General features: G+C 63.2%; 50 protein-coding genes and 2 riboswitches (2 of these 52 cut by a window edge). Of the genes, 18 read left to right on the top strand and 32 right to left on the bottom strand.

The annotated features are described in order from the left end of the window. On the bottom strand, positions 1-719 hold the 5' portion of the coding sequence (locus J3B00_RS18700; protein WP_209870036.1) for a PepSY domain-containing protein. It extends 481 nt beyond the left edge of the window; the window shows 719 of its 1,200 coding nt (coding positions 1-719); it begins with the start codon at positions 717-719; its stop codon lies off the left edge, out of view. 175 nt (positions 720-894) lie between these two features. After that, positions 895-2,223: a SidA/IucD/PvdA family monooxygenase gene (locus J3B00_RS18695; RefSeq protein ID WP_209870033.1), complete on the bottom strand. Its 1,329-nt coding sequence runs from the start codon at positions 2,221-2,223 to the stop codon at positions 895-897. A gap of 323 nt (positions 2,224-2,546) precedes the next feature. On the opposite strand from J3B00_RS18695, the gene J3B00_RS18690 reads away from it, so the two are divergent. Then, entirely contained in the window at positions 2,547-2,855 is a 309-nt protein-coding gene (locus J3B00_RS18690; protein WP_245362860.1) for a hypothetical protein, read from the top strand. A 57-nt stretch (positions 2,856-2,912) separates the two neighbouring features. Here the strand turns inward: J3B00_RS18690 and pbpG are convergent, their stop codons facing one another. After that, complete coding sequence (gene pbpG / locus J3B00_RS18685; protein WP_209870027.1) at positions 2,913-3,833, bottom strand: D-alanyl-D-alanine endopeptidase; 921 nt, start codon at positions 3,831-3,833, stop codon at positions 2,913-2,915. Positions 3,834-5,504: 1,671 nt separating this feature from the next. After that, positions 5,505-5,687, bottom strand: a complete 183-nt coding sequence (locus tag J3B00_RS18680) for a hypothetical protein (protein ID WP_209870024.1) — start codon at positions 5,685-5,687, stop codon at positions 5,505-5,507. A 188-nt stretch (positions 5,688-5,875) separates the two neighbouring features. Here J3B00_RS18680 and J3B00_RS18675 point away from each other — a divergent pair, with 188 nt between their 5' ends. Continuing rightward, positions 5,876-6,694, top strand: coding sequence for a shikimate 5-dehydrogenase (locus tag J3B00_RS18675; protein ID WP_209870021.1), 819 nt, complete (start codon positions 5,876-5,878; stop codon positions 6,692-6,694). Positions 6,695-6,751: 57 nt separating this feature from the next. Here J3B00_RS18675 and J3B00_RS18670 read toward each other — a convergent pair whose 3' ends face one another. The 3 genes from J3B00_RS18670 to J3B00_RS18660 all read right to left on the bottom strand — a co-directional run bounded on the left by J3B00_RS18670 (position 6,752) and on the right by J3B00_RS18660 (position 8,223). After that, on the bottom strand, positions 6,752-7,000 hold the full coding sequence (locus tag J3B00_RS18670) for a hypothetical protein (RefSeq protein WP_209870018.1): 249 nt from the start codon (positions 6,998-7,000) through the stop codon (positions 6,752-6,754). 101 nt (positions 7,001-7,101) lie between these two features. After that, a complete protein-coding gene (gene gloA / locus J3B00_RS18665) occupies positions 7,102-7,623 on the bottom strand; it encodes a lactoylglutathione lyase (protein WP_209870015.1) in 522 nt (173 codons plus the stop codon). Between the two features lie 225 nt (positions 7,624-7,848). After that, a complete protein-coding gene (locus J3B00_RS18660; protein ID WP_209874986.1) occupies positions 7,849-8,223 on the bottom strand; it encodes a histone-like nucleoid-structuring protein, MvaT/MvaU family in 375 nt (124 codons plus the stop codon). A 353-nt stretch (positions 8,224-8,576) separates the two neighbouring features. Between J3B00_RS18660 and cobF the strand changes: the two genes are divergently transcribed. Beyond that, positions 8,577-9,326, top strand: a complete 750-nt coding sequence (gene cobF, locus J3B00_RS18655) for a precorrin-6A synthase (deacetylating) (protein ID WP_209870011.1) — start codon at positions 8,577-8,579, stop codon at positions 9,324-9,326. Between the two features lie 61 nt (positions 9,327-9,387). Here cobF and J3B00_RS18650 read toward each other — a convergent pair whose 3' ends face one another. Continuing rightward, positions 9,388-10,212, bottom strand: a complete 825-nt coding sequence (locus tag J3B00_RS18650) for an aldo/keto reductase (RefSeq protein WP_209870008.1) — start codon at positions 10,210-10,212, stop codon at positions 9,388-9,390. A gap of 246 nt (positions 10,213-10,458) precedes the next feature. On the opposite strand from J3B00_RS18650, the gene J3B00_RS18645 reads away from it, so the two are divergent. Then, positions 10,459-11,337 (top strand): DMT family transporter, encoded by an 879-nt coding sequence (locus J3B00_RS18645; RefSeq protein ID WP_209870005.1) that lies wholly within the window; start codon positions 10,459-10,461, stop codon positions 11,335-11,337. A 12-nt stretch (positions 11,338-11,349) separates the two neighbouring features. On the opposite strand, the gene J3B00_RS18640 is transcribed toward J3B00_RS18645, so the two are convergent. Beyond that, positions 11,350-12,258: a LysR family transcriptional regulator gene (locus J3B00_RS18640; protein ID WP_209870002.1), complete on the bottom strand. Its 909-nt coding sequence runs from the start codon at positions 12,256-12,258 to the stop codon at positions 11,350-11,352. 353 nt (positions 12,259-12,611) lie between these two features. Between J3B00_RS18640 and katG the strand changes: the two genes are divergently transcribed. The 3 genes from katG (at position 12,612) to J3B00_RS18625 (ending at position 17,860) form a co-directional block, all read left to right on the top strand. Then, a complete protein-coding gene (katG, locus tag J3B00_RS18635) occupies positions 12,612-14,870 on the top strand; it encodes a catalase/peroxidase HPI (protein WP_209869999.1) in 2,259 nt (752 codons plus the stop codon). A 294-nt stretch (positions 14,871-15,164) separates the two neighbouring features. Next, positions 15,165-16,376, top strand: a complete 1,212-nt coding sequence (locus J3B00_RS18630) for a M24 family metallopeptidase (RefSeq protein WP_209869996.1) — start codon at positions 15,165-15,167, stop codon at positions 16,374-16,376. A 242-nt stretch (positions 16,377-16,618) separates the two neighbouring features. Next, complete coding sequence (locus tag J3B00_RS18625; protein ID WP_245362858.1) at positions 16,619-17,860, top strand: MFS transporter; 1,242 nt, start codon at positions 16,619-16,621, stop codon at positions 17,858-17,860. An 18-nt stretch (positions 17,861-17,878) separates the two neighbouring features. Here J3B00_RS18625 and J3B00_RS18620 read toward each other — a convergent pair whose 3' ends face one another. After that, the gene (locus J3B00_RS18620) at positions 17,879-18,856 is read right to left on the bottom strand and encodes a GlxA family transcriptional regulator (protein ID WP_209869992.1); all 978 of its coding nucleotides are present in this window, start codon (positions 18,854-18,856) and stop codon (positions 17,879-17,881) included. 187 nt (positions 18,857-19,043) lie between these two features. Here J3B00_RS18620 and pssA point away from each other — a divergent pair, with 187 nt between their 5' ends. After that, positions 19,044-20,357, top strand: coding sequence for a CDP-diacylglycerol--serine O-phosphatidyltransferase (pssA, locus tag J3B00_RS18615; RefSeq protein WP_209869989.1), 1,314 nt, complete (start codon positions 19,044-19,046; stop codon positions 20,355-20,357). Positions 20,358-20,396: 39 nt separating this feature from the next. Here pssA and J3B00_RS18610 read toward each other — a convergent pair whose 3' ends face one another. Further along, positions 20,397-21,245, bottom strand: coding sequence for a shikimate dehydrogenase (locus tag J3B00_RS18610; RefSeq protein ID WP_209869986.1), 849 nt, complete (start codon positions 21,243-21,245; stop codon positions 20,397-20,399). Further along, positions 21,242-21,691: a type II 3-dehydroquinate dehydratase gene (aroQ, locus tag J3B00_RS18605; protein ID WP_209869983.1), complete on the bottom strand. Its 450-nt coding sequence runs from the start codon at positions 21,689-21,691 to the stop codon at positions 21,242-21,244. Before aroQ ends, J3B00_RS18610 begins: the two co-directional genes overlap by 4 nt. A 340-nt stretch (positions 21,692-22,031) precedes the next feature. On the opposite strand from aroQ, the gene J3B00_RS18600 reads away from it, so the two are divergent. Genes J3B00_RS18600 through J3B00_RS18590 form a run of 3 tightly spaced genes read left to right on the top strand, consistent with a single transcriptional unit; the run spans position 22,032 to position 27,672 of the window. Then, positions 22,032-23,273, top strand: coding sequence for a TolC family protein (locus tag J3B00_RS18600; RefSeq protein ID WP_348635963.1), 1,242 nt, complete (start codon positions 22,032-22,034; stop codon positions 23,271-23,273). 58 nt (positions 23,274-23,331) lie between these two features. Further along, the gene (locus J3B00_RS18595) at positions 23,332-24,522 is read left to right on the top strand and encodes an efflux RND transporter periplasmic adaptor subunit (protein ID WP_209869980.1); all 1,191 of its coding nucleotides are present in this window, start codon (positions 23,332-23,334) and stop codon (positions 24,520-24,522) included. 15 nt (positions 24,523-24,537) lie between these two features. Then, the gene (locus tag J3B00_RS18590; RefSeq protein ID WP_209869977.1) at positions 24,538-27,672 is read left to right on the top strand and encodes a CusA/CzcA family heavy metal efflux RND transporter; all 3,135 of its coding nucleotides are present in this window, start codon (positions 24,538-24,540) and stop codon (positions 27,670-27,672) included. A 142-nt stretch (positions 27,673-27,814) separates the two neighbouring features. On the opposite strand, the gene J3B00_RS18585 is transcribed toward J3B00_RS18590, so the two are convergent. Further along, a complete protein-coding gene (locus J3B00_RS18585; protein ID WP_209869974.1) occupies positions 27,815-29,140 on the bottom strand; it encodes an MFS transporter in 1,326 nt (441 codons plus the stop codon). Between the two features lie 213 nt (positions 29,141-29,353). Continuing rightward, a complete protein-coding gene (locus J3B00_RS18580) occupies positions 29,354-30,046 on the bottom strand; it encodes a FadR/GntR family transcriptional regulator (protein ID WP_209869971.1) in 693 nt (230 codons plus the stop codon). 266 nt (positions 30,047-30,312) lie between these two features. Between J3B00_RS18580 and J3B00_RS18575 the strand changes: the two genes are divergently transcribed. Genes J3B00_RS18575 through J3B00_RS18560 form a run of 4 tightly spaced genes read left to right on the top strand, consistent with a single transcriptional unit; the run spans position 30,313 to position 33,158 of the window. Continuing rightward, a complete protein-coding gene (locus J3B00_RS18575; protein ID WP_209869968.1) occupies positions 30,313-31,098 on the top strand; it encodes a transporter substrate-binding domain-containing protein in 786 nt (261 codons plus the stop codon). Positions 31,099-31,121: 23 nt separating this feature from the next. Continuing rightward, the gene (locus tag J3B00_RS18570; protein ID WP_209869965.1) at positions 31,122-31,787 is read left to right on the top strand and encodes an amino acid ABC transporter permease; all 666 of its coding nucleotides are present in this window, start codon (positions 31,122-31,124) and stop codon (positions 31,785-31,787) included. After that, a complete protein-coding gene (locus tag J3B00_RS18565) occupies positions 31,784-32,434 on the top strand; it encodes an amino acid ABC transporter permease (RefSeq protein ID WP_209874979.1) in 651 nt (216 codons plus the stop codon). Before J3B00_RS18570 ends, J3B00_RS18565 begins: the two co-directional genes overlap by 4 nt. Next, on the top strand, positions 32,421-33,158 hold the full coding sequence (locus J3B00_RS18560; protein ID WP_209869962.1) for an amino acid ABC transporter ATP-binding protein: 738 nt from the start codon (positions 32,421-32,423) through the stop codon (positions 33,156-33,158). The genes J3B00_RS18565 and J3B00_RS18560 overlap by 14 nt, the downstream gene beginning before the upstream one ends. Positions 33,159-33,176: 18 nt before the next feature. Here J3B00_RS18560 and J3B00_RS18555 read toward each other — a convergent pair whose 3' ends face one another. The 7 genes from J3B00_RS18555 to J3B00_RS18525 all read right to left on the bottom strand — a co-directional run bounded on the left by J3B00_RS18555 (position 33,177) and on the right by J3B00_RS18525 (position 41,761). Next, positions 33,177-33,986 (bottom strand): hypothetical protein, encoded by an 810-nt coding sequence (locus tag J3B00_RS18555; RefSeq protein ID WP_245362585.1) that lies wholly within the window; start codon positions 33,984-33,986, stop codon positions 33,177-33,179. Positions 33,987-34,137: 151 nt separating this feature from the next. Continuing rightward, positions 34,138-36,288: a TonB-dependent receptor gene (locus J3B00_RS18550; RefSeq protein WP_209869959.1), complete on the bottom strand. Its 2,151-nt coding sequence runs from the start codon at positions 36,286-36,288 to the stop codon at positions 34,138-34,140. A 67-nt stretch (positions 36,289-36,355) separates the two neighbouring features. Further along, positions 36,356-36,763 (bottom strand): DUF2946 domain-containing protein, encoded by a 408-nt coding sequence (locus J3B00_RS18545; RefSeq protein WP_209869956.1) that lies wholly within the window; start codon positions 36,761-36,763, stop codon positions 36,356-36,358. An 81-nt stretch (positions 36,764-36,844) separates the two neighbouring features. Beyond that, positions 36,845-37,618, bottom strand: coding sequence for a ParA family protein (locus J3B00_RS18540; RefSeq protein WP_209869951.1), 774 nt, complete (start codon positions 37,616-37,618; stop codon positions 36,845-36,847). Between the two features lie 887 nt (positions 37,619-38,505). Further along, positions 38,506-39,519: a UV DNA damage repair endonuclease UvsE gene (uvsE, locus tag J3B00_RS18535; protein ID WP_209869948.1), complete on the bottom strand. Its 1,014-nt coding sequence runs from the start codon at positions 39,517-39,519 to the stop codon at positions 38,506-38,508. Between the two features lie 65 nt (positions 39,520-39,584). Next, complete coding sequence (locus tag J3B00_RS18530) at positions 39,585-41,180, bottom strand: sensor domain-containing diguanylate cyclase (RefSeq protein ID WP_209869943.1); 1,596 nt, start codon at positions 41,178-41,180, stop codon at positions 39,585-39,587. A 113-nt stretch (positions 41,181-41,293) separates the two neighbouring features. Further along, positions 41,294-41,761, bottom strand: coding sequence for a hypothetical protein (locus J3B00_RS18525; protein ID WP_209869940.1), 468 nt, complete (start codon positions 41,759-41,761; stop codon positions 41,294-41,296). Between the two features lie 113 nt (positions 41,762-41,874). On the opposite strand from J3B00_RS18525, the gene J3B00_RS18520 reads away from it, so the two are divergent. Continuing rightward, positions 41,875-42,372, top strand: coding sequence for a GNAT family N-acetyltransferase (locus tag J3B00_RS18520; protein ID WP_209869937.1), 498 nt, complete (start codon positions 41,875-41,877; stop codon positions 42,370-42,372). A 225-nt stretch (positions 42,373-42,597) separates the two neighbouring features. On the opposite strand, the gene J3B00_RS18515 is transcribed toward J3B00_RS18520, so the two are convergent. Next, positions 42,598-42,870 (bottom strand): DUF3077 domain-containing protein, encoded by a 273-nt coding sequence (locus tag J3B00_RS18515; RefSeq protein WP_209869933.1) that lies wholly within the window; start codon positions 42,868-42,870, stop codon positions 42,598-42,600. Continuing rightward, the gene (locus J3B00_RS18510) at positions 42,870-43,133 is read right to left on the bottom strand and encodes a hypothetical protein (protein ID WP_209869930.1); all 264 of its coding nucleotides are present in this window, start codon (positions 43,131-43,133) and stop codon (positions 42,870-42,872) included. The genes J3B00_RS18515 and J3B00_RS18510 overlap by 1 nt, the downstream gene beginning before the upstream one ends. A gap of 447 nt (positions 43,134-43,580) precedes the next feature. Between J3B00_RS18510 and J3B00_RS18505 the strand changes: the two genes are divergently transcribed. Then, positions 43,581-43,883: a hypothetical protein gene (locus tag J3B00_RS18505; RefSeq protein WP_209869927.1), complete on the top strand. Its 303-nt coding sequence runs from the start codon at positions 43,581-43,583 to the stop codon at positions 43,881-43,883. 12 nt (positions 43,884-43,895) lie between these two features. Here the strand turns inward: J3B00_RS18505 and J3B00_RS18500 are convergent, their stop codons facing one another. The 7 genes from J3B00_RS18500 to J3B00_RS18470 all read right to left on the bottom strand — a co-directional run bounded on the left by J3B00_RS18500 (position 43,896) and on the right by J3B00_RS18470 (position 52,475). Further along, entirely contained in the window at positions 43,896-45,233 is a 1,338-nt protein-coding gene (locus J3B00_RS18500) for an OprD family porin (protein ID WP_209874975.1), read from the bottom strand. A 5-nt stretch (positions 45,234-45,238) separates the two neighbouring features. Next, entirely contained in the window at positions 45,239-45,679 is a 441-nt protein-coding gene (locus J3B00_RS18495) for a pseudoazurin (protein ID WP_209869924.1), read from the bottom strand. Positions 45,680-45,696: 17 nt separating this feature from the next. Beyond that, positions 45,697-46,485: an ABC transporter ATP-binding protein gene (locus tag J3B00_RS18490; protein ID WP_209869921.1), complete on the bottom strand. Its 789-nt coding sequence runs from the start codon at positions 46,483-46,485 to the stop codon at positions 45,697-45,699. After that, a complete protein-coding gene (locus J3B00_RS18485) occupies positions 46,482-47,498 on the bottom strand; it encodes an iron ABC transporter permease (RefSeq protein ID WP_209869918.1) in 1,017 nt (338 codons plus the stop codon). Before J3B00_RS18485 ends, J3B00_RS18490 begins: the two co-directional genes overlap by 4 nt. Further along, positions 47,495-48,508, bottom strand: a complete 1,014-nt coding sequence (locus tag J3B00_RS18480) for an ABC transporter substrate-binding protein (RefSeq protein ID WP_209869915.1) — start codon at positions 48,506-48,508, stop codon at positions 47,495-47,497. The genes J3B00_RS18485 and J3B00_RS18480 overlap by 4 nt, the downstream gene beginning before the upstream one ends. A 126-nt stretch (positions 48,509-48,634) precedes the next feature. After that, a riboswitch (cobalamin riboswitch) is annotated at positions 48,635-48,836 on the bottom strand. 27 nt (positions 48,837-48,863) lie between these two features. Then, on the bottom strand, positions 48,864-50,030 hold the full coding sequence (locus J3B00_RS18475; RefSeq protein WP_209869912.1) for a DUF1624 domain-containing protein: 1,167 nt from the start codon (positions 50,028-50,030) through the stop codon (positions 48,864-48,866). Between the two features lie 318 nt (positions 50,031-50,348). Continuing rightward, entirely contained in the window at positions 50,349-52,475 is a 2,127-nt protein-coding gene (locus tag J3B00_RS18470; protein ID WP_209869908.1) for a TonB-dependent receptor, read from the bottom strand. A 111-nt stretch (positions 52,476-52,586) separates the two neighbouring features. Then, a riboswitch (cobalamin riboswitch) is annotated at positions 52,587-52,792 on the bottom strand. 161 nt (positions 52,793-52,953) lie between these two features. Here J3B00_RS18470 and J3B00_RS18465 point away from each other — a divergent pair. Next, complete coding sequence (locus J3B00_RS18465; protein WP_209869905.1) at positions 52,954-53,700, top strand: outer membrane beta-barrel protein; 747 nt, start codon at positions 52,954-52,956, stop codon at positions 53,698-53,700. Between the two features lie 75 nt (positions 53,701-53,775). On the opposite strand, the gene J3B00_RS18460 is transcribed toward J3B00_RS18465, so the two are convergent. Together J3B00_RS18460 and lpxO are read right to left on the bottom strand one after the other, a co-directional pair. After that, positions 53,776-54,345 carry a GNAT family N-acetyltransferase gene (locus J3B00_RS18460; RefSeq protein WP_209869902.1) on the bottom strand — a complete coding sequence of 190 codons (570 nt, stop codon included), beginning with the start codon at positions 54,343-54,345 and terminating at the stop codon, positions 53,776-53,778. 180 nt (positions 54,346-54,525) lie between these two features. After that, a protein-coding gene (gene lpxO, locus J3B00_RS18455) for a lipid A hydroxylase LpxO (RefSeq protein WP_209869897.1) crosses the window boundary here: on the bottom strand, positions 54,526-55,409 show its 3' portion. The gene runs 16 nt beyond the window's last position; only the last 884 of its 900 coding nucleotides appear in the window; the start codon falls outside the window, past its right edge; the stop codon is at positions 54,526-54,528.

Genomic DNA, 55,409 nt, shown 5'->3' with positions numbered 1-55,409 from the left:
GAGATCACCGGCACCACCGGCTCGGTGGAAATGGTGATGTGGTTGTCGCCAAGGATTGCCTGGATCAGGAACCAGGTCCCGGTAATGGAAATGACCACGATGAACCAGATCGACCAGACTCCGGCCAGGCGATGCAGGTCACCCCAGAAGATGCGTGAGCCGTGGCCGGTGCGCACTGGCTTGAAGAAGCCTTTCCAGAACTTCTTGTAGACCACCAGTCCGGTTATCACCGAGGCCAGCATCGGCAGCCCGAGCAACGACACCAGGTACCAGCCCCAGCTGTAGCCGTTGGTAAACGGCACCAACCACCAGCCATGCAGGGCGCGGGTAAACGCTTCGAAGTTGAAGTCTGGCATCTTGCCCTGGATGACCCCCGTGTAAGGGTTCACGTACAGGGTCGGAGAGGTGCCATCCGGGTAGGTGACGCCGGCGGTCACGGCAAAGTGCGAACCGTCTGGCTGCGACAGGCTGCGCACCACCAGGTCCGGCTCGGCCTTGTTCATGGCGTCCAGAATCTGCTGGAAACTCAAGCGCTCGGCGCCCGTGTCTGGTTGCTGGGCGCGCACGTCCGAGTTGGCCAGCCAGACGATCTCCTGGCTGACCACGGCGAGCATGCCGGTGAAACAGACGATCAGGACAAAGAACCAGATCGGCAGGGCGAGCCAGCTGTGTACCAGAAACCACAGCTTGGACTTGGACTTCTTCGTTGTTTGGGCCATCGGTCATCTTCTGAAAATGAGGGTCGAGCGCAAGCTCAACCTGGTAAGGCTGCATTATTAAGGACGAATGAGAATGAAAATCCTGCCTTTTTATATGCAAGCAAATGTTTCAGAAAACACAAACCGGCAGGCGTCTACAGGCGCCGTACCGGTTCCGGGCCCAGCGCCAGAGGGTTCAGGCGCGGCTGAGGGCAGCCAGTGCGGGCTGGCTGGCGTGTTGCCGAGCGAGGTCGTTGTACAGCGCTTGGCCGATTTCTGCGGCACGCGCCGGCAGCACCGAGAGCAAGGTATCGCTCAGGCCGTGAGTGGTTTCGCAGAAACCTTGCAGGTAGACCGACGCCTGCAGGTCGGGGCTGGCCAGTACCCGATAGTTGCGGTCGGCGCTGAAGTCATCCAGGTAGCCCTGCAAGGGTGCCAGCAGATCACGGTGGGAACGGCGCTCATAGCCGGTGGCGAGAATCACCGCATCGTAGCGATGGGTCTGCTGCTGGCCGGTGGCGAGATCGCGCAGGGTCAGCTCGAGGCCATCGCGGGTCGCCACCACCGCTTCTACATCGCGTCGGCACAGCACATTGTGGCGGAACTGATGGGCAACCTTCTGCCGATAGAGGATGCCGTAGATGCGATCGATCAGGTCCAGGTCGACCACCGAGTAGTTGGTGTTGTGGTATTCACCGATCAGCTTGCTGCGTTGCTCGGCCGGTTCGTTGAACACCAGGTCGGTGAAGTCCGGTGCAAAAATTTCGTTGACGAACGGGCTGTCGTCGGCCGGTTTCAGGGCGGTGGCGCGCAGGATCATGTCGACCTTGACCGACGGGAAGCTGTCGTTGAGGTCGATGAAGGCTTCGGCGGCGCTTTGCCCCGAACCGATCACCGCGATGCGCATCGGCTTGCCCTCGGTGCAGGGCAGTTTGGCCAGGCCGCTGAGGTATCTGGAGTGGTGGAATACCCGCGGGTCGTTCTTGAAGGCGGTGAACTTCTCAGGAATTTTCGGTGTGCCGCCGCTGCCGATCACGACCGAGCGGGTGCGTCGGCTGTGTTCCCGGCCTTGGGCGTCACGGGAGATCAGGCGCAGGTGCTCGACGCGGCCGCTGTGCACTTCGGGTTCGATCCGCAGCACCTCTTCGCCATACACGGCCTGGGTGGCGAAATGCTCGGCGGCCCAGCGCAGGTAGTCGTTGTATTCCAGACGGCAGGGGTAGAACGTACCCAGGTTGATGAAGTCGGCCAGGCGCTGCTTCTGGTGCAGGTAGTTGACGAAGCTGTAGGGGCTGGTGGGGTTGCGCAGGGACACCAGGTCCTTGAGGAAGGAGATCTGCAGCTCACTCTGGGTCGCCAGGGTATCGCCGTGCCAGCGGTAATCCTGTTGCTTGTCGATGAACAACGCATCGAGCGCATGGCCTTTGCTTTGGGCAAGCTCTTCCAAGGCAATGGCCAAGGCCAGGTTGGAGGGGCCGAAGCCCACGCCGATCAGATCTTTGATTGTTTCCGGGTTCTGGCTCATGGCTGCGCTTCCCTTAAGTTCGAATGTGGACGCCCGCCGGGGCTCCGGCTCCTGCGCCTTTACACAGTTGGGAACGAGTCAGCTTTGAGGGAATTTAGCGCGCTAGCCGCAACGGCGCGCGCCGGAGCGCTAAAGCGTTGCGCCAGTCGGCCGATAACCCGGTCAACGCAAGGACCACCTCACAGCAGGTAGACAACATGGTTGGGATTTCAGGCATTACCATCAACAGCGCAGTGCCGCTCGATACAGCAAGCGCGGCGCAAGTTACCCAGGAGCAGGCGGCCGAGAAGTCCGAACAGACCGGCTCGACTCATCAGGTCGATATGTCGAAAGCGACAGGTGGCGGCCAGGCGGCTTCGGCTAGCAGCGAGAGCAGTGAGACTGCGGCCATCACGCAATTGCGCGAGATGATCAAGCAGTTGCAGAAGCAATTGGCGGAGGAGCAAAAGCAACTGGCGCAGATGATGGCGGATAAATCCGACGATCAGGCCAAGTTGTCGGCGATTACCGCCAAACAGGCGAGTATTGCCACGCTCAACGGTGAGATTCTCTCGGCGACTTCGCAATTGCTCGAGGCATTGACCCAGTCGGGCGGCAGCAGCGCCGGTGGCATGGTCAATACCCAGGCCTGATTGTTGGATGCTGGCCATCGCCGGCAGGGCGGCGATGGCCAGTGCTGGTCTCTGCTGTCAGTCAGTGACCACACGCGTGCGACGCTCGGCCTTGTACTGCATGGCTACCGCCGGTGCCGGTTTGGCCGCGCCGGTTTCCAGCCACTGGCGCATGCGGCTGGCGTCGGCGAAGTGGGTGTATTTGCCGAACGCGTCGAGGATCACCATGGCCACCGGGCGGTTATCCATCTTGGTCAGCAAGACCAGGCAATGCCCGGCTTCGTTGGTAAAGCCGGTCTTGGTCAGCTTGATGTCCCAGTTGCTTTTGTTGACCAGGTGGTCGGTGTTGCGAAAGCCCAGGGTGTAGTTGGGCTTGCGGAAGGCCACGGTTTTCTCGCGGGTGGTCGACAGATCGCTGAGCAACGGGTATTTGCGCGAAGCCATCAGTAGTTTGGCCAGGTCGCGCGCGGTGGATACGTTCAAGGTCGACAGGCCGGTTGGCTCGACGTAGCGGGTGTGCGCCATGCCCAGGCTGCGCGCCTTGGCGTTCATCGCCTTGATGAACGCGCCATAACCGCCGGGGTAATGGTTGGCCAGGCTATTGGCGGCGCGGTTTTCCGACGACATCAGGGTGATCAGCAGCGTTTCCTTGCGATCCAGCTGGCTGCCCAGGCGCACCCGCGAATACACGCCTTTCATCTCTGGATTGTTGGCGATGGTCATGGTGAGCATTTCGTTCATGGGTAGCTTGGCGTCCAGCACCACCATCGCCGTCATCAGTTTGGTGACCGACGCGATGGGCACCACGCGATCGGCGTGGCTTGAGTACAGCTCCTGGTTGGTGTTCAGGTCGATCAGCAGGGCGCTGCCGGAGGCCAGGTGTAGCTTGGACGGGTCGCGTTGAGCCTGGGCCGGGGGTTGTGCAGCAGCGGTCGACGGGAGGGTCGCGGTTCCTGTGAGCAACAGCAGCAGGCTGAGGATGGACAGGGAAGTTTTCACGTTGAGGCTCACTAAAAGTTGGTATGTCGTTGGCTGTGCAAGGGTTTTCCCCAAAAAACCGCTGCATTGTGGAGTATGGCCGAAAGTGTGTCGAATGCCTTATGACTAAAGGGCGCAAGGTGAACGGAATTTAATCCTGTACATGCCAATAAACTTCTCCACTGATTATTGTGGGGATGGTCTTTGGGTTGGTTGGCGTTTGGATTGTGGGCTTATCCATTTGATGTGGTGGCTGTAATGGCCCCTTCCGCCCTTACGGCGGGAGGACCTCCACTCGGCCTCCTGAAGTCGCGAAGTTACGGGTGGCGTCTGGGCTGGCGTTGATTTTTATAGTGGTATGGGTGGTGGATATTCGGGCCTCTTCGCGGGGCAAGTCGGATCGCCGCACCGCCGCCCCTACAGGGATTGCGCCGAATTCACAATCGGTGCAATCCCTGTAGGAGCGGGCTTGCCCCGCGAAGAGGCCGGTACTGCCAATACAAATCGCAGGGCGCAGCCCTGCCAGCCACCCCACAAATCCGCTCGTAAACAAACAAAGCGAGAGCGCAGCGATTCGCCTGCCGTTGCCCTGGCTGTTGATCTTGATCTGGCTCTTGATCTACCAGCGACTTCAGGAGGTCGAGCGCAGGTCTTGCGCAGGGAGGTGGAGGGCATGGATGGCCGGAAAGCGCTGAGGCCTAGGATGGGCCCTGGGCTGGCATTGTTTTCGATAGTGACATGGGTGATGGATATTCGGGCCTCTTCGCGGGACAAGCCCGCTCCTACAGGTATCGCGCAAATTTTGAATTCGGCGCCAATCCTGTAGGAGCGGGCTTGCCCCGCGAAGAGGCCGGTACTGCCAATGCAAATCGCAGGGCGCAGCCCTGCCAGCCACCCCACAAATCCGCTGGTAAATAAACAAAGCGAGAGCTCAGCGATTCGCCTGCCGTTGCCCTGGCTGTTGATCTTGATCTGGCTCTTGATCTACCAGCGACTTCAGGAGGTCGAGCGCAGGTCTTGCGCAGGGAGGTGGAGGGCATGGATGGCCGGAAAGCGCTGAGGCCTAGGATGGGCCCTGGGCTGGCATTGTTTTCGATAGTGACATGGGTGGTGGATATTCGGGCCTCTTCGCGGGACAAGCCCGCTCCTACAGGTATCGCGCAAATTTTGAATTCGGCGCCTATCCTGTAGGAGCGGGCTTGCCCCGCGAAGAGGCCGGTACTGCCAATACAAATCGCAGGGCGCAGCCCTGCCAGCCACCCCACAAATCCGCTCGTAAACAAACAAAGCGAGAGCGCAGCGATTCGCCTGCCGTTGCCCTGGCTGTTGATCTCGATCTTGCTCTTGATCTACCAGCGACTTCAGGAGGCCGAGCGCAGGTCTTGCGCAGGGAGGTGGAGGCCATGGATGGCCGAAAAGCGCTGAGGCCCAGGATGGGCCGTACAGCGCGGTCCTCCCGGAGCAAGACCGGAGCGAGGGAACCCCGCAGCGCAGCGGAGGGGCCGGATGCAGGAGCAAGCGGTTTTTGGTTACTTTTTTCCAAGAAAAAAAGTGACCCGCCGTAAGGGCGGAAGGGGCCCGAAAGGTCACCACATCTAATGGATAAGCCCCCCAACCAATCCATGACCCAAAAAAAACCCGCCAAAAAGGCGGGCAACAAGGGCGCAAGGAGCAACACACAACAGAATTCGGTCAGGCCATCAAGCTAGCCCCCTGCATACGCTCAGCCAGCGCATGGGCAGAAGCCTTGGACGGCATCGGTCCACTCACCGCTTCGCCATTACGCATCAAGTACCAGCATGCCAGCAAACCCTGCTCACGTAAGGAAAGGGGAACGGCGCTACCGACAACGGACATGATATGGATAGTGGCCATGTGGACCTCCTGTAAGACATGGCGCTACCTTACCCAGCCCCCGCCGCGCTTTGAAATCAACTTCCTCGATAGTGCTCATCAGCTTTATCAACGGTACCGCTTGCCGGCGTGGTCGGGCTGGGCACACCCGCGCCCACTACCGTCTGTTACGCTGCACAAACGATTCAGTTCAAACGCAGGAGCAAGCAATGGCGACTACCCCCAGCAGAGACACCGTGCTGTGCATTTCCTTGGCCGGACGCCCCGGCACGTTCGGCGTGCGCTTCCATAATCACCTCTACCAGCAGTTGGGCCTGGACTATTACTACAAAGCCATGACCACCCAGGACCTGCCGGCCGCAGTGGCTGGCATTCGCGCGCTGGGTATTCGTGGCTGCGGGGTATCAATGCCGTTCAAAGAGGCATGCATGGCCCTGGTAGACGAGATCGACCCGTCTGCGGCGGCTATCGAATCAGTCAACACCTTGGTCAATACCCAAGGCCACTTGAAGGCTTACAACACCGACTATATGGCGGTGCGCCAGTTGCTCGAGAAGCATCAGGTCGACCCCGGCACAGCCTTTGCCCTGCGCGGCAGCGGCGGCATGGCCAAGGCGGTAGCCAGCGCGTTGCGTGATGCAGGCTTCGAGCAAGGCATCATTGTTGCCCGTAACGAGCAGGCAGGGCGCCAGTTGGCAGATGTCTGCGGCTATCGCTGGCAGGCCGAGCTGGGCGATCTGGCGCCGCCGATGCTGATAAATGTCACGCCGATCGGCATGGCCGGCGGGCCTGAAGCAGACCAACTGGCATTTGCCGAAACGGCAATCGCCGCGGCGGAGTGGGTCTTCGATGTGGTTGCGCTGCCTGCGTGGACGCCACTGATTGAACGGGCGCAGGCGCTGGGCAAGCCAGTCATTACCGGGCTTGAGGTAATTGCCTTGCAGGCACTGGAGCAATTTGTGCTGTACACCGGAGTGCGGCCCAGTGCCGAGCAAGTGGACGCCGCAATTGCATACGCCCGCGCCTGAAGATGCCTGTTGGAGCGGGCAAGCCCGCTCTCGGATAGCTACAGGCCCGAATCGGCTTCAGCCCGCCTGCTTGCGAGCGTCCAGCTTCTGGTCCACCAGCCACTTGCCGTGGGCCAGAGAAGCATGCTGGGCGTTTTCCAGATCAGCCAGCAGGGCCATTTTCACCGGCAATGACAAGCGTCGACTGGTTTGCCCTTGAGGGTCAGTGATCAGGCAGCCAGCCGCATAAGGCAGGGGCGACCCAGGGTGGGCCATGACGCTGGCAGTGATGGTGTGGTCGCGGTATTCACAGTGAAGGGTTTGCATCGTCCGTACCTCGCTGTGGTGGGAAAGCGCTTACTTTCATATACCACAGCGAAGGGCGGCGAGTTCCCGGGCCGACGAGCGTGCCCGGGTGAACGGTGGTGTCAGAGCGCGGTGGGCTGGATGATCTCGACCCAGTAGCCGTCCGGGTCCTTGATGAACGCCAGGTGATTCATGCGGCCGTCGGCAAGACGCTTCTGGAACGGCACTTGCAGCGCTTCAAAACGTTCGCAGGCGCTCACTACGTCAGGTACCGAGATGCAGATATGGCCGAAACCACGCGGGTCGCTGTTGCCGTTGTGATAAGCGAACTCGGCGTCGTTTTCGCTGCCGTGGTTGTGGGTCAGCTCAAGTACGCCAGGGATCGACTTCATCCACTGGTGGCGCGCTGCGTCATCGGCAGGAATCTGCGCCGGGTCGACCAGGGCGAGGAAGTACAGGCTGAATGCCGCTTCAGCAAAGTCACGCTTGTCGACCAGGTGGAAACCCAGTACGCGGGTGTAGAAGTCCAGCGACTTCTCGATGTCCTTGACCCGCAGCATGGTGTGGTTGAAGACGAATTGGGCAGTGGCGGCATCCGGCTTCGCGGTCACGCCAGGCAGGGTGTTCAGATCATTCAGGCTCATCGGGCCTCCATAGGCGAGGCTGGGCTTGAAAGCGCCAGCGGTAAAGACAGGCCGGCCATGATACGGCAGTGCGGCGGGGAGACAAAATGAAAGCGCCCTGCACGAGGGCAGGGCGCTTGAATTTAGAGGCCCGCGTGTGCGGGCGCAGATGGGGTCGCTAATCCTTTAGCTGGTTCGATAATGCTGCAGGCGCTGTGAAAAAAGTGTGAAGCCCACGTTCATGTTTCATGAGCGCAACCAGCTTTCAACCGTCGTCGCGCCATGCTCTTGTTTCCAGGCCTTGAGGCCGCGGTGATTACCGCCTTTGGTCTCGATCAGCTCGCCGGTGTGCGGGTTCTCGTAAACCTTCACCACCCGCGGCCGACGTTGTTGTTTCGGCGCGGCAGTGGCGGCTCGTGTACCCACTTTGGTCGCAACTTTTGGGTCGAGGATGGCAATGATGTCACGCAGGCCTTTGTCATAGCTCTTCATCAGGCCAAGTAGTTTCTGCTCGAATTCGATTTCGCGTTTTAGGCCGGTATCCTTCTTCAGCGCTTCCAGTTGTGCGATCTGTTCCTGAAGCGCTTTTTCGGCAGCACGAAACTCTGCAAGTCTGGACACTGTATTCACTCCTGTCATTCGGCTGTGGCGAGGCGTGACGCACATTCAATCCGCAATAAACGCCGGCCACGCAGGTGGGTAACCGCTGTTGCTGATGTCGAGTGTAGTAGTCACTGGCGAGTGGGTAAACCGCAAACTTTTAAATACAGTAGTGGAACTTTATTATTTTTTTGAACTGCAGTTCGGCCGCGCTCAATTGAAAGTTGACGGTTGCGTAGAGCAGCCTCCAACAGTCCATGGCAGAACACTTGGGCGATGTGTAACGGGGCTGTTCTTGCTGTGTGTCCGGTTACTTTTGCCAACGGACCGCGACGGGGGTGACAATGACCGCCAACTCGCGGACGGGGCAGGTGATGAAACAACTTCTCTTGATCGGCATCGGCCCTGGTGACCCACGCCAGATTACCTTCGAGGCGGTGGATGCACTCAAGCGGGCGACGGTGTTCTTCGTCCTCGACAAGGGTGCGGACAGCGACGAACTGCTGCGCCTGCGCAAAGCGATCCTCGAACGCTACCTGGCGCCGGGTGGCTACCGTCTGGTGCAGGTCGAGGACCCGCAACGAGACGGGCAAGCGGCCGACTATGTGGGCGCCGTGCATGACTGGCATTTACAGCGTGCGGCGCTTTATGCGCAGTTGATCGACAGCGAACTGGGGCCGGCTGATGTGGGCGCATTCCTGCTCTGGGGCGAGCCAGGGCTGTATGACAGCACGTTGCGCATTCTCGATCGGGTGCGGGAACGGGGTGTGGCCTTGCACCTGGAGGTGGTCCCCGGGATCAGCAGCGTGCAGGCCTTGGCCGCTCGGCACCGGGTCCCTCTCAATCGGATTGGCGAGCCGCTGACGATCCTGCCGGGGCGGCGCCTGGCCGAGCAGGGGCGGATCGAAAACGTGGTGGTGATGCTGGATGGGCAGTGCGCGTTTGCCGATCTGGACGACCGTGATCTTTACATCTATTGGGGGGCGTACCTGGGCACGGCTGACGAGTTGCTGATTGCCGGGCCGCTGCTTGAGGTCAAGGCCAGAATCCTCGAAGTGCGCGAGCAGGCTCGGCGACGCAAGGGCTGGATCATGGATACCTATCTGTTGCGCCGGTCACAGTGAGGGGATGGCTGTGCGGGCCTCTTTGCGGGGCATGCCCCGCGAAGAGGCCGATACTTACCTGTCAGCTATTCCAGTCAGGCGCAAAGTCAGGGCTGACCACCCGCTGGTCTTTCGGCAGTCCGGCAATCAACGCACGGTCCTGGTCATCCAGCGGGACATCCAGGGCGGCCAGGTTGCTCAACTGGTTCTCGCGGCTGCTGGCCTTGGGAATCACCGCCACGCCCTGCTGATCGAGCAACCACTTGAGCGCCACCTGGCTGGGGAGCACCCCATGCTTGGCGGCGATATCGCGAATCACCTGCTGCTCCGCCGCGCGGCCTCGGGCCAGCGGGGTATACGCGGTGAGCGCCAGGTCATGCTGGCGGGCATAGTCGAGCAAGGGCTGCTGACCCAGCAGCACGTGGTATTCCACCTGGATCGCCGACAGCGGCGCGCCCAGTTCCTCGACCACCTGACGCAGCAGGCCCAGCGGGAAGTTGGCGACGCCGATGCTGCGCGCCTTGCCCTCGTCGCGCAGGGCCACCAGGGTGTCGATGCTGCGGGCCAGGTCCCAGTCCTGGCCGGGCCAGTGGATATGGAACAGGTCAACATGATCAGTGCCCAGTACCCGCAGGCTGTCTTCCAGCGACTGGCGCATGGCCGCCGGGGACAGTCGGTCCCACCAGACCTTGGTGGTCAGGTGGATCTGCTCGCGCGGCACTTGCGCCTCACGCAGGGCCTGGCCTACGGCATCTTCGTTGTTGTAGGCAGTTGCCGTATCGATGTGGCGGTATCCCAGCTCCAGAGCCTGGCGTACGGCGCTGGTGCACTGCTCGCCGGTCATCGGCCAAGTGCCCAGACCAATGGCGGGCATGTCCAGACCGTGGCGGGTGGTGAGCCTATGCATGAAAACTCCTTGTTCAGTTACAGGGGACTGCCAGCATGTTCTTCGATTGGCACAGAGCGGGCCATGCGGCTGCGGTAAAAAGTGGTCGATCAGCGAACGCAAATCAGCCGGCGCAGGCACGCATTGGCATCGCAGCTATCGCAACCTCGCGGATCTCTTCTAGAATCCGCCCAATACATCCGTGCGGCCGGTAGGGCAACGCAGGTCCCTGGGCGCGATTTTGCCAGCGCCATCTTTGAGAACGCCATGAGTTCGAGTACACCGCTGTCCGGAGTCAACCAGCCACTGCGAGGGATCGCCCTGGTGGTGGTGGCCACGTTCCTGTTTGCCAGTCACGATGCCCTGTCGAAGTTTCTCGGTGGTTTGTACCCGATCATCATGGTGGTCTGGGTGCGCTACCTGGTGCATACCTTGCTGATGGCCGGGATTTTCCTGCCCAAGTCCGGTCTGGCGGTCCTGCGCACGCGGCGGCCGCTGCTACAGACCCTGCGCGCCTTGAGCCTGCTCAGTACCAGCCTGCTGTTTACCGCAGGCTTGCAGTACCTGCCGCTGGCGGAGGCGACCTCGGTCAACTTCCTCGCGCCAGTGCTGGTTACGGCGCTGTCGGTCCCGCTGCTCAAAGAGCGGGTGACCATCGGCCAGTGGGCGGCGGTGGTGATGGGCTTCATCGGCGTGCTGGTGGTGGTGCACCCTGGCGGCGCGATGTTCACCCCGGCGATCCTGTTCCCCTTCGGCTCGGCGCTGGGCTTCTGCTTCTATCAGTTGTTGACGCGCAAGGTGGCGGCCTACGACAGCCCGACCACCAGTAATTTCTACGCAGGCCTGTGCAACACCTTGGTCATGACCCTGCTGGTGCCGTTCTTCTGGCAACTGCCGCGCTGGGACCACGCCCTGCTGATGCTCGCATTGGGTGGCTTCGGCATGTCCGCGCACCTGCTGCTGACCCAGGCGTTTCGCCTGGCGGCGCCGGCCATGCTGGCACCGTTCAGCTACTGCCAGATCGTATTTGCCGGCTTGCTTGGTTTCGTCGTGTTCAGCCAAGTGCCAGACAGCACCAGCCTGGTGGGAATCGCCATCATCTGCCTGAGCGGCTTGGGCGCCGCGTGGATGCAGCGCGGCAAGTAACCAGCTTGCTGGCTACTGGTCGCGCGCCATGAACTGCAGGATCCGTTCGCGCAACCAGCGCTCGGCCGGATCGTTGTCATGGGCGCTGCTCCAGGCCATCGACAACTCCGCTTCACTGATGTCGAAGGGAGCCGGGTCGGCACGCAGGCTGGCGTCATCGGCCAGGGCGCAAGCCGCATAGTCCGGCACGGTGGCGATCAGCTCGGTGTTGCGCAGCAGGGCCCGCAGGCTGCCGAATTGCGGTACCGCCAACACCACTTTGCGGCAGCGGCCGATACGCGCCAGATCAAGGTCGATGTTGCCGCTCATGTCGCCCGAGAACGACACCATCACGTGCGGCCGGGCGCAGTATTCGTCGAGTGTCAGTGGGCCTGGGCGGTTGTCCGCACGCAGCACCCGCACGCCGATGTTGCGCAGCTTGCGACGCTTGGCGTTGGCCGGCAGGTCAGTGGTATAGCTGACCCCCACCGAGATCTCCCCAGAGGCGAGCAGGCCAGGCATCAGCAGGAAGTTGGCCCGGCGCACCACCACGCTGATCTGCGGCGCTTCCTCGCGCAGCGCCTGCAGCAGGTCGGGGAACAGGCCGAACTCGGCATCGTCCGACAGCCCCAGGCGGAACACGTTGCAACTGCTCGCCGGCTCGAACGCCTTGGCCCGGCTGATCGCCGCGGAAATCACATCCATCGCCGGCGCCAGTTCAGAGAAGATCTGCATCGCCCGCGGGGTGGGTTCCATGGCCCGGCCGTTGCGGATCAGCAGCGGATCGTCGAACAGGTCGCGCAGGCGGGCGAGGGCGGCGCTGACGGTGGGCTGGGTAATAAACAGTTTTTCGCCGACACGGGTCAGGTTGCGCTCGATCATCAGGGCTTCGAACACCACCAGCAGGTTCATGTCGACGCGGCGCAGGTCGTTGCGGTTCATGGGGCAGGGGCTCTTGGGCGGCAGTCGTGGCGTCATATTCAAGCACGTGGCGGGCCAACTGGCTTGTACCGATGTGCGCTGACAGAGCCAGGCTATCGCCGCTCAATAGTGGATCTATTAGAAGTCTGCCGCAGCTCGGCTAGTCTTGACTCTGGCCTTGCTCAAAGTCGGCGTGAGCGGTTGATCAGCACTTGCGTGCAAGACCGTCGATGCCGCGTGGTGTCAGTTTCGCAAGCCCGTGTCGGCACAGACCGACAGACCTGATGAGGGGTAGGCATGAGCATACGTGCTCGGCTGAGCAAACTGGCTTAGACCGCAAATCTGGATAGAACCCGACCCAAAGGTACCCACAGATGTCGAACGAATCGAAATGCCCGTTCCATCAAACCGCAGGTGGCGGCACCACCAACCGTGACTGGTGGCCTGACCAGCTCAACCTGAAGATTCTTCACCAGCATTCAGACAAGTCCGATCCGATGGACGCGGACTTCGACTACGCCAAGGCGTTCAAGAGCCTCGATTTCCAGGCCCTGAAGCAAGACCTTACCGCCCTGATGACCGATTCGCAGGACTGGTGGCCGGCCGACTTCGGCCACTACGGCCCGTTGTTCATTCGCATGGCCTGGCACAGCGCCGGCACCTATCGGATCGGCGATGGCCGCGGCGGCGCCGGCGCCGGTCAGCAGCGCTTCGCCCCGCTCAACAGCTGGCCAGACAACGTCAGCCTGGACAAGGCCCGGCGCCTGCTGTGGCCGATCAAGCAGAAGTACGGCAACAAGATCTCCTGGGCCGACCTGATCGTGCTCACCGGTAACGTCGCCCTCGAGTCAATGGGCTTCAAGACCTTCGGTTTCTCGGGCGGCCGCGCCGATGTCTGGGAGCCGGACGAAGACGTCTACTGGGGTTCGGAAAAGGTCTGGCTGGGCGGTGACACTCGCTATGGCAAGGCCCAGGCACCCGGCCAGGGTGACCTGGTGGCAGAACCCGCCAAGCATGGCGAGGAGCAAAGCCGTACCGACGGCGGGCGCAACCTGGAAAACCCGCTGGCGGCGGTGCAGATGGGCCTGATCTACGTCAACCCGGAAGGCCCCGAAGGCAACCCCGACCCGATCGCGTCGGGCAAGGACATCCGCGAGACCTTCGGCCGCATGGCCATGAATGATGAAGAAACCGTGGCCCTGATCGCCGGCGGCCATGCCTTCGGCAAGACCCACGGTGCCGGCCCGGCCGACAACGTCGGCGCCGAGCCGGAAGCCGCCGGGCTTGAGCAGCAAGGCTTTGGCTGGCACAACACGTTCGGCACCGGCAAGGGCGGCGATACCATCACCAGCGGCCTTGAAGTGACCTGGACGTCGACCCCGACCCGTTGGAGCAACGAGTACCTGGAAAACCTCTTCCGCTTCGACTGGGAGCTGACCAAGAGCCCCGCAGGCGCCCATCAGTGGCAGCCAAAGAATGGCGACGGTGCCGGGCAGATCCCCGATGCCCATGACCCGAGCAAACGCCACGCACCCTCCATGCTCACCTCTGACCTGGCGCTGCGTTTCGACCCGATCTACGAGCCAATCGCACGCCGCTTCAAGGACAACCCCGAGCAGTTGGCCGACGCTTTCGCCCGTGCCTGGTACAAGCTGATCCACCGCGATATGGGCCCGCTGGCACGTTACCTGGGGCCGGAAATGCCTCAAGAAGAACTGCTCTGGCAAGATCCGCTGCCCAAGGCTGATCAGCCTGCGCTGGGCGAGCAGGACATTGCCGACCTCAAAGCCAAGCTCCTTGCCTCGGGCCTGAGTGTTGCCGAACTGGTATCCACGGCCTGGGCGTCAGCCTCGACCTTCCGCGGTTCCGACAAACGCGGTGGCGCCAACGGCGGCCGGCTGCGCCTGGCACCGCAGAAGTTCTGGGCGGCCAACCAGCCTGAGCAACTGGACAAGGTACTGGCAGCGCTGGAGAAGGTTCGCAGTGAGTTCGCTGCGGGCGGCAAACAGGTGTCGTTGGCCGACCTGATCGTGCTCGGTGGGACTGCCGCAGTAGAAAAAGCCGCCAAGGACGCAGGGCACACGCTCAGCGTGCCGTTCCGTGGCGGGCGGGTGGATGCCTCGCAGGAGCAGACCGACGTCGAGTCGTTTGGCGTGCTGGAGCCGCTGGCCGATGGTTTCCGCAATTTCTCCAAGGGTGCTTACAGCGTCAAGGCAGAGCGGCTGTTGCTGGACAAGGCGCAACTGCTGACCCTGACCGCACCGGAGCTGACCGTGCTGATCGGCGGCCTGCGTGTGCTTGGCGCCAACCATGGCGGCAGCCAGCATGGGGTGTTCACCGACAAGCCGGGGCAACTGAGCAACGACTTCTTCCGCAATCTGCTGGATATGGGCGTGGAGTGGAAGCCGACCTCGGGCGACAACGAAACCTTCGAGGGGCGTGATCGCAAGACCGGTCAGGGCAAGTGGACGGCCACCCGGGTTGATCTGGTATTCGGCTCGCATGCCCAGTTGCGGGCATTGAGCGAGGTGTATGGCAGCAGCGATGGCAACGAAAAGTTCGTCAAGGACTTCATTGCTGCTTGGGTCAAGGTGATGGAGCTCGACCGCTTCGACCTGGATCGCCGGGTGTAGTCCGGGCGTCGCGTTTGGCTTGAGACTGCTGGGGCTGCTGTGCAGCCCTTTCGCGACACGAGGCCGCTCCTACAGGGATCGTGCAGACCCGGATCTGGGCTGCACCGCCTGACTCTGTAGGAGCGGGCTTGTCCCGCGAACACGGGCAAAGCCCGGGCCATTCAACGTGGTCGAAATTACCATTTCGCCAATTCCAGGTCGGATAGATACAAAAGATCGCAGCATCGTTCTGTTGCAATGCATCTCAGGCGGCCGGCCTGAACAGCGTGCTCACAACGATAAGGAACAGCGATCATGCAAATGCCCCAGACCTTGAAGATCCGCAATGGCGAGAAGGCCAAACCGACGTTTTCCACCCAGGAATACGCAGCCCGCCATGCCCGGCTGCGTGCCTACATGGCCGAGCAGGACATCGAGGCCGCAGTCTTCACCTCCTACCACAACGTCAACTACTACAGCGACTTTCTTTACTGCTCGTTCGGCCGCCCCTACGCCCTTGTGGTAACCCACGACAAGGTTGTCTCGATCAGCGCCAACATCGACGGCGGCCAGCCCTGGCGGCGCACGGTGGGCACCGACAACATCGTCTACACCGACTGGCAGCGCGACAACTATTTCGTCGCCATCCAACAGGCGCTACCGGGCGCATCGCGCGTCGGCGTCGAGTTCGACCACCTCAACCTGCAGAACCACGCCAAGCTCGCCGCCTGCTACCCCAAGGCCGAACTGGTCGACATCGGCGCCCCGTGCATGCGTATGCGCATGATCAAGTCGGCCGAAGAGCAAGCCTTGATCCGCCATGGTGCGCGGGTCGCCGACATCGGTGGGGCGGCGGTGGTCGAGGCTCTGCGCGAGCAGGTCCCGGAGTACGAGGTGGCGCTGCATGCGACCCAGGCGATGGTGCGCGAAATCGCCCGCAGCTTCCCCGACGGCGAGCTGATGGATACCTGGACCTGGTTCCAGTCCGGGATCAACACCGACGGTGCACACAACCCGGTGACCAGCCGCAAGGTCAATGCCGGCGAGATCCTCAGCCTCAACTGCTTCCCGATGATCGCCGGCTACTACACGGCGCTGGAACGCACGCTGTTCCTTGGGCATTGCCCGGACGATCATCTACGCCTGTGGCAGGCCAACGTCGAGGTCCACGAAGCCGGACTCAAGCTGGTCAAGCCGGGCATGCGCTGCTGCGACATCGCCCGCGAGCTGAACGAGATCTTCTTGCGCCATGACCTGTTGCAGTACCGCACCTTTGGCTACGGCCACTCATTCGGCACCCTCAGCCATTATTACGGCCGCGAGGCTGGCCTGGAGCTGCGCGAGGACATCGACACGGTGTTGGAGCCCGGCATGGTGGTGTCGATCGAGCCGATGATCATGCTGCCCGAAGGGCGTCCGGGTGCCGGCGGCTATCGCGAGCACGACATCCTCATCGTCAATGACCAGGGCGCCGAGAACATCACCCATTTCCCTTACGGCCCGGAGCACAACATCATCCGCAAGTAGCTCCTGCACCTGCAGCACCTTGGCACTTTCGCGGGGTTGCCCCGCGAAAGCGCCGTACCTCATAACAAGATCGCCCCCGAATGACCGTTCAACCCTGCCATCAATTACAAGAACAGAGGGTACCCGTCATGTCCCACGCTGCAGATTCCGCAGTGCCGCTCAATCTTTCCCAACCCACCCCCGACCTCAGCGGCGCCCACAGCGAACGCCAAGCCCTGCGCAAGGCCGCCAGGGCGAGCTTCATGGGCAACTTCGTCGAGTGGTTCGACTACGCCGCCTATGGCTACCTGGCGACCATCATCGCCGCGACCTTCTTTCCCGACGCCGACAAGACCACCGGCCTGTTGGCGACGTTCGCCGTGTTTGCCCTGTCGTTCATCGTCCGCCCGCTGGGTGGGGTGGTCTGGGGACATTTCGGCGACCGTCATGGCCGGCGCAATGCGCTGTCGTGGTCGATCCTGATCATGTCGGTGTCGACGTTCTGCATCGGCATCCTCCCGGGGCATGCGCAGATCGGCCTGTGGGCCCCGGCGCTGTTGCTGCTGATCCGCCTGGTGCAGGGCTTCTCGGCGTCGGGCGAGTACGCCGGCGCCGCGGCGTTTCTGGCCGAATACGCGCCCGCCGGGCGGCGCGGGCTGTACACCAGTATCGTGCCGGCCAGCACCGCCGCGGGGCTGCTGTTTGGCGCGGCGTTCGTCGCCACCTTGCATGAGCTGCTCAGCAGCCAGCAGCTTCATGACTGGGGCTGGCGCTTGCCGTTCCTGCTGGCGGCGCCGTTCGGCCTGGTCGGGCGCTATATCCGCATGAGCCTGCAGGACACGCCCAAGTTCCTCGAAATGGAGCAGCGTCTGGAACACAAGGGCGGCGCCATCCCGGCACCGATTCGCGAGCTGCTCACCTCGCACCGGCGCAGCCTGTTGATCGGCATCGGCGTGACCTGCCTGAACGCCGTGGCGTTCTACCTGCTGCTCAGCTACATGCCGACCTACCTGTCGACTGAAATGGGCATGAGCGAGCGTGACTCGTTCATTGCCTCGACCGTGTCGCTGGCCACCTACATCGGGCTGATCTTCCTGATGGGGCGGCTGTCCGACCACTTTGGTCGCAAGGCCATGCTGATCATCGCCTCACTGCTGTTCCTGGGGCTGACCGTGCCGCTGTTCAGCCTGCTTGACCAGCAGCCGCTGCTGGTGATCCTGGCCATCCAGATCCTGTTCGGGGCGATGCTGGCAATGAACGACGGCACCTTGCCCTGCCTGCTGGCGGAGATCTTTCCGACCCGGGTGCGCTTCAGCGGTTTTGCCTTGAGCTTCAACATCGCCAATGCGCTGTTTGGCGGCACCGCGCCGTTCATCGCCACCTGGCTGATCCAGGTCACCGGCAGCAAGCTGGCGCCGGCGGGTTACCTCCTGGCGGCGGCTGTGGTGGCCCTGGTGGCGATGCTGGCATGCCGCGAGACAGCGCATCGGCCACTGCGCGATTAGCCGTTTGAGGGGTGTGGCTCAGTGCAAGGACGCCTGCCGGCGCTCGCCCAGCGGCGAGAGGCCAAAGAAGCGGCTGTAGCTCTTGGAAAAATGCGCCGGCGAGGTGAAGCCGCAGGCCAGGGCGATCTCCCTGACCTGCGCGTCACTGCGCAACAACAGCTCGCGCGCCCGTGACAGGCGCAGCTCCAGGTAATACTGGCTGGGCGTGCGCCCCAGGTACTTGTGGAACAGCCGCTCGAGCTGGCGCACGGTCACTTCGTTGAATGCAGCCAGCTCCTCCAGACCCAATGGTTCCTCCAGATTCGCCTCCATGATCGCCACCACCTGGCTGAGCTTCGGCTGACCGCTGCCGAGCCGGGTGCGCAGCGGCACCCGCTGGCGTTCGCGCTCGCCGCGCACGCGGTCGCACAGCAGCAGTTCAGCCGCCTTTGCGGCGATCTCGGCGCCATCGGGCTGACGCGCCACCAGTTGCAGCATCATGTCCATGGCCGCCACGCCGCCGGAGCAGGTGTAGCGATCGCGGTCCAGTTCGAACAGCTGGTTGGAAATGACGATGCCGGGGAAACGCGCCTTCAGCGCCTCGATGTCTTCCCAGTGAATCGTGCAGCGGTAACCCTTGAGCAGGTCGGCCCGGGCCAGCAGGTGGCTGCCGGTGCAGATACCGCCCAGCGCCACCTGGTGCCGGGCGAGTTGGCGCAACCAGTCGATCAGGGTGCGGCTGCTGCGGTCGCTGACGATCGGGTTGGCGCCGACCACGAACAGCGCATCGAGCGCCGGCGCGTCGGCGATGCTGTGGTCAGGCAGGATGCGCATGCCGTTGCTGGCGGTCACCGGCTCGCTGCTGACGGCGATCAGCACGCTGCGGTAGAGGGTGCGGCAGGCGGCCAGGTTGGCCATGCGCAGGGTTTCCACCGCCGAGGCGAGGCCGATGGTGGTGAAGTTGGGCATCACCAGGAAGCCGAATGTCCTGGGCGGTTGAGCGGAGGTCTGGACCATGTGCGATCTTCCTGGGCACGCTGAGCTGGGTTCATCAGGGGCAGTGAGAACGTCGAGCCTGCTGCTGTTCTTGTTATGATGGGTCGTGGCCGAGCCTGATACTACACCCTGCGTGCACCGCCCGGAACGCAGGGTGCATGCCGGCAAACACACGAAACAGGAGGTGAACCGTTTGATTCGCACATCCATGGCAGTCCCCCATAAGGGCTTTGCCCTCGCGCCGCATGCCATCGAGGTGCTTCCCGATGCCGCCGCGTACCGCACCTGCCTGCTCGAGCGCATCGCCACGGCGACCCGGCGCATCGTCATCGTCGCCCTTTACTTGCAGGAGGACGAAGCAGGGCAGGAAGTGCTGGACGCGCTGTACCGGGCCAAGGCGGCGCGGCCGTCACTGCACATCGTCATCGTCGTCGACTGGTTCCGCGCACGCCGCGGTCTGCTCGGTGCTGGTCGGCAGCCGGGCAATGCTGCCTGGTACCAGGCGCAGCGTGAGCTCCACGGACTCGACGTGGTGATCCATGGCGTACCGGTCCAGACCCGCGAGCTGTTCGGCGTGCTGCACCTGAAGGGCAGCGTCATCGATGACTGCGTGATCTACACCGGTGCCAGCTTGAACAACGTTTATCTGCACCGTTTCGACCGCTATCGGCTCGACCGCTACCACCTGTTTGACTGCCCGGCACTGGCCGACGCCATGGTCGAACTGGTCCGCGACGTGCTGGCCAGCACTGCCACGCCGCGTCTGGACCTGCCTGCGCCACCCACCACACGCAGCCTGCGCAGTGATATCCGGCGTCTGCGCACCCGCCTGCGGCGGATGACCTACCCGCTGCCAGACAGCCCCGCCAGCGAAGGCTTGCGGGTTATTCCGCTGTTGGGCATCGGCCGTGGCAACCCGCTCAATCGCGCGGTCTGTTCACTGCTGGCAGCAGCGCGGACGCAGATTGTCATCAGTACCCCATACTTCAACCCGCCACGGGTGGTGATGGGCGAGATCGATCGGGCATTGGCGCGTGGCGTGGGTGTCGAGTTCATCGTCGGCCACCGCACTGCCAACGACTTCTACGTCGAGCCGGGTCAGCCGTTCAGCGCCAGCGCCGTGCTGCCTTACCTGTACGAAGACAACCTGCGGGCGTTCGTCCGTCGCCGTCAGGCGGCGATCGACAGCGGCCAGCTGGTGCTGCGGATCTGGAACGATCCGGGGCACACGTTCCACGCCAAAGGGCTGTGGATCGACCAGCGCTACAGCCTGCTCACCGGCAACAACCTCAACCCGCGCGGGTTCAACCTTGACCTTGAGAATGGCCTGTTGATCGATGACCCGCACGGGCAATGGCTGCAGCCGCGCGAGACCGAACTGCAGGGTATTCGGCGCCATGCGCCGGTGCTGCGTTCAGCCGCGGAACTGGGCGAGGCGGGCGACCATCCGCAGCAGGTGCGCAAGTTCCTCAAGCGCCTGCGCTACAGCCGCCTCGAACCTCTGATCAAGCGGGTGCTATGACCCGCACCGGGCTGGCCTGATTGAGCTCAGCCATGGTGCTCAGGCAAAGCTGGCGAAATGCGCCTGCATCCGCTCGGCATCCGCCGGTTGGCCACTGAACAGTTCAAACGCCTTGACCGCCTGGAACACCGCCATGTTACCGCCATCCAGCGTGCGGCAGCCCAGCGCCCGGGCATGGCGCAACAAGGCGGTCTCGAGCGGGAAGTAGATGATCTCTGCGACCCACAGGCGGGCATGCAGGAGCTCCACCGGCAACGGCGTACCGGGCAGTTTGGCCATGCCCACCGGCGTGGTGTTGACCAGGCCATCGGCCTCGGCCAAGGCACTGGCCAGATCGCTGCCCAGCACGGCGCGTACAGTGCCGAAATGCGCGTTGAGGTTGTCGACCAGGGCTTGTCCGCGCACGGCATCGACTTCGAACAACACCAGCCGCTCGACGCCTTCACCAAGCAGGGCATGCGCCACTGCGGCACCGGCACCGCCTGCACCCATCTGCACCACCTGACGGCGGGCGACATCGCCTAGCCCGCGGCGGAAACCTTCGGCAAAGCCCAGGCAATCAGTATTGTGACCAACCCGCTTGCCGTCCTTGAGCACCACAGTGTTTACCGCGCCAATGCCACGGGCCTCATCGGACAGTTCATCGAGCAGGGGCAGGATCGACTGCTTGAACGGATAGGTGATGTTCAGGCCGGTGAAACCGGTGCGCTGGGCGGCGTCGAGCAGGCCGGGCAGGGCGCTGTCGTCCAGGCCCAACTGATCGGCGTCGATCAGCCGGTAGAGATAGCGCAGCGACTGCGCATCGCCTTCGCGTTCGTGCATGGCCGGGGTGCGCGAGGCCTGGATGCCGCGGCCGATCAGGCCCGCGAGAATACTGTGCTGGCTCATGCCGCCTGCTCCTTGAGCAGTTGTCCGAAGTGGGCCAATGCCAAGCGGTAGCCGTGGCTGCCCAGGCCGCAGATCACACCAACGGCGATCGACGAGACGAACGAGATATGACGGAACGGTTCACGTTTGTGAACGTTGGACAAGTGCACTTCGATCACGGGCAGTTCGCACGCCACCAGTGCGTCGCGGATGGCCACCGAGGTGTGGGTCCAAGCGCCGGGGTTGATGAGGATGCCGGCGCAGCGGCCGCGCGCAGCGTGAATCCAGTCGATCAGCTCGCCTTCGTGGTTGGTCTGGCGGAATTCGAGTTCCAGGCCCAGGTCTCGGGCGGTTTCAGCGCAGCCGTTGGCAACATCGGCGAGGGTTTCACGGCCGTATTGTTCAGGTTCGCGGGTGCCGAGCATGTTCAGATTAGGGCCGTTGAGCACGAGAATTCGGGGCGTCATGGCAAAGGTCGCTTTGTTGTTGTTGAATACGCCGATCTTTGTACCATCCGGTTAATTCGTCAATTGCCTAGAGATTTTCCTGGCTAAAACGGGGCGATTATCGAACGTCGCGTGGTGGCTGGTCTGGCCTCTTCGCGGGGCAAGCCCGCTCCTACAGGATTCGGGGCTGTCCAGGTAGCGGGCACGGCCGCAAATCCTGTAGGAGCGGGCTTGCCCCGCGAAGAGGCCAGACCAGCCCCTGCAAAACCCACATTACAAAAATGTAATCCCACCGCCACCCCCCCGATACCAACGCCTTTCTAGAGTCCCTCGCCAACGCCCGCCGACGAGGACCTGTAACGTGCCGTGCCATCGTGCCATCCCCCGCAAGAGCGCCGTGCTCTGTCTATTGCTGAGCGTACTCGCCGCACCCGGCCTGCAAGCGCAGAGCCTGAGCCTGGCGCAGGCGCTCGACGCCGCTTTCGCGCAAAGCCCCGAACTTGCGGCGGTCGGCCGCGAGATCGGCATTGCCGAGGGTGAGCGGCGCCAGGCTGGGCTGATTCCCAACCCGGAGCTGTCCTGGGAAGTCGAAGACACCCGCCGGTCCACCAGCACCACCACCGTTACCCTGAGCCAGGCGCTGGAACTGGGTGGCAAGCGTGGCGCGCGGATTGCGGTGGCCGGCGCCGGGCAAAACCTGGCCCAGCTGGCGCTGGAGCGCCAGCGCAATGAACTGCGCGCGGACGTCGTCCAGGCCTACCACGCCGCCCTGCGGGCACAGACCGCGCAGGCATTGGCGGAGCAATCGCAGACCCTCACCGAACGCGGCCTGCGGGTAGTCGACGGGCGGGTCAAGGCGGGCCAGTCCTCGCCTGTCGAAGCCACCCGTGCCCGCGTTCAGCTGGCGCAGGCCCAGGCGCAGGTTCGGCGCGCCGTGTCCGCCCGGCTGGTAGCCAACCAGGCCCTGGCCCGCTTGACCGGCAGTGCACACGCCGGGTTCGACCGGCTCGATGCCGCGAGCCTCTCGCCGGGCCCGGCGCCACAGGCCGAAGCTCTTCTTGGCAAGCTTGAACAGACCGCGGACTGGCGCCTGGCGCAGGCGCAGATCAGCCGTAGCGAGGCCTCGCTCGGCTCGGAGCAGGCCCAACGCATCCCCAACCTCACCGTCAGCGTCGGTAGCCAGTACAGCCGCGAGGACCGCGAGCGAGTCAACGTGGTCGGGCTATCGATGCCACTGCCGTTGTTCGACCGCAACCAAGGCAACGTGATGGCCGCTGCCCGCCGTGCCGATCAGGCCCGTGACCTGCGCAACGGCGTCGAGCTGCGCCTGCGCAGTGACACCCGCAGTGCCCTCAGCCAGTGGGCCACGGCCATGCAGGAGGTCGAGGCGTATGACCAAGCGATCCTGCCTTCGGCCCAGCAGGCGGTTGATACCGCGACGCGCGGTTTTGAGATGGGCAAGTTCGCCTTTCTCGACGTGCTCGATGCCCAGCGCACCCTGATTGATGCGCGGGGTTTGTACCTCGAGGCATTGGCATCGGCAACCGACGCGCGGGCGCAGGTCGAGCGGATTTATGGCGAGCTGCTGCAGCCGCAGCCGTGAAGTGCTGGGGCCGCCTGGTGGCCGCCTGAAGCGTTGCAATGATTTCCTGGGAGTACCAATGAACAACTCACGCAAGATCGCAATTGTGCTCGCCACCGTCGTGGTACTGGGCGTCGGTGGCCTGGCCTGGACCGGCAACTTGAGCAGCGCCGCTTCCGGCCATGCCGAACACGATGACCACGGCGAAGAAAATCACGCTCACGGCGAACAAGCCGACGAGCACGAGGAGGAAGGCCAACTGCACCTGTCGGGCGCGCAGATCACCGCCGCCGGCATTCAGCTGGCCGATGCCGGCCCGCGCGCACTCGGCACATCGATCAGCTTTCCCGGCGAAGTGCGCTTCGACGAGGACCGCACTGCCCATGTGGTGCCGCGGGTGCCTGGCGTGGTCGAGTCGGTCCACGCCAATCTGGGCCAGGCGGTCAAGCGCGGGCAGGTCCTGGCGGTGATCGCCAGCCAGCAGATCTCCGAACTTCGCAGTGAGCAACAGGCCGCCGAGCGCCGCCTCGAACTGGCCAGGCTGACCTTCAAGCGCGAGCAGCAGCTATGGCAAGAGCGGATCAGCGCCGAGCAAGACTACCTGCAAGCGCGCCAGGCCCTGCAAGAGGCCGAGATCGCCTTGAACAATGCTCGGCAGAAAGTCGCCGCCGTTGCCCCGGCGGGCAGCGGTAATCGCTACGAACTGCGCGCGCCCTTCGATGCCGTGGTGGTGGAGAAGCACCTGAGCCTGGGCGAAGTCGTCGATGAGAGCAGCAACGCCTTTACTTTGTCCGACCTTAGCCGGGTCTGGGCGACTTTCGCCGTGGCACCGCGCGACCTGGCCAAGGTCACCCAAGGGCGCAAGGTTACCGTGACTGCGCCAGACCTCGGCGCGCAGGTCGAGGGCGAGGTCAACTACGTCGGCAGTCTGCTCGGCGAGCAGAACCGCGCAGCGACCGTCCGCGTCACCCTGGCCAATCCCAACGGCGCCTGGCGGCCGGGGTTGTTTGTCAATGTGGCGGTGAGTGTCGAACGCTTCGACGCTGCCGTGGTGGTGCCAGACACCGCCCTGCAGACCTGGGAAGAGCAGACCGTGGTGTTCGCCCGCACCGAGCAGGGCTTTCAGGTTCATCCGGTCAAGACCGGCCGCCGCGACGCCGGCCAGGTGGAAATTACCGACGGCCTGAGCGCCGGCAGCCAAGTGGCCGCCGTGGGCAGCTTCGTCCTCAAGTCCGAGCTCGGCAAGGGTTCTGCCGAGCACAGCCACTGATCAGGGGACGCCTGCATGTTTGAACGCATCATTCAATTTGCCATCGAGCAACGCCTGGTGGTGATGCTCGCGGTGCTGCTGATGGCTGCCGTCGGGGTTCACAGCTACCAGCAGCTACCGATCGACGCCGTGCCTGACATTACCAACGTCCAGGTGCAGATCAACACCGCGGCGCCCGGGTATTCACCGTTGGAAACCGAGCAGCGGGTCACCTTCGCCATCGAGACGGCCATGGCCGGCCTGCCTGGCCTCAAGCAGACCCGCTCGCTGTCGCGTTCGGGCTTGTCGCAGGTGACGGTGATCTTTGCCGATGGCACCGACCTGTTCTTCGCCCGGCAACTGGTCAACGAGCGCCTGCAGGTTGCCCGCAGCCAGTTGCCCGAGGGCATCGACGCGGCCATGGGGCCGATTTCCACCGGCCTGGGCGAGATCTTCCTGTGGACGGTCGAGGCCGAGCAGGGCGCGCTCAAGGACGACGGCACGCCGTATACGCCCACCGACCTGCGGGTGATCCAGGACTGGATCATCAAGCCGCAGTTGCGCAATGTGCCGGGCGTGGCCGAGGTCAACAGCATCGGCGGCCATGCCAAGCAGTACTTGATCGCACCGGATCTCAAGCGCCTGGCCGCCTACAAGCTGACCCTCAATGACCTGGTCGGCGCCCTCGAGCGCAACAACGCCAACGTCGGCGCGGGCTACATCGAGCGCAACGGCGAGCAGTTGCTGATCCGCGCGCCGGGCCAGGTAGCCTCGATCAATGACATCGCCAATGTGGTGATCGCCAGTGCCGAGGGCGCGCCGATCCGCATCAGCCATGTCGCAGAAGTCGGCCTGGGTCAGGAGCTGCGCTCAGGCGCCGCCACCGAAAACGGCCGTGAAGTGGTGCTCGGCACGGTGTTCATGCTGATCGGCGAGAACAGCCGGACGGTCTCTCAGGCCGTCGCCGCCAAGCTGGTCGAAATCAACCGCAGCCTGCCCAAGGGCGTGCATGCGGTGACGGTCTACGACCGCACCAACCTGGTCGAAAAAGCCATCGCCACGGTCAAGAAGAACCTTGTCGAAGGGGCGATTCTGGTGATTGCCGTGCTGTTCCTGTTCCTTGGCAATATTCGTGCGGCGCTGATCACGGCCATGGTCATTCCGCTGTCGATGTTGTTCACCTTCACTGGCATGTTCAGCAACAAGGTCAGCGCCAACCTGATGAGCCTCGGCGCCCTGGACTTCGGCATCATCGTCGATGGCGCAGTGGTGATCGTCGAGAACGCCATCCGCCGCCTGGCCCACGCCCAGCAGCGCCATGGTCGCATGCTCAGCCGCAGCGAACGCTTCCATGAGGTATTCGCTGCCGCTCGCGAGGCGCGCCGGCCGCTGATCTACGGTCAGTTGATCATCATGGTGGTGTACCTGCCGATCTTTGCCCTGACCGGGGTCGAGGGCAAGATGTTCCACCCGATGGCCTTCACTGTCGTGCTGGCACTGCTCGGTGCGATGATCCTCTCGGTCACCTTCGTCCCGGCAGCGCTGGCCTTGTTCGTCACCGGCAAGGTCAAGGAAGAAGAGGGCCTGCTGATGCGCACTGCCCGCCAGCGCTATGCGCCGGTGCTCGGCTGGGTGCTGGGCAAGCGCAACCTGGCCTTTGCCGGCGCCGCTAGCCTGGTGCTGCTGTCGGGGCTGATGGCCAGCCGTATGGGCAGTGAGTTCATCCCCAGCCTCAGTGAAGGTGATTTCGCCCTGCAAGCGTTGCGCGTGCCCGGCACCAGCCTGAGCGAGTCGGTGCAGATGCAGCAGCGCCTTGAGCAGGCGATCATTGCCCAGGTGCCCGAGGTCGAGCGGGTGTTCGCCCGTACCGGCACCGCTGAAATCGCCTCCGACCCGATGCCGCCGAACATCTCCGATGCCTACGTCATGCTCAAGCCTCGCGAGCAATGGGCTGACCCAGGCAAGCCGCGCGAAACCCTGATTGGCGAAGTGCAGCGTGCCGCCGCCGGGGTGCCGGGGAGCAACTATGAGATGTCGCAGCCGATTCAGTTGCGCTTCAACGAGCTGATCTCTGGGGTGCGCAGCGATGTTGCCGTGAAAGTCTTCGGTGATGACATGGACACGCTCAACCGCACCGCCGCGCAGATCGCCGCCACCCTGCAGCAGGTGCCAGGCGCATCCGAGGTAAAAACCGAGCAGACCAGCGGCCTGCCGGTGCTGACGATTGAGATCGACCGTGACAAGGCGGCCCGTTATGGCCTGAACGTCGGCGATGTACAGGACGCCATCGCTGTTGCCGTGGGCGGGCGCACGGCCGGCACCCTGTACGAAGGCGACCGCCGCTTCGACATGGTGGTACGTTTGCCCGAAGCGGTGCGCACGGATCTTGAAGGGTTGCACAGCCTGCTGATTCCGGTGCCGGCAAGTGCCTCTGCCAGCGCGGCGCAGATCGGTTTCATTCCGCTGGCACAGGTGGCGAGCCTGAACGTGCAGCTGGGGCCGAACCAGGTCAGCCGCGAGGACGGCAAGCGCGTGGTAGTGGTCAGCGCCAACGTGCGCGGGCGTGACCTGGGCTCGTTCGTCGAGCAGGCCCAACAAACCCTGATCGACCAGGTGCAGATCCCGCCGGGCTACTGGACCCGCTGGGGCGGGCAGTTCGAGCAACTGCAGTCGGCGGCGCAGCGGTTGCAGATCGTGGTGCCGGTTGCACTGTTGCTGGTCATGGCGCTGTTGCTGATGATGTTCAACAACCTCAAGGACGGCTTGCTGGTGTTCACCGGGATTCCGTTTGCCCTGACCGGAGGGGTGCTGGCGCTGTGGCTGCGGGATATCCCGCTGTCGATTTCCGCCGGGGTCGGTTTTATCGCCCTGTCCGGGGTGGCGGTGCTCAATGGTTTGGTGATGATTGCCTTTATCCGCACCTTGCGTGAGCAGGGGCGACCATTGCAGTCAGCGATCGAAGAGGGCGCCCTGACGCGCCTGCGACCGGTACTGATGACAGCGTTGGTGGCGTCCTTGGGCTTTATTCCAATGGCGCTGGCCACGGGCACCGGGGCCGAGGTACAGCGGCCGCTGGCGACGGTGGTGATCGGCGGGATTCTGTCATCGACGGTGCTCACTTTGCTGGTATTGCCAGCGCTGTATCAGTGGGCACATCGGCGCGAGGCATAAACCCCGGGCCTGCTGCGAGTCGGATCGCCGCTCCTACAGAACTAACGCTATCTCATAGATTTAGCAGAACCCTGTAGGAGCGGGCTTGTCCCGCGAAGAGGCCGGCACTGCAACGCAAGCCTCAATTTCCTCAAGCGTGCAACTAGACCACCGCGCCAGCTTGCCCTTGCGGCACCTCGTCATGCAGCGAAATCCGCGACGTCTCCGGCAACGCCAACCCACCGATCAACGCCACCAAGGCAATCACCACCAGGTAGAACGCCGGGGCCAGGCTGCTGCCGGTCTGCCCGATCAGCCAGGTCGCGACCAACGGCGCGGTACCGCCGAACAACGTGTAGGCCACGTTGTAGGTAATCGCCGAAGCGGTGTAACGGGTTCGGGTAGGGAAACTCTCCGACAGCAATGCTGCCGTCACGACCCCGCTGGACAACGCCCCAACCGCGAGCAAAATCACCCCCAGCAACGCCCCCGACATCGACCCGGAGCTGGCCAGCCAGTACGCCGGGAACACCGCCAGCATCACCCACAGGCAGGTAAAGCCGATGGTCCTGCGGCGCCCGATCCGGTCGGACAAGGCCCCGGCCAGCGGGCATCCAGCCGCGGCAAACAGCAACGCCACGGTGGTTACCAGCAGCGACTGGGCGCGGGTCAGGTTGCCGACCAACTGCAGGTAGGTGGCGAAATACGTGGTGAACATATAGAACGACAACGCCGTGAGCGAGATGAACGCGCCCAGGTTGCGGATCGCCCGGCCATGGTTGCGCAGCGTCGCCTTGAGCGGCGAGTGAACGTGCTCCTTGCCCTCGGCCAAGGCGGCGCGGAACGCCGGGGTTTCTTCCATGCGCCAGCGCAGGTACAAGCCGACCAGGCCCAGTGGCGCGGCGATCAGGAACGGCACCCGCCAGCCCCAACTGTTCATTGCTTCCGCGCTCAGGCTGGCTTCCAGGCCGTAGGCGATCACCGCTGCACAGGCGAATGCGGAGAAGGTCGACACCGGCACGAAACTGCCATAGAACGCACGTTTGTCGCTGGGCGCGTGCTCCATCAGGTAAGCGCAGGCACCGGCGTACTCACCGCCGGCGGAGAAGCCTTGCAGGCAGCGCGCCAGGGTCAGCAGGATCGGCGCCGCCAGGCCAATGCTGGCATAGGTTGGCAACAGCCCGATCAGGGTGGTGGAGCCCGCCATCAGCAGGATGGTCATCGACAGGATGCGCTTGCGCCCGAGCCGGTCACCCAGCGCGCCGAAGACAATCCCACCCAGCGGGCGCAGGGCGAAGGCCACGGCGAACACGGCAAAGGTCTTCAGCAGACCGGCGCTGGGGTCGGAGCTGGCGAAGAACTGGCTGGCGATCAGCGTGGCCAGGAAACCGTAGACGGCGAAGTCGAACCATTCGACGAAGTTGCCGATGGCCGAGGCGGCGATTACCCGGCGCAGTGTAGCGGGGGATACCTCATGGGGTGTGGACATGCGCAGACGCTCCGTTTTCCATTGGCAGTCTGGTTGGAAGTGCCGCGGTCGGGCCGCGTCATCGTTGTTATGGTTTCCAGTAGACCGACAGGTGATACGGCGCGCATCTTCGTGGGCGACATTGGGATATCTGTTTCAACCATCGTGGCCTCTTCGCGGGGCAAGCCCGCTCCTACAGGCTTTGTGAAAGAGGCCGGTTCAGGCAATACCCTTTCAAACGGAAAACACCACCCCCGTACGCGACGCGGCATTGCGTATATGCTCCTGCATCGCCCGCTGCGCCCCCAACTGCGAGCGGCGGGTCAAAGCCCGCAGGATCCGGGTGTGCTCCTGCCACGTTTCCATCGCCCGCTCCGGGCGAATGAACGGCAGCTTCTGGCTCTCGAGAAAGATGTCCTGGCTGGCCGTGATCACATGCAGCATCGCCCGGTTGCCACCGGCTTGCAGCAAGGCCTGGTGAAAGGCGAAATCGAGCCGCGCCGCCGCCTCGAAATTACCGACACGCAACTCCTGGCGCATGGCATCGACGTTCGCTGCAAGCCGATCCAGATCATCGGCGGTGAGGTTCAGCGCCGCCTGCCCGGCCGCAAAACCCTCCAGGGCGTAACGCAACTGAAAGGTGTCCGCCGCGGACACCTGTTCGGCATACGGCCAACTGAAGCCTACCGCGGCCTGCGCCTGCGGCGCCTGGACAAACACGCCCTTGCCCGGTTGCACACTGACCAGTCCCAGCGCACTCAACGATGACAACGCCTCGCGCAGGGAAGCCCGACTGACGCCAAGCTGGTCGGCCAGGTCGCGCTGCGAGGGCAGCGCATCACCGGGCAGGTAGCCGCCGTTCTCGATCAGTTTGCGGATCGCCTGCAGGGCGATTTCCGGGACGGCGCGGGGCAGGGTGTCGAGCATGCAGTTCAGACCGGTCAGAGGGCGATAGTCGACCCTTTTACGGGCTATCAGCCGAGCTGGCAAGCCTTGCCCCGCGCTGGCGCAGACGCACCAGCAGATGCACGAATGCGGGGCGCTGCCGGCCCGGGCCGAGCCCTGCCGGGGGCAACTGTTCAGACCAGTAAGACCTTGCCGCAGAGGGCCTGCAGGTGCGTTTCAGCCACTCTGGCATGGCCCGTGCACTGGCCATTCGCACTGATCTCTCCACACCCCCACGAGGCTTGTGCATGACTATGTTCCGCTCCCTGTTCCTGGCCACCCTGTTCTGCGGCACGACCCTGGCGCTGCCTCAGGTTCACGCGGACGCCCTCGCCGACATCACCGCCCGTGGCGTGCTGAAAGTGGCCGTGCCGCAAGACTTCCCGCCGTTCGGTTCAGTCGGCCCCGACCTCAAGCCCCGTGGTCTGGATATCGACACCGCGCAGCTGCTGGCCGACAAGCTTGGCGTCAAGCTGGCCCTGACCCCGGTCAACAGCACCAACCGCATTCCGTTTCTCACCACCGGCAAGGTCGACCTGGTGATCTCCAGCCTGGGCAAGAACCCCGAGCGCGCCGCGGTAATCGACTTCTCGCGGCCGTATGCCCCGTTCTACCTGGCCGTGTTCGGCCCCGCCGAGGCGCAGGTCGACAGCATCGAAGCCATCGCCGGCAAGACCATCAGCGTCACCCGTGGCTCGATCGAAGACATGGAACTCTCGGCCGTGGCCCCCAAGGGCGCGACCATCAAGCGCTTTGAAGACAACAACTCGACCATCGCCGCCTACCTCGCCGGCCAGGTCGAGCTGATCGCCAGCGGCAGCGTGGTGATGTCGGCAATTGCCGAAAAGAACCCGGCCAAGGTGCCGGTGATGAAGGTCAAGCTCAAGGATTCGCCGGTCTACGTTGGCCTGGCCAAGCAGGAGCAGGCGCTGCTCGACAAGGTCAACGCCACCCTGGATGCCGCCAAGGCTGATGGCAGCCTCAACCGCAATGCCGAGAAATGGCTCAAGCAGCCACTCCCGGCTGACCTTTGACCGGCCTCTGGAGTCGCTGATCAATGGCCTATCAATTTGAATTCGCCCCGGTCCTGGCGCACGCTGACCTGTTGCTCAAAGGCGCACTGTTCACCTTGCAACTGACCGTGGTCGGCACTGTGCTCGGGCTGGCCATCGGCGTGCTCGGCGCGGTGGTACGTGCCTGGCGGCTGCGGCCGTTCGATGCACTGTTCGGCGTGTACGTGGAGCTGATCCGCAACACGCCGTTCATTGTCCAGTTGTTCTTCATCTTCTTCGGCCTGCCGGCGCTGGGTGTGCGCCTCAGCGAGTGGCAGGCAGCCGTGCTGGCCATGGTGATCAACCTCGGCGCCTACTCAACCGAAATCATCCGCGCCGGCATCATGGCGATCCCCAAGGGCCAGCTGGAAGCCGCCGCAGCGTTGGCCATGACGCGCCTCGAAGCGTTCCGCCATGTGGTGCTGCAACCGGCGTTGGCCAAGGTCTGGCCAGCGCTGACCAGCCAGATCGTGATCGTCATGCTCGGCTCGGCGGTATGTTCGCAGATTGCCACCGAAGAGCTGTCGTTTGCCGCCAACTTCATCCAGTCGCGCAACTTTCGCGCCTTCGAGACTTACCTGCTGACCACTGCCTTGTACCTGCTCATGGCAATTGCCGTGCGCCAGTTGCTGATCTGGCTCGGCCAGCGCTTTCTGATGGGGCGACGCTGATGGACTTCACCTTGTGGGATATCGTGCGCAACCTGCTGATCGGGCTGCAATGGACCTTGCTGCTGTCGCTGGTGGCGTTTGTCTGCGGGGGCATCGCCGGTTTGCTGCTATTGATCGCGCGCATTGGCGAAAACCGCTACCTGCGGGGACTGGCCCGCGGCTACATCGAGCTTTTTCAGGGCACGCCACTGCTGATGCAGTTGTTCATGGTGTTTTTCGGCATCGCCCTGTTCGGCATCGACGTCTCGGCCTGGATGGCGGCGGCGATTGCCCTGACGCTGTTCACCAGTGCATTTCTCGCCGAGATCTGGCGCGGTTGTGTCGAGTCGATCCCTGACGGGCAATGGGAAGCCTCCGGCAGTTTGGCGATGACTCGCCTGGAGCAGTTGCGCCACGTGATCCTGCCGCAGGCCATGCGCATTGCCATTGCGCCGACGGTGGGCTTTTCGGTGCAGGTGGTCAAGGGCACCGCAGTCACCTCGATCATCGGCTTTACCGAACTGACCAAGACCGGCGGCATGCTCGCCAACGCCACCTTCGAACCCTTCCTGACCTACGGCCTGGTGGCTGTCGGTTACTTCATCCTCTGCTATCCGCTCTCGCTGAGCGCCCGTTACCTGGAAAGGAGGCTGCATGCCCCTGCTTAGAGTGTCCGCGTTGCACAAGTATTACGGCGACAACCATGTGCTCAAGGGCGTCGACCTGAGTATCGAAGAAGGCGAAGTGGTCGCCATCATTGGCCGCAGTGGTTCGGGCAAGAGCACCTTCCTGCGCACCCTCAATGGGCTGGAGTCGATCAGCGATGGGGTGATTGAAGTCGATGGCGAGTACATCGACGCCGCGCGTGCCGACTTGCGCAGCTTGCGCCAGAAGGTCGGCATGGTGTTCCAGCAGTTCAACCTGTTCCCGCACCTGACGGTCGGCGAGAACGTCATGTTGGCGCCGCAGGTGGTGAAAAGCACGAGCAAGGCCGAGGCGCGCGCCTTGGCTGAGCAGATGCTTGAGCGCGTTGGCCTGGGTGAGAAGTTCGATGCCTACCCTGACCGCCTCTCCGGTGGTCAGCAGCAGCGCGTGGCGATTGCCCGCGCATTGGCGATGTCGCCCAAGGTGCTGTTGTGCGACGAGATCACCTCGGCGCTCGATCCCGAGCTGGTCAACGAAGTACTGGGCGTGGTGCGCCAACTGGCCAAGGAAGGCATGACCCTGATCATGGTCACCCACGAGATGCGCTTCGCCCGCGAAGTGGGTGACAAGCTGGTGTTCATGCATCAAGGCAAGGTGCACGAGATGGGCAACCCGCGCGAAGTATTCGCCGCGCCGCAGACGGCGGAACTGGCCAATTTCATTGGAGCAGTGGCTGCGGCGTCCTGACACGCACCACTTGCCAGATCAAGGCCGGCCGACTTTCCAAGGCGCGTATTCGACCAGCGAAAAGCCTTCTATTTTGCCCTGCGGGTCCAAGGCAAACCCGGGCATGCGCTGCAGGTTCAACGCCATGCACGCGCTGCTCAGGCGCGCCTGCAGGCCGCCGTCCATACGAAAGGCATCGGCCCGCACTGCGCTAGGGCGCAGCTCGACCATGCAGCCCTGGACCTTGCCCAGCGCATCGGCCTGATAGCGGATGACCGCGACCCCGATGCTGTCTACTGGCTGTTCGCGAAGCAACTGCTGCCAGAAGAACTCGCGCTGCTCCTGACGCACCGACCAGGCACTGTTCACCGACTGCTGCGGGTTGGACGCAGGCATCAGGATCAGCGGCGCGACGATTTCCACGGTACCGTCCTTCTCCCGCGCTGCGGCAGGTGCGGCTGGGTAAATGGTTTTCCAGCACTGCGCCTCGACCGCCGTGGCCAGGCGCTTGAAGTCGGAGCGTTGAGCGCTGGCGGGTAGCAGATTGGCCAGCTTCGGCCCCGGCACCTTGGCCGCGCAGGCCACCGGCTCGTTAGCTTGGTTCAGGCTGATGTGCAGTTGCACTGCGCCGACCAGCGTGCCGCGCACGGCATTGGCGATGTTCGATTGCAGGGTTTGCTGCATGTCGGTCATGAACTGCTGCATGACCTGCGGATCAACCGGCTCAGGGGTTTCTGTGCTGGTCGAAGAAGGGCTTTGGCAACCTGCCAGGGCTAGCAGGGACAGCAACGCAAAGGAGTGTTTTTTCAACACGACGACTTCCTTGAATGAACAGGCTGGGACGTTCATGTCCCAACCTCAGGTTAACAGCCAGGCCATTTAAGGTCTTTGAGATTTAGTCTGGATTGAGTAAGCCGGGGCTGCTTTGCAGCCCTTTCGCGACACAAGGCCGCTCCCACAAGGGCGAAGCGCACCCCCAGCATTGCTCCAATTTTAACACTCAGAAGCGCAGATCCAGCGCTACCTCAAACGTGCGCGGTGCACCCATGTAGTACTGCATGCCATACGCCTGCTTGGCATACACCTCGTCGGTCAGGTTGCGCACCCGCGCAGTTACCGCCGTGTGCGCGTCCAGCCGGTAGCGGGCGAAGGCGCCAAACAAGGTATACGCCGGTGCTTTCAGGGAATTGGCGTTGTCGGCGTACACCGAGCCGACATAGCGCCCATCCACTCCCACCGCCCAGGCCGAGGTAAAGCTGTAGGTCAGCCACATATTGGCGACGTTGGCCGGCACGTTGACCGGAGCGTTGCCCTTGCGCGATACCGACACGCCGTTGACCGCCTCGTTGAAGGCATCGTACTGCGCATCGACATAGGCGTAGTTGGCCTCGGCCAACAGCTTGGAGGTGACCTGCAAACGCCCCGACACTTCGACCCCGCGCGACGTCTGCTGGCCTGCCTGTACCGTCAGGTTGGGATCGTTGGCGTCGCGCACGGCAAAGTCCTTGCGCACGATCTGATACAGCGCCACGGTCGCCGCACCGCGTCCGTCGAGAAAGTCGAATTTGCTGCCGACTTCCCATTGTTCACCCTTGGACAAATCGAACAGGCCGACGTTGGAGTAAGTGGCTGCCGCCAACGAGCCGGCCGGGAGGTCGGCAGCGGTGCTGTATTGCAGGTACAGGCTGGCACTGGGCGTCAGTTCGTAGGTCAGGCCGATACGGCCGCTGAGCGGCTCCCAGCGCCGCTCGAAATAGGCCGGGCTGGTGGGCGACACGGCGCCGTAGTTGTCGACCTGCATGTCCAGGTAGTCGTAGCGCAGTCCGCTGAGCAAGGCCAGGCGATCGGTCAGCTGCAGGCGGTTTTCGGCAAACACGGCGCGATTGGTCACCTGGTGATGACGCTGCTTGGTCAGGCCCGCGTTCACCCCGGGAATGTCGTCAAAACTGCCCGGGTTGAAATGCTCCGGGTCGACCACGTCGCTCCAGCTGCCGGAGGTCGGGTACAGGTCCTGGCGCATGCGCGAGTAATCCAGGCCGAGCGCCCATTGGCTGGCCAGGCCGAACAGGCTGTTGTCATGGCGCAGCTCGATGCGATCGCCCAGGATGTTCTGCTCGTGGCGTTGCAGGTACGGGCCGGCCCGCAGGACATTACCAGCGCTGTTGTAGCTGTAGCGTTCGACGTTGCGGTAGTCGCGTTGGGCGTCGTAGTGATAGAGGGTGTTCTGCACGCGGGTACTGTCGTTGATCTGATAATCGAGAATCGAGCGCAGCCAGCGCACGCGCTGCTCATAGCGGCCATCGGCAACGTTGTAGTTTTCGAAACGGCGGCTGTTGTCGATCTTCATGGTGCTGCGCCCCGGCAGGATCGGCGCGCCCCAGTAGGGGCTGACTTCCTTGTCTTCCTGGTACTCCACGGCGAGGGTATGGGTGAGGTTGTCGCTGAGGTCGCTGAGCAGCGACAAGGCCAGGCTGCTGGTGTCACGCTGATTGCGGTCGATATAGCCATTGCTGTGGCCACGGCTGAAATCCAGGCGCACGAAGTGGCGCGCATCGGCGGGGTTGCTGGCCAGTGCCTGGTTGATGCCGAAGGCCACTTCCGAGTCATCGAAACTGCCATAGCGCAGGCGCCCATCGAGCAGTTGTTGATCGCGACTGGCCAGCTTGCTGATGTAGTTGATCGAACCGCCCACGGCGCCTGCGCCATGTAGAAACGAAGACGGCCCGCCGAGCAGTTCGACGCGGTCGATGGTCCAGGCCTCCACCGGCCGGGTGGCGCTGCTGTAGCCCAGGTTGATGCCGTTGTAGAGCTGGGTGATCTGGTTCTGGGTAAAGCCGCGGTAGGCGACGAAGCCGCCGTAGCCGGGGTTGGCCGAAGCGTTCACGCCGGTCATGGCGTTGATCACGTCCTGAGTGTCCTTGGCGCCGCGTTGTTCGATGACACGGCGGTCGGCGATGCTCACCGAGGCCGGGGTCTGGCGCGCGGTCAGACCGAGTTTCGAGCCTGTGCTGATCGGCTCATCCAGTTGCACGCCCGTGGGCATGGCGCGTTCTGCATCGATGGCGGTGGCGCTGAGTTCTACCGGCGCGACATCCGCCCAGGCAAAGGTGCAGGTGCTTGCCAGAAGCACCAGGGAGCTGTTGCGAATCATTTTGTTGTCACTTCCACGCAAAGGTCATGGCTGACCACGCACGCACGGGCAAGCGTGCCCGGACGGGTCAGACGAAGGAGGCTGCTGTGGGGAGCGTGACGGGGGAGGCGCGAGGGTTGAGGGCGGGGCGCACATAGCGCGGCGGCGGTTGCGCCCAACTGCGTACGACGATGGGCGAGGGCGCATTGCCTTGCAGACGGTTGAACGACCAGCCTGCGCTGGTCATTGCCAGCGCCAGGGCAAACGAGGAGCACACCGGGCAGTCGAGCTGCACCATGTGCTGGTCGCCACCGGCCCCCTCGAGGTCGATCGCGGGGCCATGCTCGCTGCTGATCGAGCAGAAACCCGCATCCAGCCCGGCCAGGCGCAGGCCGCTCATCTGGCCATGGTGCAGACCGCAGACCAATAGGCTGAAGAGGACACTGGCATAGAGCGTCCAGGCAGTCAGCGAGCGCGTCTGGCGGGTGGTTTTCATGGCGCAGAATCTACCATTGGGATGGATTCTGCGGGCGCGGCAAAGGGTGTGGTCGATTGTCGCAGGGCGGGGCTGTGCGGGTCAGGCCGCCCGCTCCAGTACGTCGAGCAGATCGACGAACTCGCGGGACAATTTGTGCCCTGGCGCCAGGTGCACCAACGGCACTGAAACCTGATGCGACTCGCGCATCTTGATCGAGGTGCTCAGGTACACCGGCAGTACCGGCAGCCCTTCTGCGCGCAACTGATCGACCAGAGTCCGGTGCAGCGCCGTGCGCCCGGCAAACTGATTGACCACGATGCCTTCGACCTGCAGCGCCGCGTTGTGATCGTGGCGCAGTTCCTCGACTTCGGCCATGACGCTGAGCAGTGCCTGGCGCGAGAAGCTGTCGCAGTCGAACGGGATCAACAGGCGCTCGGCTGCGAGCAAGGCGCTGAAGGTGTAGAAGTTCAAGGCGGGCGGCGTGTCGATATAGATCCGCTCGTAGTCTTCGCCCAGCGCCACCAGCAGTTTGCGCAGCTTGTTGATCTTGAACTTGCTTTCCAGCTTGGTCTGCAGGTCGGCCAGGTCAGGGCTGGCAGTGATCAGGTGCAGGTTCTGGTAGCGCGTCTCGGTGATCGCCACCCGGTTCTTGCGTCCTTCTGGTGTGGCGGACAGGGTCTGGCGGAAGAAGTCGGCGATACCGGGGGGAATGTCGTCGTTGGCCAGGCCAGTGAGGTAATAGGTGGCGTTGGCTTGCGGGTCGAGGTCGACCAGTAGCGTTCGGTAGCCTTCGGCTGCGCTGGCGGCGGCCAGGTTACAGGCGATGCTTGACTTGCCGACGCCACCTTTCTGATTGAATACGACACGACGCATGGTGCGGTTCATCCCTGAAGTGGGCCCGTGCAGGGCGCTCGATGAAAATGGCAGTGCAGGGACAATCCTATGAAGGAAACATGACAGTATTAAGACAAGGCTTGTTACAAACCACCCTGATGTTTATCAGGGCATATGGACTGTGCTGTTTCAAAGGCCAGCACAGATCCCGTGGGAGATCGCCCAGCCCTATACGGCGCGTACCCTGTAGGAGCGGGCTTGTCCCGCGAAGAGGCCAGCCGAGCCAGCGTGGTGAATGGCACCGGCTTCGCCGGTTTCGCGGGACAAGCCCGCTCCTACAGGGGTTTGCTAAATCAATGAGTTAGCGTTAGTTCAATGAGCGCGGCCTTGTTTCGCGCCCCCTGCATTGCTGAATCTCAAACCACATATCGCTCATAGAACGGTTCGGGCGGCTGCGAGTAGTGCGTAGAGAACAAAGTCCGTAAATACGGCGCGTACCCTGTAGGAGCGGGCTTGTCCCGCGAAGAGGCCAGCCAAGCCAGCGTGGTGAATGGCACCGGCTTCGCCGGTTTCGCGGGACAAGCCCGCTCCTACAGGTGTTTGCTAAATCAATGAGTTAGCGTTAGTTCAATGAGCGCGGCCTTGGTTCGCGCCCCCTGCATTGCTGAATCTCAAACCACATATCGCTCATAGAACGGTTCGGGCGGCTGCGAGTAGTGCGTAGAGAACAAAGTCCGTAAATACGGCGCGTACCCTGTAGGAGCGGGCTTGTCCCGCGAAGAGGCCAGCCGAGCCAGCGTGGTAAATGGCACCGGCTTCGCCGGTTTCGCGGGACGAGCCCGCTCCTACAGGGGTTTGCTAAATCAATGAGTTAGCGTTAGTTCAATGAGCGCGGCCTTGTTTCGGGCCCCCTGCATTGCTGAACCTCAAACCACATACCGCTCATAGAACTCCAGCGTCGCCAGGTTCTTGTCCTTGGCCTCGAACATGATGTCGAAGCGATCCATGAAGCCCAGCGCATAGCGGTTGGTCCAGTCGTTCCACATCCGTTCGCTGTGCTGATACAGGTCGCGCTTGTTGACCTGCGCCATCAACGCCGGAATCTCCAGCTTGGCCTCAGCCGCGAAGCCCAGCGCCTGCAACCGTTCGGGCGGCTGCGAGTAGTGCATCACCGGCCGCACCCCACGCCAGCTGTCAATGATCCTCGCCAGGCGCGGATCATCCTGGGCGATGTAGTCGTTCTCATGGATCCAGCAGTGATGAATGTCGAGCACCACCGGGGCCAGATCGGCCAATGCCAGGCAGTCATCCACACCGTAGGTCTTCTCGTCGTTCTCCAGTGTGATGACATTGCGCGCCACCTCGGACAACCGCGGCCATACCGCTCTGACCCCTGCGCCACCCAGGCGCCCGGCGATGTGCACGTTGCACTTGAAGTCCTGGAAGCGCTGGCCGTAGCCCATCATGCGGATCATGTCGGCGTGGTACTCGAACTCCGCCAGGCTGTTCTCGACCACTTCGGGCCGGTCCGAGCCGAGCACGCAGTACTGGCCTGGGTGAAATGACAGGCGAATGTCCGCGCCACGGGCATATTCGCCAATGGCGGCGAAGCGCACTTGCAGATGGGCCTGGATCGCAGGGTCGCGATAGAACGGGGCGATTTGCGCGTGGCTATACAGGGGCAGCAAATCACTGCTCAGGCGCACCATGCGCAAGGTCGGCGGCAGTTCGGCGGCGTAGGCGAGCAGGCGCAACTGGGCGTCGAGGTTGTGTTCGACCAATTCGAGCAACTTGGCCCGGGCCGCTTCGGCACTGGCCGCAGACAACCAGCGCAGTGTCGTGGTGCGCGGGTTGAAGGTCTTCTCGATCGCCTCAAGGGCCTTGATAGACAGGCTCCGATGCGGGTGGCGGTACATACAGGCAAAGCCCAGGCGGGGCATGGTGATCTCCGGCGAAGATGAACTCATCGTTGGACAGCGAGCGCGTCTCGATCGCTCAGTGGTTTTCAGTGTTCAGCAGTAGCGTCCGCCTGGCTGACCTGAACCTGATTACGCCCGGCGCGCTTGGCGGCGTACATCGCCAGATCAGCCTTGCCAAGCGTCTGAGTCGGTTGTTCATCGCTCTGCGGCGTCCAGCGCGCTACACCCAGCGAGACGGTCACTGCACCGACGGGTGGCAGAGGATTATCCTGCACCGACAAACGCAACCGCTGGGCCACCGCGGTGGCGCTATCCAGAGGCGCGCCGGGCAGCAGCATTACAAATTCCTCGCCGCCCATGCGACACAGCACGTCGCCTTCCCGGCAGCAGCGGCGCATCAGCTGGGCAAGCTGGCGCAGCACCTGGTCACCGACATCATGGCCGTGGGTGTCATTGATCCGTTTGAAATGATCGATATCCAGCACGATGGCGCAGAAATCGCGTCTCTCGGCCTCCAGCAGCGACAGGCTGAATGACAGTTGGCGCCGGTTGCCCAGCCCGGTCAGCGGGTCGGTCTGGGCGTCCTGGTTGAGCCGGCCGATGCGTTCCTGCAGCAGGTTGAGGCCGAACAGCAGGGCACGCTTGAGCTCGGCTGCCTCGAAATACCAGGCCCGCACCGCATGCAGGCGTTCTGCACTGCCGGTGTGGTCGAGTGCGCGCGCACCGGCCGCCAGTTGCCACAGCGGACGGGCGATGGTCAGCGCCATCCCCCACAGCAGCAGGCAGCCGAGCAGTACCAGCGGCGCGGAAATGGCGATCATGTTCAGCGTCAGTTGTCGCAACGGCGCTACCGTCTGGGCCAACGGCTGCTGCGCCACTATCCCCCAACCGGTACTCGGCACCGTGGCAAAGCCCGCGAGCATTTCCACCCCGGTACTGTTGGTCAGCTGTCGAGTGCCCTCATCCAGGCCGGCCAGCTGATCGATCAGGCTGTTGCCGCTGACCACGGTACCGACCCGCTGCGTATCCGGGTGATAGAGCAGGCGTCGATTGCGGTCGACCACGTACAGGTAGGACCCGTCCTTGTAGTAGTGTTCGCCGAGCAGGCTGTTGAGAAAATTGTGCTCGCGCAGGTACAGGCTGCCGCCGACATAGCCCAGGTACTGGCCGTCAGCATCGAAGATCGGTTGCGACAGCGCCACCACCAGGTTGTTGGCCGATGACAAGAACGGGGTCGAGACCAGCGCCCGCCGCTCGCGCAGGGCTTCCTGTGCGCCTGGGGTATTTACCTGGCTGCCGAGCAGATGACGCAGGGGGGCTGGGGAAACCGAGCGCAGGATGCCTTGGGCATCGACCACGAAGGTTGAGTTGAAGGCAATGCTCTGAGCCAAGACCCGGTCGGTTTCCGCCAGCAGCGCAGCGGTGTCGTTCATCTGCCTGCTCTGCACGCCGGCGCTGAAGGCCAATTGCAGCAGGGCGTTGCCGAGAAACAGCTCGGTGATTGCCGCCAGCTTGGCGGCATACACCCGGTTGGCTTCCAGAGAGTGGTCGATCAGCAACTGACGCTGTACCCGGTAGCTGGCGAAGTAGCTGGTGAGCAGCATGAGCACGGCGGTAAATGCCGAGAGCACGAGGATCAGCGTACGCAGATCCAGGTGCAGTCCTTTCTTGGCGTGTGGCAATCCTGACCTCACTGGCGGTTATCCGGGAGGATAACCTGACTCGTTGTATGCGATTGCAGCTACGCACCGTGCGTAGCTGATGCAGGCGCTATCATCCCACAGCGACACTGCGATCATTGCTGGGCGTTGAGTTCGTCCTCGACCTGCTGCATGCGCTCCTCGGCAAGCGCCTGGACGTTTTTGTCACGGGCGGTTTCGCGCATCAGCGCGGTGAGCTTTTCGCTGAGCCGCTGGCCTTCTGCGGTGTCACCCAGAGCCTTGGCCTTGGCGGGGTCCTGGGTAACTTGCACGATGGTCTCGAACTCGGCGTCGGTGAAGTTTTTCTCGCTGTAGAGCTTGAACAGGTCGTTGCGCTGGTCCTCGACGGTCAGGTGCTTGCGCAGTACCTGTTTGATGGTGTCTTCGGGCACCTGCGGGTGACTCATCGCCAGCAGCGCTGCCATGCGCCCGATGTTGTGCTCATAGGCTTCCTGCAACGGCAGGTTGGCGAGGATCTGTTGTTCGCGGGTGGGCTTCTGGTCGCAGCCGGCGAGGGCGCCGAGCAGGAGCAGGGGCAGCAACAATGTTGGCAAGCGGATCATCGACGGGAAGGCCTTGAGCACAGTAGTGCGGCAATTCTACCGGGTTGTGATTTGCACCGGGAGGGGCGATGGGGTAGAACGCTGCTTCTGTTTCGTACATAGCCGTCAGCCCCATGACCCACTGGACCATCACAGCTGTACCCGCCGAGGCAATCGACGAAGTGGTGTCGTTCGTCAACACCTCTCGCCGCGAGCTGTTCCCGATGCTCGCGGACGCGCCCTTGCCCAAGGACCTGGCCTGTTTCCATGAAACCTACCTGCAAGGTGCCGGTCGTTTTCTGATTGCGCGTGACAACGGTCGGCTGATTGCCGCGATCGGTTATGTGCCTTATGACCATCGCTTTGCTCAGCTCGACTACCGCGGTGTCCATGTGGTGGAAGTGGTGCGGCTGTTCGTGCTACCGGCGTATCGGCGTTGTGGGCTGGCGGCGGCGTTGGTATCAGCGTTGCGCGACGAGGCGCAGAAGGCGGGTGTTGAGCGTCTTTACCTGCACACCCATCCGTTTTTGCCGGGGGCGATCAGGTTCTGGCAGCGGCAGGGGTTTGAGATCACGGATGTGGAAGATGATCCGGTGTGGCAGACGACGCATATGGAGCTGGCGCTGGGCTGAGCGCGGCTTGGGTTTTGTGGTGTCAGTGCTAGCCCGCGCTGGCGGCTTGGGGCTTCTGAAATTGCATCAGGCTTGAGCTCGCCGGGGCCGCTGCGCGACCCTTTCGCGACACAAGGCCGCTCCCACACACGGACCGCGCAGTTTCCAAGGCATGCGCGGTCTCTGTGGGAGCGGCCTTGTGTCGCGAAAGGGTCGCGCAGCGGCCCCGGCACTCTCAAGCCAGACTCAATGCAACTGACTCCGGGCAACCTCAATGTCATCCATGATCGCCTTGGCAAACGCACTCAGGTAATCGGCAGCACCAAGAAACTTGTGGTCATCCTCCATATCCCCCTCGCGCACCAGGTGCTTGATATACCCCAGCAGCACCGACACCTGCTCATAGGCATATTCAAACGGCACCCCCGGCATCACCCGGAAAATATGGCTGGAATTCTCGCCCACCTCGAAAAAGGTCTCGACGCCAACAGTAACGTCGGATTTAGGTTCGTCGCTCATCACTCACCTCCCTGGCGCCATTGCAGCATGTCGAACACGTGCTCGACCAACGCGCGTGTGGTTTCGGTGCAGTGGCCGGCATTGGCCAGCCTATCCAGGCCAGGCGATCCGGCATTGGCATGGCAGTGCGCATCGATCGTGGTGGAGACACTACGCAGCAGTTCGAGGGCGTGGGCCAGTGCGTCAGGCGGGTACAGGTTGGGGTGGATGGAGGCGTAGAACGGGTCTTGGGGCGTAGGCGGGTCGGGTACGATCTTTTTCATGGCTAGGCTCCCTGATTCCTTAAGAAGGAGGCTGCCCTTTTGACCTTCTCACAGATCATGGGTGACAGCCGTGCGCGGAGTGAGAAACCGAGGGAATCAAGGAAAACTCGGCCAGACCGAAGTCTGCCCGCGCACGGCCGCCATAACAGCTTGCCGATTGATTCATAATCGGGTTCTCACACCCGGTCACCATGAAAATGGCGACCCGAGGAAGTTATCCCCGAGGCATGTCCCCGACAATACGGACGCTTCGGCAAGGCGCGTAGGATAGTTCCGAAGCACAGCCAACCTGAAGCATTTGGTTGCAGGTTAGGAAATGTCCTACAAAGTTCCCGCCTAGGAATCATCCTACATATACCCTCGCCAAAGGGTCACACTGTTCATTTCATCATCCCTGGCTATTGGGTATGTTCCTGGATGTAACTATCAACCAAGGAAGCATCCACCATGCCCGAACTGGCCCAATACAAAGTCAAACTGCTGAACGAATTCGAACTGCGCGAAGACCAATGGACCTTCGGCGACTTCGAACAACGCCTCACGCAAACCCGCCCCGCCAGCAACTACCAGGATGCCAAGGGCATCATCAATTCAGCTCACCAGGCAGGCAACTGGCCGAACACCGTAAAGCGCTATCTGCTGACCAACTTCAAAGCGTTCGGCAATGTCAGTTCGGAGTTCAACGAAACGTTCGCCCAAGTGGTGGCCGGCATGACCCCACAGGAAAGGGCATCTTGGGGCCTTGCCTAATCGGGGCCAAGATCAGAACCCACCCGTCAACGGATACTCCACCGCCAGGCGAATCTGGTCGCCATCCAGCTCCGCCTGCGCGGTATTGCCGCGATGCACGTTATGCCGCAGTGAGAACGTGGTGCCCTTGGCCTTGCCGCTCTGTACCACATAGCGCGCTTCAAGGTCGCGCTCCCAGTGCTTGCCGCCCTTGCCGTAACCCAGGTAGGCATAGCCGCCATTGGGGTCGACATGGCTGCCGTCGATGTCGAAGCCGCGCACATACAGCGCCGTCAGGTTCAACCCGGGTACGCCATAACCGCCCATGTTCAAGTCATAGCGCGCCTGCCACGATTTCTCGTTGGGGGCATTGAAGTCAGACATCTGCACCGCGTTGGCAATGAAGATCGCACCGCGGGTGACGTAGTCGAACGGGGTATTGCCATCGACCTGCTGCCAACCGAGGCTGAAGCCATGCGGGCCCTGGTTGTAGCGCGAGACCAGGCTCCAGGTGGTGTTGTCGATCCGCCCGGAGAGGGCCTTGCCAGTGTCGGTGGTGCGGTACAGGTTGAGGTCGAGGCTGACGCTGCGCTGGTCATCCAGGGCGTGACTGAGGGTACTGCCCAGATAATGCTGGTTCCAGCTGTCTTCATAGCGCGAGGTGTACAGGCTGGCGCTGACGGCGCTGCTCGGGTTCCACACCGCGCCAGCGAGGTCGAAACTGTTGCCCTGGCGGCCGTTGGAGTAATTCACCACAAAGCCTTGATTGTGGCTGGAGGCATTGCGGTCGGTGCTTTCGTTGAAGTGGCCGGCAACCAGCTTGAGCGTGTCGATCTCGCTGCTGGTGAGGAAAAACCCGGTCGCGGTTTCAGGCAGCAGGCGGCTGTCGGAGGAGCTGAACACCGGGGTCTTGACCCGCTGCTCACCATACGACAGCACGGTGTTGGACAGGCGCAGCTTGAGCGCGGCGCCGGCGCGGCTGTATTCGTTTTTCGGATGGCCGTCGTTGTCGACCCCGAGTAAGCGCGCCTTGCCGGCACGGCCGCCGCCGCTGTCGAGCTGTACGCCGAGATAAGCGTGGGCATCCACGCCGACGCCGATCAGGCCCTGGGTGAAACCTGACTGCAACGTGCCCATCAAGCCGTAGGCCCATTCCTCGGCCTTGCCATTACGTTCGCTGCGCGGTTTGTAGGCGTTGCGCCCGGCGCTGTTGCTGCCACCGTGGCGGTAGTCGCGCTGGTCGAACACGCTGCGGTTGAGCAGGCTCCAGCTGCTGTCTTCGACAAAGCCGTTGGACTTGGATTGGGCCGATTCAGCCAGGGCCAGCGGAGCCACGGCCAGCAACGGCAGGATCAGCACGACGCGTTGCAAGCGGCTCATTGATTGGCCTCCAGCTTCTCCAGTTGGGCGTCGAAGCGCGCCTTGGCGCGGGCGGGAAGGGTGCCCGGCACGGCCGCGGGGGCTGCTTGCGACTCGCCAACCTGGATCAACATGACCATGCCCATGGCCAAGTGCGGGATGCACTGGATGCCATACAGCCCAGGCACGCTGAAGGTCTGTTCGAACGGCTGGTTGAGCTTGCTCTTGAACGCTTGGGCACCCTCCGGCAGCAGCGCCGGGACGCTGGCGGCGTTGTGTCCATTCTGGGTCGGCAGGAAGCGCACGCTGTCGCCAGGGGCGATGCGCAGGTGGTCGGGCTCGTAGACCATGGCGCCGTCTGCGCCGCGGTTGAGCATCTTCACTTCATGAACTTCGGCCAGCACCGAAGGGGCCAATAGGGCGCAGGACAGCAACAGGGCAAGAGGTCGCAACAGCATGTCGAGAACTTCCAGGTTCAGGGGGCGCGAAAACGCAGAATGCGCGCGCCATCGTAGGGGTCGGTAAAGTAGTGGGCATGCACGCCGAAGGTGCTCAGCAGGCGTTCCGGGGTGAGCACCTCAAGCGGTTTGCCCAGCGCCACCAGGTGGCCTTTATCGAGCACTGCCAGGCGGTCGCAGGTCAGGGCCTGGTTGAGGTCGTGCAGGGCCACCAGGGTGGTCACCGGCAGGGCCTGGACTTGCTGCAGCAGGCTCAGCTGGTGCTGGATGTCGAGGTGATTGGTCGGCTCGTCGAGCAGCAGCAGCTGCGGGCTCTGGGCCAGCGCGCGGGCGATGTGCACGCGTTGTCGTTCGCCGCCGGAGAGGCTATGCCAGAGGCGATCACGCAGGTGCAGGGCATCGAGGTTGGTCAGCGCCTGCTCGACGATGGCTCGGTCTTGCCTGGCGAACGGCGCCAGTGCCGACAGCCAGGGCGTACGGCCCAGGGCGACGGCGTCGTAGACGCTGATGGCATCGCTGGTGTCGGCCTGTTGCTCGACCAGCGCCAAGGCTTGCGCAACGCGCCTTCGCGGCATCTGCAGCAGCGCTTCGCCCTGCAACTGCACAGCGCCACTGCTGGGTTTGAGCAGGCCGGCGAGCAGCTTGAGCAGGGTCGACTTGCCCGAGCCATTGGGGCCGACCACGCCCAGGGTTTCACCGGCGATCACGGCAAGATCGATGTCGTGCAACACGGCCGTACCGCCCAGGCGCAGGCCCAGTCCCTGGCAGGCCAGCGGAGCTGCCTGCAGTGCACTCATGATGGTCATGGGCGCCCCCTGCGGCTGATCAGGATCAGCGCGAACACCGGTGCGCCGATCAACGCAGTGACCACCCCGACCGGGATCACCTGGCCCGGGATCAGCGTGCGCGAAAGAATGTCGGCACTGATCAAGAACAGCGCGCCACCCAGTGCACTGGCCGGCAGTAGGCGGCTATGGCCAGGGCCGAGCAGCAGGCGCAGGGCATGCGGGATAACCAGGCCGACGAAGCCGATCGCGCCGACGATCGACACCATCACTGCGGTGACCAACGCCGCGCAGCTGATCAACAGCAACTGCGTGCGGCGCACCGGGATCCCCAGCGAGGCTGCCGAGTCGGCGCCGAAGGTGAACGCGTCCAGCGCCCGTCGGTGCCACAGGCACACCGCCAGGCCCACCAGCGCGACCGGCAGGGCCAGCCACACCGACGGCCAGCGCACGCCGCTGAGGTTGCCCAGCAGCCAGAACAGAATGCCCCGGGCCTGTTCGGCGGTCGCCGACTTGGTGATCAAGAAGGCGGTGAGCGCGCTGAACAGTTGCGAGCCGGCAATACCGGCGAGGATCACCTGGGCATTGCCGCCACTCGGGCCGCTGGCGCGCGACAGCAGCAAGACCAGGCCGAAGGCAGCCAACGCGCCGATAAAGGCGCCGCCAGACATCGTCAGCGCAACCCCGCCCAGCCCCAGCAAGCCCACCGCTACGGCGCCGGTCGAAGCGCCGGCCGACAAACCGAGCAGGTACGGCTCGGCCAGCGGGTTGCGCAGCAACGCCTGGAGGATTACCCCACAGGTCGCCAGGCCCGCGCCGCACGCCGCCGCCACCAGGGTACGGGTCAGGCGGTAGTTCCAGACGATGCCGGCGTCGATCGGGTCGACCGCGTAGCCGGCATTCCACAGGTGGTTGGCCAGGACCTGGAAGACCACGCTGGGCGACAGTGGCGTTTCGCCGATGGCGATGCCGGCCAGCATGGCTACGCACAGGGCGACGAGGGCGAGGACGCTGTAGGGCAACAGGCGGATCATGGTTGTGCGGCTTTACCGGTGGCGAAGGCGGAAGACAAGGTTTCAAGGCCACGGAACAGGCGGATGCCGGCCTGCATGGCATCGGCGTCGAGAACGATGATGCGGCCGTGCTTGACCGCGTCCATGTTCTTCGTCACCGGGTCGCTGCGGAGGAATTCCAGTTTTTTCTGGTAATCGTCGGCCGGGAAGCGGCGGCGGTCCATGCGGGCGATGATCAGCCAGGTCGGGTTGGCCTTGGCCAGGGTTTCCCAGCCCACGGTCGGCCATTCTTCGTTGGAGGTGACCACGTTGCGCACGCCCAGGGTCTGCAGCATGAAGTCGGCGACACCTTGGCGACCAGCCACGTACGGGTCGATATCGAGGTCGGCACTGGAGAACCAGAACAGCGCCGAGGTGTTCGACAGGTCCTTGCCGGCCAACTGCTGCTTGGCGTTTGCCAGGCGGCCCTGCAACTCGGTATTGAGCGCCGCACCGCGGTCCTGCACATCGAAAATTTCCGCCAGCTGGCTGACACTCTTGTAGATGCTGTCGATCTTGAACGGCTGCAGGCGGGTGCCGTCGGCGCCGACCAGGTTGTCCTTGCCTTCGCAGTCGGAGGGCAGCAGGTAGGTGGGGATGTTCAGCTCGCTGAACTGCTCGCGGGTGCCGACCACGCCTTGCGCGCCAACCATCCACTCGAACTGTACCGCCACCAGCTGCGGCCGCTTGCCGACCACGGCCTCGAAGCTTGGGTCGTTGTCGGCCAGGCGCTCGACCTGGTCATTTTGTGCCTTGAACTCGGGCAAGACATTGTTGAACCACAGCGAGGTGCCGGCCAGTTTGTCGCCCAGGCCCAGTGCATAGAGCATTTCGGTGCCGGCCTGGCCAATAGTCACTGCGCGCTCGGGGGCCTGGGCAAAGGTCTGCGGTGCGCCGCAGTTATCGACGGTCAGCGGGTAGTGGGTAGCGGCGGCGTGGGCCAGGCCAGTCAGGCTCAAGCCCGCAAACAGGGCAGCAAAACGGAGCAGCATGGTGGGACGATCTCCTATCGAACGGTTCACGGAATGAACGCACGGACAGGCATCGCCAAGCCCGTTGCGCCAGGCAACGGGCAGCACCCTGGAAAGGGTGGAGATGGCCATCCCGGACACCCCGCCGGTTGGTAAATGTTTGCCGGCAGGTCTCCTGACTGGTGCGTCATGGCCCGGCTCCAGCCTTCCCGGATCACGTGATCCAGTGGCATTGATGGAGCAGGCTCGGCACCTACAGTTGCGGGGGCAGTTCCAGTTAGCCTGCGGCTAGGCAGGCCTGGGATTCCCTATTAATTCCGTGGTGGAAACCGGCGGGCGGCATGGTAGACCATCGCGCCGCCGGGTGAAACGCTTTTTACAGGTACTTGAGCCAGGCGATGTCGCGACGGCGGGCCTTGAGCTGGGCGAACCAGCGCACGGGCAGGTACAGCGACGTTGCCAGCAGTACGGCACCCAGCCATACCGCGCCGATGCTGTCGAAGCCGAAGTAGTCGCCGTGATTGAGGCCGAACAGGGCGACGCTGGCCAGGTACAGCAGCTTGAGCACATACAGGTGCAGCAGGTAGAAGAACATTGGCGCTGCGCCGAACACTGCCAGTGCGCTGATCCAGCGGGCCTGGCCGGCGCGCTCGAAGCCGCGCAGCAGGAGCAGGCCGACGCCCAGGGTCAGGGCCAGGAACAACAGCGATGGCGGATATTTGGTGATGTTGAAGAAGCTCATCAGCGTCTGCATCAGGCTCGGGTAGGCGCTCCACGGCGCTTCACCGTAGCCGTTGAGCATGCGCACCACGAGAAAACCGAGCAGGGCCAGGGCGCCGGCCAGCAGCAGCCGGTACTGGCGCTCGCCGGCATCGCTACCGCGCGCAAACCACGGGCCCAAGGCATAGCCGAGTGCGATCACGCCGATCCACGGCAGCACCGGGTAGGAGGTACGCAGGCGCAGGCTGTCGGAGAACTCCAGCCAGCCGCGGTCATGCAGGATGGCCCACGGCACGTGCATGAACGAGCCGGGTTCGAAGTGCACGCCGTCGAGCAGGTTATGCCCGCCGATGATCAGCACACCCAGTGCAATCAGTGCCGGACGCGGCAGCCAGACCAGCACTGACAGGGCGATCATGCTGACGCCAATGGCCCAGATCACCTGCATGTAGATCACGCTCGGTGGCAGCTGGAAGGTCCAGGCGAAATTGACCAGGGTGAACTCCAGCACCACCAGGAACAACCCGCGCTTGAACAGGAATGCCGACGTGGCGCCGCGGCCCTGGTATTTCTCGCCGTAGAGCCAGGCCGAGAGGCCGGTCAGCAGGACGAACACTGGCGCGCACAGGTGGGCGAGGGTACGGCTGAAGAACAGCGACGGTTCGGTAACGTCGACGTTCATCGGGTCACCGACCTGGCGATGCAGGAAGAAGGTCTCGCGGACGTGGTCCAGCAGCATGAACAGGATCACCAGGCCGCGCAGAGCGTCGATGCTCTGCAGGCGCTGGGTAAGCAGGGTGGGGGTGGCGGAGGCGCTTGTCATGGGGGTTCGCAGGCAGGAGTGTGTGTCAAATGAAATGTTATCTTATATCTTTTTCGCGATAAGGGAGCAACTTTTTTGCACGGCGAACGGAGCGTATCTGGAGGTGATGCCGGTGAGGGCTGCGCCCACATTTCGCGACACAAGGCCGCTCCCACAGAGACGGCGCAGGCCTCAAGACTTGCGCTGTGGTTGTGGGAGATTCTGTCTTGCACCAAACCTCAAGCTGGCGCGATCTCTGTGGGAGCGGCCTTGTGTCGCGATAGGGCTGCGAAGCAGCCCCGGCGGGTTCAAGCCAGGCGCCATGCGCGCTGGCTGTCCTCAAAAGCGGTAATCAACCGTAGCCAGATAAGACCGCGGCGCCCCCAGCAACCACTGCTCGCCGCTGTACGCCGCAACCACATAATCCCTGTTCAGCAGGTTGTACACCTGCAACCCCAACCGCACATCAGGCAGCACCTGCCAGCCAAGATCAGCGTCCACCACGGTATACCCAGGGATCTTCTGGCTGTTGGCCGTATCAGCAAATCGCGCATCCACGTAACGCAGGCCAACCCCGGCGTCCAGCGTTTGCCCAAAGCCCTTGCTCAGCCACAGGTTGGCACTGCGCCGCGGTACGTTGTCCGGTCGCTTGCCGCTGCGATCAGTCGCTACGCCGCCCACCCTTTCATCAAAATCGTCATACCGGGCACGTACCAGCGACGCATTCGCCGACACCTGCCACTGATTGGCCAAGGCCAGTTCCACGCTGGCCTCCAGGCCATCGGAGCGCTGCTGGCCGGCTTGCTGCTTCTCGTGAGTAATCGGGTCGTCGACCAGCAGCTTCTTCTTGACGATGTGATACGCCGCCAGCGTCCATTCGCCCTGGCCGTCCCAGAAGCGCTGTTTGAGCCCCAGCTCAGTCTGCTTCGACTCGGTCAGGTCGTAATCCATCTGCGTTGGGCTGAGGCTGATCAGGTTGCTCACGCCATCCTCGCTGGTCGAGTACTGGCCATACAGCGAAAGGTCTTCGCTCAGCGCGAACACCAGCCCCGCCCGCCAGTTGCCGCCATTGATGCTGCGGTCACTGCGCGTGCCGTCGAGCAGGTTGTCGCGGTCGATATGGTTCTGGTCGCGGCGCACCCCGGTTACCAGTGACAGGCGATCAGTCAGTTGGGTGCGGTTCTCGGCGAACACGGCCAGGGTATGCGTGCTGCTGAAGGTGCGCGGTCGTAACGCACTGGCGCTGTCGAACTCGCCAGGGGCCGGCTGCCACGGGTCGATGTAGTCGCCGCCGATGTCGTTGTAGGGCGAGTTGTTGGTCAGCTTGAAGCGGATTTTGTTGTACTCGGCGCCGACCACGGTCTTGCTGTTGAGGCCGAACAGCGCATGGTCGAAGGTGAAACTCTGGCGGTCGCCGATCTGCTCCTGGTCGTGCTTGATCTGCAGGAAGCCATTGCGCAGCAGTTGGCCGCGGTCAGCGTCCCAATTGTAGTTCTCGGCGTTGCGCCAGTGCCGGCGGGCCTTGATGTAGTACAGCTGGTTGCTCGCGCTGATGCTGTCAGTGAGGGTCCAGTCGGTATTCAGCCGGGTCCATTCGTCGTGGTAGCGCAGCTTGGCGTTGCCCACGTTGTAGTTCTTGTCGCGCACGCTGTCGCGGTAATGGCCATCGATCAGCGGCGTGCCGAAGTAGTTCATCGGCTCGGCATCACCGCGTTCGTGGGCCAGGGTAAAGCTCAGGTCGTCGCTGGCGTCGAAGCGCAGCGCCGCGCTCATGGCCAGGTTGCGCGAGTCGCCGCGATCAACGTAGCCATTGTCTTGCTGCTGATTGACCGTCAGCCGGTAGCTCAGGCGTTCGCTCAGGCTGCCGCCGCTGTCCAGGCCGAGCTGCTGGCGGTCCCACGAGCCATAGCCCAGGCGCAAGTGGTTGCGAACCTCGCCGGCAAAAGGCTTTTTCGGGATGACGTTGACCACCGCCCCGGTTGCGCCTTCGCCGTAGAGCACCGACGCGGGACCGCGCAGTACGTCGATGCGCTCGACCAGCCACGGGTCGACCGGAAAGGTCTGGGTGCCGGCGCCGGTGTACAGGCGCGCGCCGTCGAACAGGGTCATCACCGAGCCGTGCCCGGTGAAGCCGCGCGCAGACAACCCAGTGCCGCCGTCACCCGGGGTGCCGATGAAGGTGATGCCTGGCGAGCGGGTGACCGCGTCCTGCACGGTGAGGTTACTGCGCTGCTGGATCTGCTCGGCGCTGATGCTGGTGGTGCTGGCCGGGGTCTCCAAGGCGCTCAGGCCCAGCCGTGAGCCGGCTTGGGTCGGCGTGGCGAGGTCGATGGCTGCGCTGTCGCGGGTATCGGTGATGGCCGTGGAGGGCAGGGCCAGCACTGGGTCGCGGGGTTCATCGGCCAGGGCCGGCAGAGAGACGGCCAGGCAGGCCGCCAGGGTGTGAAGCGTGTTGATACGGGACATGTCGTTCCACTGTCGCAGGAAGAATGGATCCCGGTGGAAACAACGCAAAGACGAGCAGGCACGTACGCAGGCGCGCACGCGCAAACCGGCCTGCGCCCGCCCACCGCGGGTTTGCCAACTGAAGTCGCAGGCCGGTCTCCGGGCTTGCGAGGATCATGAAACCTTCACCTTCCCATGCTGGCGCACAGTGGTATGTCGAAGGGTTCGCTCGCTTACCGTTGCGGGGGCAGCGCCGGACTTGTCGTGACAACGACGCACCGGCTTCCCGTTTAACCCTGCGCACGGCGGCGCAGGACACCTGAAACTGGCGCGCATCTGACCATCGAACGGATGGTCAGTCAATTGTGCGGCTGAGGTGGATTTTTCAGATGAGGCGCAGGGTTACGGGTTTTTACTGTTTTTTTTTCGAACTTTTTTTTCCGCGCTGGTCTCGAACCGCACGATTGTCATCAACATTCCGTCATGGAGACTGCCACGAATGTCCACCCGTAACCTGCTGCGCCACTCCTGCCTGTTCGCCCTGCTCGGTGCGCCTCTGGCTGCCACTGCTGCGCCAAGCACCGACCCCCTGTTCACCTTTGGCTTGCTGGGCAGCTACGACACCTTCAAGTACGAGGGCGGCTCGGAGTCTGAGAAGGATCACCTGGGGCAGGGCGGCTTGTTCGCCAACTTTGGCAACAAGATGACTGCCGAATCTGGTTTGATCTATCAGCTCGGCGCCGATGCCAAGTACGCTGAAAAAAAGGATAACAAGCTCAAGGAAGCCAACATTGACCTGGATGTCGGCTGGCGTGCGGCGCTGGATGCGCGCAATTTCGTCGATGTCACCGTGGGGGGTGGCTACAACTGGTCGCGCTTCGAGCCGGAACTGAACGACCTCGACACCGAGCTGACCTACAAATCGCCCTTTGCCAAGGCCGCAGTGGGCTACAACCATCAGTTCGATGCCGCGACCCTGCGCGTCGAAGTCGGTGCCCGGCACACCCTCGACGGCCGCGCCAAGCTCAAGGTGGATGACTTTGGCAGCGACAGCGTGGACATGAAGGACCGCACCAACCCGTATGCCGAGATCAGCCTGCTGATGAACCAGCAGGGCGGCATGCCGATCTACGCCGGGGTCTACTACACCCGCACCGAGTACAAGCTCGATGAAGATTCGCCGGTCGCTGATAACACCAAGCTCAAGCGTGATGAGTATGGGTTCAAGGTAGGTCTGGCCTTCTAAGCGACAAGCTTCGAGCTGCAAGCTGCAAGAAAAAGCCGTTTCTTGTAGCTTGAAGCTTAAAGCGCGCAGCGGCTGTCAACGTCCGCGTCTACGCGACACCCGCGCTTCAATGTTCTTGCGCCCGATCAGCAGCGCTGGCTTCTCGACCACGGGCTCATCCGCCAGCCACTTGTACATCACCAGGCAATCCACCAGCCCCAGCCGGGCATGCCGGTAGGCCTTGGGCAAGCGCCCGACCGTCTCGAACCCCAGCTTGTGCCAGAGCGCGACGGCTACTTCGTTGCTGACCACCACCGAATTGAACTGCAGGGCGAGAAACCCTTCCTGGCGCGCCAGTTTCTGCGAGTGCTCGCACATCAGCCTGGCCACACCACGCCCACGGGCTGTCGGGCAGACCATATAGCCGCAGTTGCCGACATGCGCGCCGGGGCCGGCGGCGTTGGCCTTCAGGTAATAGGACCCGAGCAGTTCACCGTCCTGTTCCGCGACCAAGGTATGCAGGGGCAACTCCAGCCACAGATGGCGCGCCTGGTCGATGCTCAGTTGCGGGTCAAAGGCGTAGGTCTCACGGGCCTGGACGATAGACTCGAAGGTGGGCCAGAAGCGCTGAAAGTCTTCTGCGGTCATGGCGCGGATCTGGATCATGGTGGTTCCTGCATGGGCTTGGCCGCCAAGTCTGGTGGGCGCGGCGCCGTCGCGCAAGAGAAGGGTACTGGGGGGAGTCTGGGCCGGCCTCTTCGCGGGGCAAGCCCGCTCCTGCAGGAACGGTGAATATCCTGTAGGAGCGGGCTTGCCCCGCGAAGAGGCCGGCCCTGCAGCGCACACTCAGATGTAGATAAACACCAGCACCAGCGCCGCTACCACCAGCCACTTTTCCAGGTAATAGCGCATGCGGTTGCGCTTTTTCAGGGCTTTGCCGCGTTCGCGAATCTTGTAGATGCGGGTGAACAGGCGGTTGATGCCGCCGGTCTTGTCATTGGCATTGTTGGGCGCGGCGGCGGCAGCCATGACCTTGCTGCTGAACCAGCGATTGAAGGCGCTTGCCCAGCGGTACTTGAGCGGTCGCTCCACATCGCAGAACAGGATGATCCGGTTGTGCTCGGTGGTATTGGCGGCGTAGTGAATGTACGTCTCGTCGAAGATCACCGCTTCGCCATCACGCCAGGAATACTTCTCGCCATCGACGTCGATGTAGCAACCATCGTCGTTGGGCGTATCCAGGCCAAGGTGATAGCGATAGGAACCCGCGTACGGATCACGGTGGCGCACCAGCTTGGCGCCCGGTGGCAGGGTGGCGAACATCGCCGCCTTGACCGTGCCGATACCCTGCAGCAGTTCAGTGGTGCGCGGGCACAGGCTCATCGCCGACGGGTGGCTCTCGCCGTACCACTTCAGGTAGAAGCGCTTCCAGCCGGTCTTGAAGAACGAGTTGAAACCGACATCGTCGTAGTTGTCGGATTTCTTGATCTCGCCCACGTGCAACAGCTGCTGCGCCTCGGCGCGGATCTCTTGCCAATGGTCCTTGAGCGGCTGCAGTTCGGGGAACGCGTCCACCGGCAGGTAGGGCTTGGCCGGATGCCTGGAAAACAGGTAGAGGAAGCTGTTGATCGGGGCCAGGAAGCTGGAGTGATCGCTCAGCTGGCGGGTCAGCTTGTGACGCACCCGACCGCGCAGGTGCACATAGGCGATCGAGATGACGAAGAGGAGTA

This window comes from Pseudomonas sp. BP8 (genome assembly GCF_017875955.1).
Lineage (GTDB): Bacteria > Pseudomonadota > Gammaproteobacteria > Pseudomonadales > Pseudomonadaceae > Aquipseudomonas.
Note: the sequence above shows the minus strand (reverse complement) of the source record. Positions and strands in the feature narration are given on the sequence as shown.

Excerpts from the sequence above, each read along its gene's own strand:
- J3B00_RS18480 (WP_209869915.1), bottom strand. The coding sequence starts at position 48,508 with ATGCTGCTCCGTTTTGCTGCCCTGTTTGCGGGCTTGAGCCTGACTGGC.
- J3B00_RS18545 (WP_209869956.1), bottom strand. The coding sequence starts at position 36,763 with ATGAAAACCACCCGCCAGACGCGCTCGCTGACTGCCTGGACGCTCTAT.
- J3B00_RS18695 (WP_209870033.1), bottom strand. The coding sequence starts at position 2,223 with ATGAGCCAGAACCCGGAAACAATCAAAGATCTGATCGGCGTGGGCTTC.
- aroQ (WP_209869983.1), bottom strand. The coding sequence starts at position 21,691 with ATGACGCCCCGAATTCTCGTGCTCAACGGCCCTAATCTGAACATGCTC.
- J3B00_RS18510 (WP_209869930.1), bottom strand. The coding sequence starts at position 43,133 with ATGAAAAAGATCGTACCCGACCCGCCTACGCCCCAAGACCCGTTCTAC.
- J3B00_RS18465 (WP_209869905.1), top strand. The coding sequence starts at position 52,954 with ATGTCCACCCGTAACCTGCTGCGCCACTCCTGCCTGTTCGCCCTGCTC.
- J3B00_RS18490 (WP_209869921.1), bottom strand. The coding sequence starts at position 46,485 with ATGACCATCATGAGTGCACTGCAGGCAGCTCCGCTGGCCTGCCAGGGA.
- J3B00_RS18525 (WP_209869940.1), bottom strand. The coding sequence starts at position 41,761 with ATGATCCGCTTGCCAACATTGTTGCTGCCCCTGCTCCTGCTCGGCGCC.
- katG (WP_209869999.1), top strand. The coding sequence starts at position 12,612 with ATGTCGAACGAATCGAAATGCCCGTTCCATCAAACCGCAGGTGGCGGC.
- J3B00_RS18650 (WP_209870008.1), bottom strand. The coding sequence starts at position 10,212 with ATGCATAGGCTCACCACCCGCCACGGTCTGGACATGCCCGCCATTGGT.
- J3B00_RS18610 (WP_209869986.1), bottom strand. The coding sequence starts at position 21,245 with ATGAGCCAGCACAGTATTCTCGCGGGCCTGATCGGCCGCGGCATCCAG.
- J3B00_RS18550 (WP_209869959.1), bottom strand. The coding sequence starts at position 36,288 with ATGATTCGCAACAGCTCCCTGGTGCTTCTGGCAAGCACCTGCACCTTT.
- J3B00_RS18560 (WP_209869962.1), top strand. The coding sequence starts at position 32,421 with ATGCCCCTGCTTAGAGTGTCCGCGTTGCACAAGTATTACGGCGACAAC.
- cobF (WP_209870011.1), top strand. The coding sequence starts at position 8,577 with ATGAAACAACTTCTCTTGATCGGCATCGGCCCTGGTGACCCACGCCAG.
- uvsE (WP_209869948.1), bottom strand. The coding sequence starts at position 39,519 with ATGCCCCGCCTGGGCTTTGCCTGTATGTACCGCCACCCGCATCGGAGC.
- J3B00_RS18460 (WP_209869902.1), bottom strand. The coding sequence starts at position 54,345 with ATGATCCAGATCCGCGCCATGACCGCAGAAGACTTTCAGCGCTTCTGG.
- J3B00_RS18670 (WP_209870018.1), bottom strand. The coding sequence starts at position 7,000 with ATGCAAACCCTTCACTGTGAATACCGCGACCACACCATCACTGCCAGC.
- J3B00_RS18485 (WP_209869918.1), bottom strand. The coding sequence starts at position 47,498 with ATGATCCGCCTGTTGCCCTACAGCGTCCTCGCCCTCGTCGCCCTGTGC.
- J3B00_RS18625 (WP_245362858.1), top strand. The coding sequence starts at position 16,619 with ATGGGCAACTTCGTCGAGTGGTTCGACTACGCCGCCTATGGCTACCTG.
- J3B00_RS18575 (WP_209869968.1), top strand. The coding sequence starts at position 30,313 with ATGACTATGTTCCGCTCCCTGTTCCTGGCCACCCTGTTCTGCGGCACG.
- J3B00_RS18675 (WP_209870021.1), top strand. The coding sequence starts at position 5,876 with ATGGCGACTACCCCCAGCAGAGACACCGTGCTGTGCATTTCCTTGGCC.
- J3B00_RS18680 (WP_209870024.1), bottom strand. The coding sequence starts at position 5,687 with ATGGCCACTATCCATATCATGTCCGTTGTCGGTAGCGCCGTTCCCCTT.
- J3B00_RS18495 (WP_209869924.1), bottom strand. The coding sequence starts at position 45,679 with ATGCTGTTGCGACCTCTTGCCCTGTTGCTGTCCTGCGCCCTATTGGCC.
- J3B00_RS18540 (WP_209869951.1), bottom strand. The coding sequence starts at position 37,618 with ATGCGTCGTGTCGTATTCAATCAGAAAGGTGGCGTCGGCAAGTCAAGC.
- J3B00_RS18630 (WP_209869996.1), top strand. The coding sequence starts at position 15,165 with ATGCAAATGCCCCAGACCTTGAAGATCCGCAATGGCGAGAAGGCCAAA.
- J3B00_RS18595 (WP_209869980.1), top strand. The coding sequence starts at position 23,332 with ATGAACAACTCACGCAAGATCGCAATTGTGCTCGCCACCGTCGTGGTA.
- J3B00_RS18520 (WP_209869937.1), top strand. The coding sequence starts at position 41,875 with ATGACCCACTGGACCATCACAGCTGTACCCGCCGAGGCAATCGACGAA.
- J3B00_RS18570 (WP_209869965.1), top strand. The coding sequence starts at position 31,122 with ATGGCCTATCAATTTGAATTCGCCCCGGTCCTGGCGCACGCTGACCTG.
- J3B00_RS18590 (WP_209869977.1), top strand. The coding sequence starts at position 24,538 with ATGTTTGAACGCATCATTCAATTTGCCATCGAGCAACGCCTGGTGGTG.
- J3B00_RS18475 (WP_209869912.1), bottom strand. The coding sequence starts at position 50,030 with ATGACAAGCGCCTCCGCCACCCCCACCCTGCTTACCCAGCGCCTGCAG.
- J3B00_RS18515 (WP_209869933.1), bottom strand. The coding sequence starts at position 42,870 with ATGAGCGACGAACCTAAATCCGACGTTACTGTTGGCGTCGAGACCTTT.
- pssA (WP_209869989.1), top strand. The coding sequence starts at position 19,044 with ATGGCAGTCCCCCATAAGGGCTTTGCCCTCGCGCCGCATGCCATCGAG.
- J3B00_RS18585 (WP_209869974.1), bottom strand. The coding sequence starts at position 29,140 with ATGTCCACACCCCATGAGGTATCCCCCGCTACACTGCGCCGGGTAATC.
- J3B00_RS18470 (WP_209869908.1), bottom strand. The coding sequence starts at position 52,475 with ATGTCCCGTATCAACACGCTTCACACCCTGGCGGCCTGCCTGGCCGTC.
- gloA (WP_209870015.1), bottom strand. The coding sequence starts at position 7,623 with ATGAGCCTGAATGATCTGAACACCCTGCCTGGCGTGACCGCGAAGCCG.
- J3B00_RS18505 (WP_209869927.1), top strand. The coding sequence starts at position 43,581 with ATGCCCGAACTGGCCCAATACAAAGTCAAACTGCTGAACGAATTCGAA.
- J3B00_RS18690 (WP_245362860.1), top strand. The coding sequence starts at position 2,547 with ATGTCGAAAGCGACAGGTGGCGGCCAGGCGGCTTCGGCTAGCAGCGAG.
- J3B00_RS18555 (WP_245362585.1), bottom strand. The coding sequence starts at position 33,986 with ATGAACGTCCCAGCCTGTTCATTCAAGGAAGTCGTCGTGTTGAAAAAA.
- J3B00_RS18580 (WP_209869971.1), bottom strand. The coding sequence starts at position 30,046 with ATGCTCGACACCCTGCCCCGCGCCGTCCCGGAAATCGCCCTGCAGGCG.
- J3B00_RS18640 (WP_209870002.1), bottom strand. The coding sequence starts at position 12,258 with ATGAACCGCAACGACCTGCGCCGCGTCGACATGAACCTGCTGGTGGTG.
- J3B00_RS18645 (WP_209870005.1), top strand. The coding sequence starts at position 10,459 with ATGAGTTCGAGTACACCGCTGTCCGGAGTCAACCAGCCACTGCGAGGG.
- J3B00_RS18620 (WP_209869992.1), bottom strand. The coding sequence starts at position 18,856 with ATGGTCCAGACCTCCGCTCAACCGCCCAGGACATTCGGCTTCCTGGTG.